This window comes from Olleya sp. YS (assembly GCF_029760915.1).
GTDB lineage: Bacteria > Bacteroidota > Bacteroidia > Flavobacteriales > Flavobacteriaceae > Olleya.
Window position 1 is genome coordinate 1,392,741 of the sequence record NZ_CP121685.1, and the last position, 57,671, is coordinate 1,450,411.

General features: G+C 32.1%; 59 protein-coding genes and 1 riboswitch (2 of these 60 cut by a window edge). Of the genes, 31 read left to right on the forward strand and 28 right to left on the reverse strand.

The features are described 5' to 3' along the window. The 3 genes in view from Ollyesu_RS06305 to Ollyesu_RS06315 are tightly spaced (at most 28 nt apart) and all read left to right on the forward strand, a layout consistent with a single transcriptional unit that may run on beyond the window. Positions 1–2,436: the final stretch of a fibronectin type III domain-containing protein gene (locus Ollyesu_RS06305; protein WP_279302949.1), read on the forward strand. The gene continues 3,822 nt to the left of window position 1, outside the view; the window shows 2,436 of its 6,258 coding nt (coding positions 3,823–6,258); its start codon lies off the left edge, out of view; it ends in the stop codon at positions 2,434–2,436. 28 nt (positions 2,437–2,464) lie between these two features. Beyond that, positions 2,465–3,370, forward strand: coding sequence for a type IX secretion system membrane protein PorP/SprF (locus Ollyesu_RS06310; RefSeq protein WP_279302853.1), 906 nt, complete (start codon positions 2,465–2,467; stop codon positions 3,368–3,370). A gap of 20 nt (positions 3,371–3,390) precedes the next feature. Beyond that, complete coding sequence (locus tag Ollyesu_RS06315) at positions 3,391–5,307, forward strand: OmpA family protein (protein WP_279302852.1); 1,917 nt, start codon at positions 3,391–3,393, stop codon at positions 5,305–5,307. Positions 5,308–5,384: 77 nt separating this feature from the next. Here Ollyesu_RS06315 and Ollyesu_RS06320 read toward each other — a convergent pair whose 3' ends face one another. Together Ollyesu_RS06320 and Ollyesu_RS06325 are read right to left on the reverse strand one after the other, a co-directional pair. Further along, on the reverse strand, positions 5,385–6,929 hold the full coding sequence (locus tag Ollyesu_RS06320; RefSeq protein ID WP_279302950.1) for an Rne/Rng family ribonuclease: 1,545 nt from the start codon (positions 6,927–6,929) through the stop codon (positions 5,385–5,387). Positions 6,930–7,270: 341 nt separating this feature from the next. Beyond that, entirely contained in the window at positions 7,271–7,561 is a 291-nt protein-coding gene (locus Ollyesu_RS06325) for an HU family DNA-binding protein (protein ID WP_111660937.1), read from the reverse strand. A gap of 137 nt (positions 7,562–7,698) precedes the next feature. Between Ollyesu_RS06325 and mutY the strand changes: the two genes are divergently transcribed. From mutY to gldD, 4 genes are all read left to right on the forward strand, one after another. Continuing rightward, the gene (mutY, locus tag Ollyesu_RS06330) at positions 7,699–8,739 is read left to right on the forward strand and encodes an A/G-specific adenine glycosylase (protein ID WP_279302951.1); all 1,041 of its coding nucleotides are present in this window, start codon (positions 7,699–7,701) and stop codon (positions 8,737–8,739) included. Positions 8,740–8,834: 95 nt separating this feature from the next. Continuing rightward, complete coding sequence (gene ssb / locus Ollyesu_RS06335) at positions 8,835–9,284, forward strand: single-stranded DNA-binding protein (RefSeq protein ID WP_279302952.1); 450 nt, start codon at positions 8,835–8,837, stop codon at positions 9,282–9,284. A 9-nt stretch (positions 9,285–9,293) separates the two neighbouring features. Continuing rightward, entirely contained in the window at positions 9,294–10,598 is a 1,305-nt protein-coding gene (locus Ollyesu_RS06340) for a gliding motility-associated protein GldE (RefSeq protein ID WP_279302953.1), read from the forward strand. Positions 10,599–10,637: 39 nt separating this feature from the next. Then, positions 10,638–11,216 (forward strand): gliding motility lipoprotein GldD, encoded by a 579-nt coding sequence (gene gldD / locus Ollyesu_RS06345; RefSeq protein ID WP_279302954.1) that lies wholly within the window; start codon positions 10,638–10,640, stop codon positions 11,214–11,216. Positions 11,217–11,243: 27 nt separating this feature from the next. Here the strand turns inward: gldD and Ollyesu_RS06350 are convergent, their stop codons facing one another. The 5 genes from Ollyesu_RS06350 to Ollyesu_RS06370 form a co-directional block, all read right to left on the reverse strand. Then, complete coding sequence (locus Ollyesu_RS06350) at positions 11,244–12,344, reverse strand: hypothetical protein (RefSeq protein WP_279302955.1); 1,101 nt, start codon at positions 12,342–12,344, stop codon at positions 11,244–11,246. Between the two features lie 77 nt (positions 12,345–12,421). Beyond that, on the reverse strand, positions 12,422–13,156 hold the full coding sequence (locus Ollyesu_RS06355; protein ID WP_279302956.1) for a hypothetical protein: 735 nt from the start codon (positions 13,154–13,156) through the stop codon (positions 12,422–12,424). Between the two features lie 148 nt (positions 13,157–13,304). Next, positions 13,305–13,847 carry an ASCH domain-containing protein gene (locus Ollyesu_RS06360; protein ID WP_279302957.1) on the reverse strand — a complete coding sequence of 181 codons (543 nt, stop codon included), beginning with the start codon at positions 13,845–13,847 and terminating at the stop codon, positions 13,305–13,307. 16 nt (positions 13,848–13,863) lie between these two features. Continuing rightward, positions 13,864–14,220 carry a hypothetical protein gene (locus tag Ollyesu_RS06365; protein WP_279302958.1) on the reverse strand — a complete coding sequence of 119 codons (357 nt, stop codon included), beginning with the start codon at positions 14,218–14,220 and terminating at the stop codon, positions 13,864–13,866. A gap of 120 nt (positions 14,221–14,340) precedes the next feature. Then, the gene (locus Ollyesu_RS06370) at positions 14,341–14,901 is read right to left on the reverse strand and encodes a heavy metal-associated domain-containing protein (RefSeq protein WP_279302959.1); all 561 of its coding nucleotides are present in this window, start codon (positions 14,899–14,901) and stop codon (positions 14,341–14,343) included. Positions 14,902–14,998: 97 nt separating this feature from the next. Here Ollyesu_RS06370 and Ollyesu_RS06375 point away from each other — a divergent pair, with 97 nt between their 5' ends. Further along, positions 14,999–15,895: a DMT family transporter gene (locus Ollyesu_RS06375; RefSeq protein WP_279302960.1), complete on the forward strand. Its 897-nt coding sequence runs from the start codon at positions 14,999–15,001 to the stop codon at positions 15,893–15,895. A 33-nt stretch (positions 15,896–15,928) separates the two neighbouring features. Here the strand turns inward: Ollyesu_RS06375 and Ollyesu_RS06380 are convergent, their stop codons facing one another. Both Ollyesu_RS06380 and Ollyesu_RS06385 read right to left on the reverse strand, forming a co-directional pair. Beyond that, entirely contained in the window at positions 15,929–18,007 is a 2,079-nt protein-coding gene (locus Ollyesu_RS06380) for a pitrilysin family protein (RefSeq protein ID WP_279302961.1), read from the reverse strand. Positions 18,008–18,023: 16 nt separating this feature from the next. After that, positions 18,024–19,349 (reverse strand): pitrilysin family protein, encoded by a 1,326-nt coding sequence (locus Ollyesu_RS06385; RefSeq protein WP_279302962.1) that lies wholly within the window; start codon positions 19,347–19,349, stop codon positions 18,024–18,026. Positions 19,350–19,546: 197 nt separating this feature from the next. Between Ollyesu_RS06385 and Ollyesu_RS06390 the strand changes: the two genes are divergently transcribed. The 3 genes from Ollyesu_RS06390 to rpmA all read left to right on the forward strand — a co-directional run bounded on the left by Ollyesu_RS06390 (position 19,547) and on the right by rpmA (position 21,126). Further along, positions 19,547–20,008: a DUF4199 domain-containing protein gene (locus Ollyesu_RS06390; protein WP_279302963.1), complete on the forward strand. Its 462-nt coding sequence runs from the start codon at positions 19,547–19,549 to the stop codon at positions 20,006–20,008. 97 nt (positions 20,009–20,105) lie between these two features. Next, the gene (rplU, locus tag Ollyesu_RS06395) at positions 20,106–20,825 is read left to right on the forward strand and encodes a 50S ribosomal protein L21 (protein WP_279302964.1); all 720 of its coding nucleotides are present in this window, start codon (positions 20,106–20,108) and stop codon (positions 20,823–20,825) included. Positions 20,826–20,865: 40 nt separating this feature from the next. Next, on the forward strand, positions 20,866–21,126 hold the full coding sequence (gene rpmA, locus Ollyesu_RS06400; protein WP_019386009.1) for a 50S ribosomal protein L27: 261 nt from the start codon (positions 20,866–20,868) through the stop codon (positions 21,124–21,126). Positions 21,127–21,190: 64 nt separating this feature from the next. Here the strand turns inward: rpmA and Ollyesu_RS06405 are convergent, their stop codons facing one another. Further along, positions 21,191–21,652, reverse strand: a complete 462-nt coding sequence (locus tag Ollyesu_RS06405) for a DUF1569 domain-containing protein (RefSeq protein ID WP_279302965.1) — start codon at positions 21,650–21,652, stop codon at positions 21,191–21,193. A gap of 127 nt (positions 21,653–21,779) precedes the next feature. Further along, positions 21,780–23,096 (reverse strand): adenosylhomocysteinase, encoded by a 1,317-nt coding sequence (ahcY, locus tag Ollyesu_RS06410; RefSeq protein WP_279302966.1) that lies wholly within the window; start codon positions 23,094–23,096, stop codon positions 21,780–21,782. 129 nt (positions 23,097–23,225) lie between these two features. On the opposite strand from ahcY, the gene Ollyesu_RS06415 reads away from it, so the two are divergent. From Ollyesu_RS06415 to Ollyesu_RS06450, 8 genes are all read left to right on the forward strand, one after another. Beyond that, positions 23,226–23,852: a 4'-phosphopantetheinyl transferase family protein gene (locus Ollyesu_RS06415; RefSeq protein ID WP_279302967.1), complete on the forward strand. Its 627-nt coding sequence runs from the start codon at positions 23,226–23,228 to the stop codon at positions 23,850–23,852. Further along, positions 23,852–24,574, forward strand: a complete 723-nt coding sequence (locus Ollyesu_RS06420; protein ID WP_279302968.1) for a geranylgeranylglyceryl/heptaprenylglyceryl phosphate synthase — start codon at positions 23,852–23,854, stop codon at positions 24,572–24,574. Before Ollyesu_RS06415 ends, Ollyesu_RS06420 begins: the two co-directional genes overlap by 1 nt. A gap of 1 nt (position 24,575) precedes the next feature. Further along, entirely contained in the window at positions 24,576–24,836 is a 261-nt protein-coding gene (locus Ollyesu_RS06425; RefSeq protein ID WP_279302969.1) for a hypothetical protein, read from the forward strand. Further along, the gene (pnuC, locus tag Ollyesu_RS06430; RefSeq protein WP_279302970.1) at positions 24,820–25,452 is read left to right on the forward strand and encodes a nicotinamide riboside transporter PnuC; all 633 of its coding nucleotides are present in this window, start codon (positions 24,820–24,822) and stop codon (positions 25,450–25,452) included. Before Ollyesu_RS06425 ends, pnuC begins: the two co-directional genes overlap by 17 nt. Next, the gene (locus Ollyesu_RS06435; protein WP_279302971.1) at positions 25,413–25,988 is read left to right on the forward strand and encodes an ATP-binding protein; all 576 of its coding nucleotides are present in this window, start codon (positions 25,413–25,415) and stop codon (positions 25,986–25,988) included. Before pnuC ends, Ollyesu_RS06435 begins: the two co-directional genes overlap by 40 nt. Beyond that, on the forward strand, positions 25,978–27,531 hold the full coding sequence (locus Ollyesu_RS06440) for a DUF4301 family protein (protein WP_279302972.1): 1,554 nt from the start codon (positions 25,978–25,980) through the stop codon (positions 27,529–27,531). Before Ollyesu_RS06435 ends, Ollyesu_RS06440 begins: the two co-directional genes overlap by 11 nt. A gap of 1 nt (position 27,532) precedes the next feature. Then, complete coding sequence (gene arfB, locus Ollyesu_RS06445) at positions 27,533–27,940, forward strand: alternative ribosome rescue aminoacyl-tRNA hydrolase ArfB (protein ID WP_279302973.1); 408 nt, start codon at positions 27,533–27,535, stop codon at positions 27,938–27,940. 120 nt (positions 27,941–28,060) lie between these two features. Continuing rightward, positions 28,061–28,152, forward strand: a riboswitch (TPP riboswitch). Positions 28,153–28,254: 102 nt separating this feature from the next. Beyond that, positions 28,255–30,507, forward strand: a complete 2,253-nt coding sequence (locus Ollyesu_RS06450; protein ID WP_279302974.1) for a TonB-dependent receptor — start codon at positions 28,255–28,257, stop codon at positions 30,505–30,507. 52 nt (positions 30,508–30,559) lie between these two features. Here Ollyesu_RS06450 and Ollyesu_RS06455 read toward each other — a convergent pair whose 3' ends face one another. Further along, positions 30,560–30,961 (reverse strand): hypothetical protein, encoded by a 402-nt coding sequence (locus tag Ollyesu_RS06455; RefSeq protein ID WP_279302975.1) that lies wholly within the window; start codon positions 30,959–30,961, stop codon positions 30,560–30,562. A 289-nt stretch (positions 30,962–31,250) separates the two neighbouring features. Between Ollyesu_RS06455 and greA the strand changes: the two genes are divergently transcribed. Then, positions 31,251–31,724, forward strand: coding sequence for a transcription elongation factor GreA (greA, locus tag Ollyesu_RS06460; protein ID WP_279302976.1), 474 nt, complete (start codon positions 31,251–31,253; stop codon positions 31,722–31,724). Positions 31,725–31,856: 132 nt separating this feature from the next. Further along, positions 31,857–32,246: an HIT domain-containing protein gene (locus Ollyesu_RS06465; protein WP_279302977.1), complete on the forward strand. Its 390-nt coding sequence runs from the start codon at positions 31,857–31,859 to the stop codon at positions 32,244–32,246. On the opposite strand, the gene Ollyesu_RS06470 is transcribed toward Ollyesu_RS06465, so the two are convergent. Together Ollyesu_RS06470 and Ollyesu_RS06475 are read right to left on the reverse strand one after the other, a co-directional pair. Next, positions 32,241–32,588: a hypothetical protein gene (locus tag Ollyesu_RS06470; RefSeq protein WP_279302978.1), complete on the reverse strand. Its 348-nt coding sequence runs from the start codon at positions 32,586–32,588 to the stop codon at positions 32,241–32,243. The two genes, Ollyesu_RS06465 and Ollyesu_RS06470, sit on opposite strands and share 6 nt — an antisense overlap. Beyond that, entirely contained in the window at positions 32,589–33,749 is a 1,161-nt protein-coding gene (locus tag Ollyesu_RS06475) for a HAMP domain-containing sensor histidine kinase (RefSeq protein ID WP_279302979.1), read from the reverse strand. It abuts the gene before it with no gap. Positions 33,750–33,869: 120 nt separating this feature from the next. Between Ollyesu_RS06475 and Ollyesu_RS06480 the strand changes: the two genes are divergently transcribed. The 3 genes from Ollyesu_RS06480 (at position 33,870) to aat (ending at position 36,116) form a co-directional block, all read left to right on the forward strand. Next, complete coding sequence (locus tag Ollyesu_RS06480; protein ID WP_279302980.1) at positions 33,870–34,724, forward strand: flavin reductase family protein; 855 nt, start codon at positions 33,870–33,872, stop codon at positions 34,722–34,724. Positions 34,725–34,769: 45 nt separating this feature from the next. Then, a complete protein-coding gene (locus Ollyesu_RS06485; RefSeq protein WP_279302981.1) occupies positions 34,770–35,147 on the forward strand; it encodes a DUF3127 domain-containing protein in 378 nt (125 codons plus the stop codon). 342 nt (positions 35,148–35,489) lie between these two features. Continuing rightward, positions 35,490–36,116: a leucyl/phenylalanyl-tRNA--protein transferase gene (aat, locus tag Ollyesu_RS06490; RefSeq protein ID WP_279302982.1), complete on the forward strand. Its 627-nt coding sequence runs from the start codon at positions 35,490–35,492 to the stop codon at positions 36,114–36,116. On the opposite strand, the gene Ollyesu_RS06495 is transcribed toward aat, so the two are convergent. Next, positions 36,113–36,676 (reverse strand): DNA-3-methyladenine glycosylase I, encoded by a 564-nt coding sequence (locus tag Ollyesu_RS06495; RefSeq protein ID WP_279302983.1) that lies wholly within the window; start codon positions 36,674–36,676, stop codon positions 36,113–36,115. The genes aat and Ollyesu_RS06495 overlap by 4 nt on opposite strands. Before the next feature lie 274 nt (positions 36,677–36,950). Between Ollyesu_RS06495 and Ollyesu_RS06500 the strand changes: the two genes are divergently transcribed. Continuing rightward, positions 36,951–37,568, forward strand: coding sequence for a thioredoxin family protein (locus Ollyesu_RS06500; protein WP_279302984.1), 618 nt, complete (start codon positions 36,951–36,953; stop codon positions 37,566–37,568). 4 nt (positions 37,569–37,572) lie between these two features. On the opposite strand, the gene Ollyesu_RS06505 is transcribed toward Ollyesu_RS06500, so the two are convergent. The 6 genes from Ollyesu_RS06505 to Ollyesu_RS06530 all read right to left on the reverse strand — a co-directional run bounded on the left by Ollyesu_RS06505 (position 37,573) and on the right by Ollyesu_RS06530 (position 41,432). Next, positions 37,573–38,295 (reverse strand): TonB family protein, encoded by a 723-nt coding sequence (locus Ollyesu_RS06505; RefSeq protein ID WP_279302985.1) that lies wholly within the window; start codon positions 38,293–38,295, stop codon positions 37,573–37,575. Positions 38,296–38,372: 77 nt separating this feature from the next. Next, the gene (truB, locus tag Ollyesu_RS06510) at positions 38,373–39,068 is read right to left on the reverse strand and encodes a tRNA pseudouridine(55) synthase TruB (RefSeq protein WP_279302986.1); all 696 of its coding nucleotides are present in this window, start codon (positions 39,066–39,068) and stop codon (positions 38,373–38,375) included. 4 nt (positions 39,069–39,072) lie between these two features. After that, complete coding sequence (locus Ollyesu_RS06515) at positions 39,073–39,867, reverse strand: undecaprenyl-diphosphate phosphatase (RefSeq protein ID WP_279302987.1); 795 nt, start codon at positions 39,865–39,867, stop codon at positions 39,073–39,075. 88 nt (positions 39,868–39,955) lie between these two features. After that, on the reverse strand, positions 39,956–40,216 hold the full coding sequence (locus Ollyesu_RS06520) for a DUF3098 domain-containing protein (protein WP_279302988.1): 261 nt from the start codon (positions 40,214–40,216) through the stop codon (positions 39,956–39,958). 43 nt (positions 40,217–40,259) lie between these two features. Further along, positions 40,260–40,403, reverse strand: coding sequence for a hypothetical protein (locus tag Ollyesu_RS06525; RefSeq protein WP_279302989.1), 144 nt, complete (start codon positions 40,401–40,403; stop codon positions 40,260–40,262). 153 nt (positions 40,404–40,556) lie between these two features. Then, positions 40,557–41,432, reverse strand: coding sequence for a permease-like cell division protein FtsX (locus Ollyesu_RS06530; RefSeq protein WP_279302990.1), 876 nt, complete (start codon positions 41,430–41,432; stop codon positions 40,557–40,559). A gap of 129 nt (positions 41,433–41,561) precedes the next feature. On the opposite strand from Ollyesu_RS06530, the gene Ollyesu_RS06535 reads away from it, so the two are divergent. From Ollyesu_RS06535 to Ollyesu_RS06545, 3 genes are all read left to right on the forward strand, one after another. Next, on the forward strand, positions 41,562–44,654 hold the full coding sequence (locus tag Ollyesu_RS06535) for a class I tRNA ligase family protein (RefSeq protein WP_279302991.1): 3,093 nt from the start codon (positions 41,562–41,564) through the stop codon (positions 44,652–44,654). A gap of 1 nt (position 44,655) precedes the next feature. Beyond that, entirely contained in the window at positions 44,656–45,012 is a 357-nt protein-coding gene (locus Ollyesu_RS06540) for a hypothetical protein (RefSeq protein ID WP_279302992.1), read from the forward strand. 209 nt (positions 45,013–45,221) lie between these two features. Further along, positions 45,222–46,181: a hypothetical protein gene (locus tag Ollyesu_RS06545; RefSeq protein WP_279302993.1), complete on the forward strand. Its 960-nt coding sequence runs from the start codon at positions 45,222–45,224 to the stop codon at positions 46,179–46,181. Positions 46,182–46,201: 20 nt separating this feature from the next. Here the strand turns inward: Ollyesu_RS06545 and Ollyesu_RS06550 are convergent, their stop codons facing one another. Further along, positions 46,202–47,572 (reverse strand): TlpA disulfide reductase family protein, encoded by a 1,371-nt coding sequence (locus tag Ollyesu_RS06550; RefSeq protein ID WP_279302994.1) that lies wholly within the window; start codon positions 47,570–47,572, stop codon positions 46,202–46,204. A 34-nt stretch (positions 47,573–47,606) separates the two neighbouring features. Then, the gene (gene mfd, locus Ollyesu_RS06555; protein WP_279302995.1) at positions 47,607–50,945 is read right to left on the reverse strand and encodes a transcription-repair coupling factor; all 3,339 of its coding nucleotides are present in this window, start codon (positions 50,943–50,945) and stop codon (positions 47,607–47,609) included. A gap of 146 nt (positions 50,946–51,091) precedes the next feature. Between mfd and Ollyesu_RS06560 the strand changes: the two genes are divergently transcribed. Beyond that, positions 51,092–51,523: a TerB family tellurite resistance protein gene (locus Ollyesu_RS06560; RefSeq protein ID WP_279302996.1), complete on the forward strand. Its 432-nt coding sequence runs from the start codon at positions 51,092–51,094 to the stop codon at positions 51,521–51,523. A gap of 50 nt (positions 51,524–51,573) precedes the next feature. Here Ollyesu_RS06560 and Ollyesu_RS06565 read toward each other — a convergent pair whose 3' ends face one another. The 5 genes from Ollyesu_RS06565 to fbp are packed head-to-tail and all read right to left on the reverse strand — an operon-like array spanning position 51,574 to position 55,834. After that, on the reverse strand, positions 51,574–53,094 hold the full coding sequence (locus Ollyesu_RS06565) for an ATP-binding protein (protein WP_279302997.1): 1,521 nt from the start codon (positions 53,092–53,094) through the stop codon (positions 51,574–51,576). After that, positions 53,094–53,600 (reverse strand): GTP-binding protein, encoded by a 507-nt coding sequence (locus Ollyesu_RS06570; protein WP_279302998.1) that lies wholly within the window; start codon positions 53,598–53,600, stop codon positions 53,094–53,096. Before Ollyesu_RS06570 ends, Ollyesu_RS06565 begins: the two co-directional genes overlap by 1 nt. Beyond that, positions 53,587–54,405 (reverse strand): cell envelope biogenesis protein OmpA, encoded by an 819-nt coding sequence (locus tag Ollyesu_RS06575; protein WP_279302999.1) that lies wholly within the window; start codon positions 54,403–54,405, stop codon positions 53,587–53,589. Before Ollyesu_RS06575 ends, Ollyesu_RS06570 begins: the two co-directional genes overlap by 14 nt. Before the next feature lie 15 nt (positions 54,406–54,420). Continuing rightward, a complete protein-coding gene (locus Ollyesu_RS06580) occupies positions 54,421–54,777 on the reverse strand; it encodes a fructose 1,6-bisphosphatase (RefSeq protein ID WP_279303000.1) in 357 nt (118 codons plus the stop codon). 49 nt (positions 54,778–54,826) lie between these two features. After that, positions 54,827–55,834, reverse strand: coding sequence for a class 1 fructose-bisphosphatase (fbp, locus tag Ollyesu_RS06585; protein WP_279303001.1), 1,008 nt, complete (start codon positions 55,832–55,834; stop codon positions 54,827–54,829). 119 nt (positions 55,835–55,953) lie between these two features. On the opposite strand from fbp, the gene Ollyesu_RS06590 reads away from it, so the two are divergent. Continuing rightward, complete coding sequence (locus tag Ollyesu_RS06590) at positions 55,954–56,433, forward strand: GNAT family N-acetyltransferase (protein WP_279303002.1); 480 nt, start codon at positions 55,954–55,956, stop codon at positions 56,431–56,433. Then, positions 56,434–57,671: the 5' portion of an aspartate kinase gene (locus Ollyesu_RS06595; RefSeq protein WP_279303003.1), read on the forward strand. It continues 13 nt past the right edge of the window; the window shows 1,238 of its 1,251 coding nt (coding positions 1–1,238); it begins with the start codon at positions 56,434–56,436; its stop codon lies beyond the right edge, outside the window.

Below are 57,671 nucleotides of genomic sequence, written 5' to 3' on the forward strand. Positions count from 1 at the left end.
GATGTTGATATAACTTCTCTTGGAGATGCTACATCTTTAGAGATAGCAGATAATCAAGGCGGAACACCTGTAAGCGTAATGACAACCGGAATAACACAATTTGGACCATATCCTTTCAATACAAATATAATTTTCACGGTGTCCAATGAACAAGATATTAATTGCGTAGTTACAAGTCAAGCGATATCATTAGCTGCTTGCCCACCTCCTAATGATAATCCTTGTAATGCAACAGTAGCATCTGTTAATTCAGATGAATCTTGTACAGTAATAAACCCTGGGACTTTAATAGAAGCGACTGATTCAGGTGTGCCAAATGGAGCTTGTACAACTAGTGCAGATGATGATGTTTGGTTTGAATTTACTGCTGTAGGTGACCAACAAATCATTCAAATACTTAATGTTGTAGGTGGTTTTAATGTTGATCATGCCCTTTATGAGGGTTCAGACTGTAATAACTTGACTCAAATGTATTGTACTACAGATGATTTTAGTTTAACACCAACATTAACTATAGGTAATACATATTATATTAGAGTATTCTCTGCAGGTACAACATCAACATCTATTACATTTGATTTATGTATTCAGACTTTAGGTGTACCAACGTATTGTACAGATGCTTTACCAATTTGTGCTGATCCAACAATATTTTATCCAAGTGTAGTAGGTGATCAAGTTGCGCCACCATATTTAGATTATGATTGTTTAGGAAGTCAACCAGATCCTCAATGGAATACAATTCAATTTGATGATCCAGGTGATTATGTATTCCAATTAGCACAAACAAATGCTGGAGGGACTGGTTTAGATATTGACTTTATTGTTTGGGGGCCTTTTACTGCTCAAGACACTGGTTGTTATGAGTTATTACCTCCAAATATTGCAGATTGTAGTTTCTCTGCTACTGCTACAGAAACTATTACTTTAACTGGAGTACCAGCTAATTCAATTTATATTATTCTTATTACTAACTACTCTCAGCAATCTGGAACTTATAATTTCACACAAACCTCAGGACCGTTAGACGGAACTAATTGTGATGTAGTATGTGATGTAACTTTAGACTACGATGGAATAGTTATAGATCAAGGTGCTTCTGCTCCTGATGGGTCAAGTGATGATATAAATTTATGCGGATATACTTCTGTAACATTAACTGCGGATACTGCATACTCTGTTGATACTTATGATTGGTATGTAGATGGGATTTATCAAAACGGTATTAATTCACCAACTTTTACAGCGACACAATCTGGACAATATCAATGTATAGTTGGTGGTGGTATATGTGCTGATTTTACCTCTTCTATAATAGCAAATATTAATTTCTTTGATTCAGCGACTGCACAACAAGCCCCTGCTTTAGAGGTTTGTGACGATGAAAACGGTAATGGTGTTTTTGATTTAGAATCCCAAACAGCAACTATTTTAGGAGCTCAAAGTAGTACGGACTTTGTTGTAACCTATTATTCAACTTTACCAAATGCTCAAGCTGGAACAAACCCACTTGTTTCACCTTACACAGCAGCAAATGGCACTACAATATATGTAAGAGTTGAAGATGTGGACGCTGTTGGTTCCATGTCTGGTTGTGCTTCTACTAATACTAATTTTAGTTTAATAGTAAATACCTCTCCTGAAGCTACTCAACCAATAGATTTATTAGCTTGTGATGATGGTACTGGAGTTGGAATATTTGATTTAACACAAAATGAACCTCTAATTATTGGAATTCAAACAGGTGTTTTAGTAACATATCACACTTCTCAAGATGATGCATTAAATGGTGTTAATCCAATTGCCGACCCTACTGCTTATAATAACATGACTAGTCCTCAAACAATTTATGTAAGAGTAGAAAATGCTTTAGCTAGTGATTGCTTCAAAACAACTAATTTTAATATTGAATTAAACATCTCCCCAGAGACCATGTTTGATTCTTCTATTGTTTATGAGGTATGTCCAAATGCTACAGTACCAATTACCATTAGTGCAGAAGCGGTTAACTATACGACTTCAGAGGTAAGCATTAAGTGGTATAATGAAGGTGTAGAAGTGGTTGGTCAAACCGGATTAGATTTACCAACAGTATTAACCCAAGGGACTTATAGTATAGAGGTGACCTTTAACGATACAGGATGTTCAAGCACTACAGATGTGTTTGTATCAGAATTAGAAACCTGTGTTATTCCACAAGGTATCTCACCAAATGGTGATGGGTTTAATGATAACTTTGATTTAAGTAGTTACGATGTACAACTATTAGAGATTTACAACCGTAATGGACGATTAGTCTATTCCAAAGAGAACTACTCTATGGAGTGGGAAGGTCAGTCTGATGACGGAGAGATGTTACCAGTAGGGACTTATTACTACGTCATGAAATATCAAGGAACAAAAACAAAAGCCGCTTGGGTATACATAAACAGATAAACTAACTAGCAAACCAACAAAATAACAGATGAAAAAAATAGTATATATCGTATTCCTAGTGTTTATAGGTGTACAAGCCCAACAAGATCCACAGTACACACAGTACATGTACAACATGAATGTGGTCAATCCAGCCTATGCAGGTTCATTTGATGGTGTCGCTATAGGCGCGCTATACAGAAGCCAATGGGTAGGGTTGGAAGGAGCACCAACCACAGGGACTCTAGCCATCCACTCGCCAGTAGGTAAAAACGTCGGTTTAGGCTTCTCTTTAATAAGTGATGAAGTCGGACCAGTAAACGAGACCAATGCCTATGTAGATTTCTCCTACACCATACCAGTAGGAACAGGTACCAAATTAGCGTTTGGATTAAAAGCAGGAGCCACGTTTCATGACATTGGGTTAACCGGATTAGATTTAATAGATCCTAACGATCCGTTTTTCTCGCAAAACATAAACGAGATTACACCCAATATTGGAGCAGGACTATATTTTTACAAACCAAGCAAATTTTATATCTCAGCCTCGATGCCAAATATTTTAAACTCGGTACATTTAGATGCCAATGGATTTAAAATAGGATCAGAGACACAGCACTTTTTTGGAGCAGCAGGTTACGTGTTTGATTTATCAGAAGACTTTAAGCTAAAACCACACGCTTTAGCCAAAATAGCATTTGATGCACCACTTAGTTTTGATGTTAATTTAAATCTGTTTATGTATGATTTTGTAGAGGTTGGAGCAGGATACCGTTTGGATGATTCCTTTAGTGGGATGATTAACTTTTTAGTAGCACCAAATTTAAGAATTGGTTATGCCTATGACAGTATCCAATCTCAATTAGATGTAGTGACCAATGCCTCACATGAGATTTTTGTTAATTTTGATATTAACCTTCCAAGAAAAGTATCACGTTCACCACGTTATTTCTAAACCTTAAGCTAACCAAGACAATGAAAAAAATACAACTATTTATAATCGCTATACTACTAAGCAGTACCAGTGTAATTGCCCAAAGTAATGCGACTAAAAGAGCCGATAAATTATTTGCTAAGTTTCAATTTGTAGACGCTATTGAGGCCTACAATAAACTTGTAGAAAAAGGAGAAGGTAGTGCCTACGTGTATTCTAGATTAGCAGAAGCTAACTACAATATATTTAGTACTATCGAAGCCGAGAAATGGTATGCTAAAGCAATTGAAGCCGGTAATGCAGAGCCAGAAACCCTGTGGAAGTATTCAGAGATGTTAAAAGCTAACGGTAAGTATGCAGCCTCTAATACGCAAATGGATAAGTTTGCATCCATGCGACCAGCAGATGAGCGTGCAGTACTCTACAAAGCCAATCCAAATTATTTATCAAAAATATTAGACAAAGGAAAAAAGTTTAACGTACAAAGCTTAGAGCTTAACAGTAGTAATTCTGACTTTGGAGGAACCCTTCAAGACGGTAAACTATATATTACTACCTCTAGAAATGATAATAGAAAAAAATATGGATGGAATGAAGAGCCATTCTTAGATATCTATCAGTACACCTTAGCAGATGATGGAACCTATCAAGGAGAGACGCTTCTTGGAAACGAAATCAATACCAAGTATCACGAAGGGATAACAAGCTTTACACCAGATGGTAAAACCATGTTTTTCTCTAGAGAAAGTTTCTTTGAAAACATTTACGAAAAAGACAGTCTGTCTAACACCAAGTATAGTGTCTTACACTTATTCAAAGCTAAAAAAGGAAGTGATGGCTTTTCACAAATAGAAGCACTGCCAATCAATAGTCCAAACTACTCCATTAAAAACCCAACTATTAGTGTAGATGGACGTACTATTTACTTTGCAAGTGATATGCCAGGAGGTTTTGGAAAGTTTGACATCTATAAAGCCACGTTAGACAACAATGGTAATGTAGGGACACCAGTAAACCTAGGTCAAAAAGTAAATACAGAAGGCCAAGAGATGTTTCCATACATTAGTAGTAACAACACCTTATACTTCTCGTCAACAGGCCACTTAGGATTAGGTGGTATGGATGTCTTTTACACCAAAGAAATAGACGGTAAAGTAGCACCAATTCGTAATGTAGGTATCCCAATTAATAGTAATGGAGATGACTTTGCATTTAGAATGAACGAAGATACAGGCGAAGGGTTTGTCTCTTCCAATCGTGAAGGTGGACAAGGTAGTGATGACATTTACGCTATTAAAAAACTACAACCATTATGTGATGTGCTAATTGTAGGAACTGTTTTAGATGATAAAACAGGAGAATCATTAGCAGGTGCACTAACCAGTTTAGTAGATGCAAACGGAAACGTGTTAGCCTCTAAACCAGCCAATGCAGAAGGACAAGTAGAATACATAATAGAATGTGAAACAGATACCGAGTTACAAGTCACTATGGATGGTTATGAAAGTAACAAGGTTGCTATCGCAGGAAGTAATGAAGAAGAAGTTGCAGCAACGGTAAGATTACAACCAATAGAGAAGATTGTCATCCCACAAGAGCGTGTGGTACTTAATCCAATATACTTTGACTTTGACAAATCTAATATCACAGCACGCGCAGCGTTTGAGTTAGACAACTTAGTACAAGTCATGAACAAGTATCCTGATTTAGTGATACAGGCGACCTCACATACCGATTTTAGAGGATCAAGACAATACAATCAAGGCTTGTCAGAACGTCGTGCACAAACTACAGTACAATACGTCATCTCTAAAGGAATTGATGCAAATAGAATTAGCGCCTCAGGACGTGGTGAGACAGAACCAGCAGTAGACTGTAACCCTTGCTCTGACGAAGAACACCAACTAAACAGAAGAAGCCAATTCTTTATTGTTAGTGGTGGCCCACAAAGACAATAAAAACACACTTATAGTTTACAACCAAAACACACTATAAACCATAAAAAAAGCCTTACTAATTTAGTAAGGCTTTTTTGTTATTTAATTTGTTTACCATTTTTATCAAAAAAATGATATTCAAGGTACGTGTAAGCATCTCTTGGTTGTACTTTTACCCATTTTTTGTGTTCAAAAAACCATTTTGAACGAATAGATGGAAAACCTTTTGTTAAAAAGGCTGCTATAAAAGGATGTGTGTTTAAAGTCACCTTTTTATAGTCTTTTTTAAATAGTTGTTCTAAGTCATGAGTTATTTTTTGCACTAATACTATTGGTGCTTCAACCTCTTCTCCATTAATACCATTAGGATTTTCTTCTCTGGTCTTAATATTCATTTCCGGTCTTACTCTTTGACGTGTAATTTGAATCAATCCAAACTTACTAGGAGGTAATATTTTGTGTTTGGCTCTATCATCTTTCATTTCGTCACGAAGATGATTATATAGTTTTTTTCTGTGTTCTGCAGTATTTAAATCTATAAAATCTACTACAATAATTCCACCCATATCTCTTAATCTTAATTGTCTGGCAACTTCAGTTGCAGATATTAAGTTAACTTCTAGAGCAGTATCTTCTTGAGAGTTTGATTTGTTAGATCTATTACCACTATTTACATCAATAACGTGAAGCGCTTCGGTATGCTCTATAACAAGGTATGCACCTTTAGCCATAGAGACCGTTTTACCAAAAGCAGTTTTGATTTGTCGTTCTATCCCAAATTTTTCAAAAATCGGAACATTGGACTGATGTAATTTAACTATTGATTCTTTTTTTGGTGCAATTTGTTGCACATAATCTTTTACTTGAACATGTAACGCTTCATCATCTACATGAATCCCAGTAAAGGTGTCATTAAATATATCTCTTAATATTGAAGAGGCTTTATTTAACTCGCCTAAAACTTTGGTAGGATGATGCGCTTTATGTAATTTTTTACACATTGCAGTCCAACGACTAAGCAAATTTTGTAAATCTTTATCTAGTTCGGCTACTTTTTTGCCTTCTGCTACTGTTCGTACAATAACGCCAAAACCTTGAGGAGTAATACTCCTAACCAATCGTTTTAAACGCTCTTTTTCTTCTTTACTTTCTATCTTCTGAGAGATAGAAATACGGTCAGAAAATGGCACTAAAACAATATATCTACCAGCTATGGAAAGCTCTGAGCTTATCCTTGGGCCTTTTGTAGATATAGGTTCTTTAACTATTTGTACTAAAATAGATTGATTTGATTTTAAGACGTCATTAATTTTTCCGTCTTTATCAATATCTTTTTCAAATGGGTAATTTTTTAAAGAAAAATCTTTTAGTTTACCTGTGCTTACACTTTTTGTGAATTTTAAAAGCGAAGATATTTTTGGGCCTAAATCATGATAATGCAAAAATGCATCTTTCTCGTAACCTACATTAACAAATGCAGCATTTAAACCTGGAACAGCTTTTCTAATTTTGGCAATAAACACGTCGCCAACTGCAAAATTGTTCCCATCTTCTTCTTTATGTAATTCAATTAATTTTCCATCTTTTAATAAGGCAAAATCAACAGCTTCTGGACTAGATCTAATAATTAATTCTTTATCCATTTAGGTTAATTTTTATCCATACAATTACGTATAGATGGATTATACATTATATCTTAATTACTTTAATTAAGATAATTCACAGGATTTTTTAAATCCGGTTGAGTCTAATAAACACGCAAGGTTTTACGTATTATAATTTAAACTCTATTTTCAAAGAACGATAATTTTAATAAACCAAAAAAGTAGTTAAATAAACTACTTTTTGGAATTATTTTTTCTTTTTGTGACGATTAGCACGTCTACGTTTTTTACGCTTATGCGTAGCAACCTTGTGTCTTTTACGTTTTTTACCACTTGGCATAGGTTAATGTTTTTTTAATTAATAATTCGTTTATAATGTTTTACTTGACGTCAACGTTTGTTTTTACACCTTCTACAAATACTTTTGCAGGTTTAAACGCTGGTATGTTATGAGCAGGAATCTTTATTGTTGTGTTTTTAGAAATATTTCTTCCTGTTTTTTCAGCTCTTGTTTTAATGATGAAACTACCAAATCCTCTAAGGTAAACATTATCTCCACTTTCTAAAGAAGTTTTTACTTCTTCCATAAAAGTTTCTACAGTTGCTTGAACATCTCCTTTTTCTATTCCTAGTTTTTCTGAAATTTTTGTTACTAAATCAGCTTTAGTCATTGTCTTTTAGTGTTTGGGTTATTAATTTTTCTAAGGGTTGGCAAATATAGTCATTTAATATTCAATATTTCAAACCTAATTCATTAAAATTTAAAGTGATAAACTTTACTTTTGTATTTCTTACTTTTTAACAATAAATGAACATATCAAAACAATTAATCAATTGGTATACAGATAATAAACGAGATTTACCTTGGCGCAACACCAAAAACCCTTATTTTATTTGGCTTTCCGAAATTATTCTACAACAAACACAAGTTATACAAGGGTTACCCTATTATGAGTCTTTTATTGCAAATTTCCCTACTGTTTTTGATTTAGCTGAAGCTGAAGAACAAGAGGTGTTAAAATTATGGCAAGGACTAGGATATTACTCTAGAGCTCGAAATTTACATGCATCTGCTAAATATATTGTTACTGAGCTGGATGGTAAATTCCCAGATACATTTGAAGAAATTATTAAGTTAAAAGGTGTTGGAGATTATACTGCAAGCGCGATAGCTTCAATTTGTTTTGATGAAGTTACAGCTGTGGTAGATGGAAACGTGTATAGAGCTTTATCTAGACTTTATGGTATTGAAACACCTATTAACACTACTCAAGGATTTAAAACTTTTAAAACGCTTGCACAACAATTAATAGATACTAAACAACCAGCTACATTTAATCAAGCTATTATGGAGTTTGGTGCTAGATTATGTAAGCCTAAAAATCCAGATTGTAATAGTTGTCCTTTTAACAACAAATGTGTAGCCATACAAAAAAACATAATAAGCGATTTACCAGTCAAGCTGAAAAACACCAAGGTTACCAAAAAGCATTTTAACTATATCGTGATACTTTCTAGAGATCAAAAAACAATTTTAGAACAACGTCAAGGTCAAGGGATTTGGCAAAACTTATATCAATTTCCGTTAATTGAAACCTCTAATGAAGCCAATCATTCAACCATTTATAGTGAAATAGAAAATTTAAATGTTTTAAAAGGTAAAACGTTTCAGTTAACCGTTTTCAATCAGAAGCCCATTATTCATAAATTATCACATCAACATTTGTATACTAAATTTTGGATTGTAAACTTAGAGCAAGAATTACCAGAGGGTGTTTTAACTTCTAATATCCAAACATATCCAGTGCCAATTTTGATTGGAAATTTTATTGAAAAATTCAATTTTTAAAAGCTTAACAGTCAGCACTTCAATATTTTTTATTAAATTTATTTACATTGACGCTTAAAACTGTAATTTTGTAGCGGTAATAAAATCCATAATTTATGTCAGGAACACTTAATAAAGTAATGCTAATTGGGCATTTAGGAGATGAAGTAAAAATGCACTATTTTGAAGGAGGTGGTTGTGTGGGACGTTTTCCGTTAGCAACTAACGAAACTTATACCAGTAAGCAAACTAACGAGCGTGTAACTAATACAGAGTGGCATAATATTGTTGTACGTAATAAAGCTGCAGAAATTTGTGAAAAATACCTTACTAAAGGTGATAAAGTATATGTAGAAGGCAGAATTAAAACTAGAAAATGGCAAGATGATTCTGGTAACGATAGATATAGCACAGAAATACAAGTAACAGACTTTACCTTTTTAAGTACTAAAAAGGACAGTGATGCTACTGCTGCTGCAAATAATAATGTGCAACAACAAGCTAAACCAAATACAGAAAAACCAACATCGCAACCCATAGCTGGTGACGATGACCTTCCGTTTTAATTATTAACTATGGATCCTGAACCCTCGAGTTTTATAGCATTAATCATTACAGACAATATTAACGTTGCACTAGGTTTTGTGCTCTTAATAGTACTACTAATTTGCTCTGCGATGATCTCTGGAGCAGAGGTTGCTTTATTTTCTTTATCAAAATCAGATTTAGAAGATGAAGCGATACAAAACAAAAAACAAATACAGATTATAACTAAGTTGTTAGCACGTCCAAAAAAGCTATTAGCCACTATATTGGTAGCCAACAATTTTATAAACATTGGTATAGTCATCCTGTTTGCTTTTTTAGGTAATTATTTGTTTTCTGGTATTTCTTCTGTAGTTGTTAAGTTTGTGGTGGAAGTTGTTGTTATAACCTTTTTAATACTATTGTTTGGAGAGATTTTACCAAAGATTTATGCTAGTCGTAATAATCTAAAGTTCTCCACATTTATGGCTTACCCATTACGTGTATTGGATGTGTTGTTTTCGCCATTAAGCCTGCCAATGCGAAGTATAACTTTAGGGATTCATAATAAATTAGGAAAGCAAAAGTCCAATATAAGTGTAGACCAATTATCTCAAGCATTAGAGTTAACCAGTGAGCATGATACCACCAAAGAAGAACAAAAAATACTACAAGGTATTGTTAGTTTTGGTAACACAGATACTAAGCAAGTTATGCAACCTCGTATAGATGTATTTGCTTTAAATGTAGAACAACCATATAGCGAGATTATTTCTGAAATAACTAACAATGGTTATTCTAGGATACCAGTGTTTAAGGATAATATGGATACTATTGTTGGTGTATTGTATGTTAAAGATTTACTACCTTATATAGACAAAAAAACATTTGATTGGACCACACTGTTAAGAGACCCATTTTTTGTCCCAGAGAACAAGAAGTTGGACGATTTAATGGCAGAATTCCAAGAAAAGAAAGTCCATCTAGCTGTTGTGGTGGATGAGTATGGTGGGACTTCTGGACTGGTGTCTTTAGAAGATATAATTGAAGAAATTGTTGGAGATATTAGTGACGAGTTTGATGACGAAGATTTAATCTATTCTAAATTAGACAATAAAAATTATGTTTTTGAAGGTAAAACAGCATTAAAAGATTTTTATAAAATAATTAAGCTAGAAGATGATATTGTTTTTGAAGACCATAAAGGTGAAGCAGAAACTCTGGCTGGATTTATTTTAGAAAATTCGGGAGGTTTTCCTAAACGAAACAGTAAAATAAATTTTGAAAATTACGTTTTTACTATAGAGGCATTGGATAAAAAGCGTATCAAACGCGTTAAGGTGACTTTACCATAAAACTTAAGAATACACTTAACTTTGCTTAAGTATTTAAATATGAGATATAAATTCATTCTTTTACTTTTAATAATAAGCTGTATAGGTTGTGGAAGCGATCCTATACCAAAACCAAAAGGATATTTGCGTTTAGAATATCCACAAGCTAATTATAAAGCCTACAATCAAAATTTACCATTTAGTTTTGACAGAAATAGTCTAAGTGACACCATACGGTATAAACCATTAACCGACGATGTAACAAGTTTTGGATTAAATATAGAGTATAAAAAACTAAAAGGGACTATCTATTTAACTTATAAAGCAATAGATGGTAAAGACCGATTGATCCAATACCTAAAAAACGCACAGAACTTTACACAAGAGCATACTAAAAAAGCAGATGCAATAGAAGAAGTAGTTTGGGAAAACCCTGTAAATAACGTATATGGAATGTTTTATGAAGTTGGAGGTAATGCAGCATCACAATCTCAGTTTTATGTTACAGATAGTGTTAATCACTTTTTAACAGGATCCTTATACTTTTATGCAAAACCTAATTACGATTCTATTTTACCAGCAGCTCACTATTTACAAAAGGATATAAAACGTATTATGGAAAGTGTTGAATGGAAGTAGTATTTTAAATATGTATATAGATATATATCATTCAATCTCGGTAATTTTGAAATCAGCAAACAGTACTTCTTCATCCCTAAGATCTCCAACATTTATTAAGCTTCTGTAAATTCCCCATTTTGGTCTAACAAATGTAGCATTAGGTCTCCAATTATTAATTGAATTATTAGAGTAGGTAAATAAAGTTGTACCATCATTAACTTTTTTTATCTCAATATCATAGGTCCCATTTGTACCATAAGTTATAGTTTCTGTAACTTCTAACCAAGTTGCTATAAAAGGTGCTAAATCGGTTTGTTTTAATATAATAGAAGAGTCTGTTTCTCCGTAACGTAATTCTAGTCTGTCCGGATTACTTTTTCTTGTTGTTAAAGTATACATTGGATGACTAGACAAATCACCTCCTACAGACTTTAACTGGTGCAAATGCGTAAAATTAGGTGAAGATTGAAATCCGGAATTTAATTTAAACTTCCAATTATAGACTACCGTTTCATTTTCTGTGCCCAATAAATTATCAGGAGATTGATCATAACTTTTTATTTCGTTGCGTTGTCTGTCAAAATTTATACAACGGTCATCATCAGGTGTTGTGTGAATGAAAAATCGAAAAACGTTAGCGTTTAATTCGTTGTCAAATATTTCATCAATATGTTCTCCAAATGCGTTATGACTACAATCTGGAGCTTCTATCGGATTATATCCAGGTGCTAATACAGAGGTTATAAGACTATAAGTACCACCTGGTCCATCTGCTTTTAACTCGACTCCAATATTTTTTTCAAGTTGAATGGTCACAGAATTATTAGATGGATTAATATCACTGTATGCATTTTGAAATGCAGTCTTAAAGTTAATAGTCGCAATGACTTGAGTAGTATCTACGTTAAAACTTTGCTGTTTTTCAGTTTCAGTTTCATTTGCATTTCCGTAATTGTAACTTAAGGCGTTATTTAGTTTTTGCAATAAATCTACAGAGTCAACCCAACTTATAAAACTTTGGGAGGTTGAGATAGAAATATCTGTAGAAATTGGTGCAACAACATCTACAGTTTCATCATCTTTATTGCAACCACATAAACAGTAAACAAAAACTATTATTAATAAAAAATTTAACGGTTTTTTCATGGAAATAAAAATAATGAATATAAAAGTATTTTAGTGAAAAATTAATGAGTTTTACTTGTTTTTACCACTTTACTTTGTTATGTTATGGCTTTGTTTAATTTATTTTTCATTCCATAAATCAATTCTCGGAAGTTTTGAAATCCACCAAGATTTAATTTTTCTGGTTGATTTTTGTCTCCAATTTGAAATAATATAATTCCGATTATTATTGGTAAAGTTGACCACCAATTAAAACTCCAAAACCACCAAACTCCAATCATCGCAAAAATTCCGATAAACATAATATTTCGCCCAATTCGAGATAACTTATGTGACTTAAATTCAAATTCCATCATTGTCCCTGGTGCAATTCTATTGACTTCATCAATCAATAGTACACCATATTTTAGAAAAAATGGGTTTATTTCGGAACTTGGTTTTAATTCAGTCGTGTCAGCTCCTTTTTCAGTCAAATTCTGTTTTAGTGTTCTAAATATTGACGCTGTTTGACAATTCTGCCCTAAAAGTTTAATTGGCTCAATATTTTCCCTTTCAGCGTATTTAGAAATGTATTCACAAAAGTCAGATACAGTTCTATCATCTTCATTTATTAAAATGTCTTCCAATTCCAAAAGTGGTCTTTCAATTTTAAATTCTGTGTGATAGATTTTAGCCAATTTTTTGGGATTTACTAAATCACAAGCATCTCGCCAATCAAAGATTGAACTATCATAATTAAAGTCCATTCCCTTGATAACAACCGGATCAAATTCAATTGCGAATTGATATTGAGAAATCAACATCTGAAGTATGTCGTCTTTACTGTATTTCATTCTTTGCACAATGTTTCTTTAGCTTGCACACAACGGTTTTGTGTATGTTAGTTGCGTTGTAATGCAACTAAGTTAGCAAACAAATCACATATAGAATATTAAAAAAAATTTTGAAACCGTATTTAGTATTAATTTCATTTTGTAAAGACTAATTATTTTTAGTCCAGATAGTTTCAAATATTTCGCAAACTACAAGCATATTTTCTGTTGGTTTTTGCTTGCTTTCTTCCATCGTACTTGCAAAAAAATCCCAATGCGCTTTTCTCCATTTTTTTAAAGGCTCGATATGTGTTCCCATATCCATCTTTGCATAGTCTTTAGATATTTTATTAAAAGGGATGGTATCTACTTTTTTAATTTCTATTATGGCTTGCGCTTTTCCGTTAAAATCTGTGATAATATGTTTTGTCCCTGTTTTTGGTAAGTCTGCATTTGCGGCTTTATACCATTGATATAAACCAGAGCCTGCTTGCTTTTTTTTGTTTATTACTAATTTGGCTAACCTATTGGCATCCTCTTTATTATTATGAAAATACCATGAATCTGGGAGTTGTTCGTTTTTAAATTCAGGATTTGACTTAGTAAAATTACTCCACATATTATAAACGGTTTGATCAATTCCGTTTTCATCTTTTGATTCTGTCTTACAGCTTATTACAGCTAAAAACAAAATAATTGTTATATGTTTCATAGATTGTTAATATTGTTTATAAATAACTGTTTTCGTCTTTTTCAAAAGTTACGTCAGCTTTACTTTTAAGAATACTATCTAAATACAGTTCTTCTTCTTTTTTAAGAACAATCTTTTTAGTTGATTTAGGTAAGATTATAATAGTTTTTATAATTTCTCCTTTCTTTTGTATACGTATTGTAAACTTATTTTTACCAATATTTTTTATTACAGCTATACAGTCAGAAGCTGAGTAAGGGTTTATTGCAGCATCTTGTCCAGATCCTTTACCTGTTATAGACATGCTTTGTGAAGGTTTTAACTCGAAAACAGATTTTTGTGCAAAAGATAAACTTGACACGAGAATAAATACAAGTAATAGTACTTTTTTCATATTTAAAGTATTAGCTACTAAATTTAATAAACATTGATTGTTTAGCTTAAACTTTAAGAAATATATAACTAAAAAAGCCTCGATATTTCGAGGCTTTTATATAATGTGTTGATATGTTAATTAAGCTTTTTTTGCTTCTGCACAACATGCTTTTTTACAGTCTTTGGCACAAGCCATTTTTTCTGCTTCGGTTTTACTAGCACATTTCTTTTTACATTCTGCTGTTTTAGCAGCGCAATCTGCACAGTTTTCTTTTGTGCAATCTGCTTTACACTTCATAGTGCATGCTTTTTTAGCATTAGAGAAAGCTTCAACAGTTTGCATATCTTTTACTTTGTAAGTATCAGAAACACCAGTTACAGTACTTTCTAAAGTAGCTGGAGTCACGATAGCTTCGTCATACTCAACCATCGCTAATTGACGGTCGTAATCTACAACCGCAGATTTTACACCTTCCATTTTAGCCATTTTTTTCTCGATAGTTTTAGCACAACCCATTGGACAGGTCATACCTTCAATTTTAAATTCGGCTTTAGCCAATTTAGCATTAGGGTTTATGGTTTTGGTAGTAGTTTCAGTTTTTGAAGACACAGTTTTTACTTCAGGTTGCACTTCGTTTTTACAACTAAATGTAAAAACTGTTACTAAAACAAGTACAAGTATGTGTTTAAATGATTTCATTTTAATAGTATTTAATTATATAGTTATAAATACAAAACTACTAAATATTATGCTTTATTGTTTTTAATATTCCATTTTTGTAGTGTAAATCTTGACTATGCAAAATAACAATTCTACAAAATGGGTGTATTTACTTGTTTTGTCGCTAATTTGGGGAACCTCTTTTATATTGATTAAAAAGGCATTATTAGGTCTAAATGCATACCAATTAGGAGCTTTAAGAACTATTATTACTGGATTGTTTTTGTTTGCTGTAGGCTTTAATAAGCTAAAAACTATAAAAAAAGAGGCTTGGAAGTGGATTGCTATATCTGGTTTTGTAGCGTCTTTTATTCCTGCGTTTTTCTTTGCTATTGCCGAAACCCAAATTGATAGTGCTGTCGTGTCTGTATTAAATAGTTTAGTGCCTTTAAATACAATTTTGCTTGGTGTTGCTGTATTTAAAATAGCAAGTAATATTAGACAGGTCATTGGAATAATTATAGGATTTATTGGGACTTCTATTTTAATTTTAGAAGGTGCCGACTTAAATCCAAATCAAAACTATTGGTATGCAGGTTTTGTTATTGCGTCTACATTAATGTACGCAACCAATGTTAATATTATAAAGCGTTATTTACAAGATGTAAAACCTTTAGCTATAGCTACAGGAAATTATGTAGTTATTTTTATTCCTGCATTGATAGTTTTAATTTTTGCCGATTTTTTTAAGTTTGAAAATTTTGAGAATGCTGTGTTTAATGAAGCTATAGGTTATGTGGCAATATTGTCTTTTTTTGGAACTGCTCTTGCCAAAGTGTTATTTAATAAATTGGTGCAAATATCAACTCCTGTATTTGCATCTTCGGTAACTTATATCATGCCTATCGTTGCTTTAATTTGGGGTATTTTAGATGGTGAAACCTTTAGCTGGATGCAAGGTTTAGCAACACTTATTATTTTATCAGGTGTGTACTTAGCTAATTGGAAAGCAAAAAAAAACCGAAGCACTTAAGCTTCGGATTTTTTTAAGATTATACTCTAACTATTAGTTAAAATCTGCATCAGTGACACCTTCGTTTACTTTTACATTTTTAATATTCATAGATATGGTTTGTGGACCAGCCACAATAGTTTGTCCGTAAGGAAACTTAACTCCGTTTACTTCAGAATAGTTATCGTACTTGATAGTTGAGGTTACTTTCTGACCTTGTGCTTCTGTAGTTGATTCTGCTTGAGATAGTAAACCTGTGTCAACATTATAAAAGCGGTATGTTTCTTTATCTCCAACCATAACTTTCATTTTATAGTTATCTGCTCCATCTATAGTCACAATACTTTCTAAAGTAACGTTGGACATATCATATTTTGTTTCTGGAAACATCCCTAAGTCTGTTTGTTTTTCTGCAATTTCTTCATCAGATAATGGCATTCTTTGTCCTTGCTGTTCTCTGTATCCAGCAGTACCATCCCATTTTTGTTTCATTAATGTACCCATACCTTCAGCAGTCATTTCCATAGACTCTTTGTTTGGTGACATTCTTTTCATTTCTACTTTTAAAGGAATTGGAACACCCTCAATAGTGACATCTCCATCCATTTTAACAGTATTCACCATTTTAATGTTTGAGGTACCTCCAACAGCATTAATATAGTTGTCAATTACAGTTTTTGCTGTTACACCTGCTGGAATTGGTTTTGAAAACTCAGGTTTTTCTACTGGATTAGCATAAGGGTCAAAATATTTAATTGGTAATCCTGTTTTTTCTAATCCAGGGATAACATCACTACCTTTACCAACAATTATAATTCTAGCATTTTCTGGTTTAAAGTATTTGTTAGCAACACGTTGTACATCTTCTATAGTTACAGCATTAATTTTTGATAAATATGTTTTGTAAAAATCAGATGGTAAGTCGTTTAACTTAATATTTAACGCGTAACGTGCAATAGTTTGAGGGCTTTCTAAAGCCAAGACAAAATCTCCAACGTATTTAGCTTTAGCATTGGCTAGGTCTTCAGCAGAAACTGGCTCATTTTTAATGCGCTTAATTTCTTTTAAAGTTTCAACAACTGCACTGTCTGTTACCATGTTTCTAACTGCAGCACCTGCAGTAAATCTAGACGCTCCATAACGCGAGGTTCCAATACCAGAACGCGCACCATAGGTCCAACCATTAGCTTCACGAAGATTCATGTTTAAGTAGCTATTAAATCCACCACCTAAAATTTTATTAGCAATTAAAACTGCGTGATAATCTGGATCATTCATTTTTAACTTTACATTGTTAGTTAATGAAATGTTTGATTGTACAGCGTTATCCATATTCACAAAATTAATTTGTGTACTAGGGACATTGTTATTTGGCTCTATAAGGTTAGTGGTAATGTCGATACCTTTATCCCATTTTTTGAAGTATTTTTTTACTTGTTTTTCGACAGTTTTAAAGTCTACGTCTCCAACAACAACTAAATAGGCATTGTTAGGGTTAAAGTATTTTTGGTAAAATGCTCTTACATTATCTAATGTAATGTTGTTTACTGTTTCTTCAGAAATAAATTCACCATATGGGTGTTTAGTCCCATAAGATAATGCACCTCCAACACGATCTGCAACTGCATCAACACTTTTTTTGCTGCTTTTTAAACCGTCTAATACACGTTCTTTTTCTTTTTCGAACTCTTCTTGAGTAAATAATGGGTTTTGAGCAGCGTCTGCCATTAATTCTAAAATACGCTCAGAGTATTTAGAAAGTCCGCTTGCAAAAGCACCATTAGATCTAAAATTAAGTCTAGCACCTAAAAAGTCGATTTCTTCATTAAAGGCGTCTTTAGAAATATTGGTTGTACCATTTCCTAGCATAGCACCTAACATAGCAGATACACCTGCATTATCACCTTCAGCGATAGGTTGATTATCTATGGTTAAAGAGTAAGAAACTCTTGGTAATTTATGGTTTTCTACTACAAGGACTTTAAGTCCGTTTTTTAATTCAAATTCTCCAGGTACTTCCAATGTGATAGATGGAGCAGGACCTGGTTTTGGTTGTATTGATCTATCTATCTGTGCTGTTGCCGAAATAGATATAAACAATACTGCAAATAAGGCTGTTATTTTTGTTCTCATTTTATTTGTTTCTAGATTATTGTTTTTCTTCTTTAGATTCTGGTAAATACTCTAATACCAATCTTTGATTAGGATTTAAGTATTTTTTAGCAACTGCTTGAATTTCTTCTCTTGTGATTGATCTGTAAATATCAATTTCATTATTGATTAAGTTGACATCATCATAAAGCATGTAGTAACGTGCTAAAGAATTTGCGATACCTGAAACACTAGAATTAGAGCTAACAAAACGGTTTTCAAATTTGTTTTGAAGTTTCTGGTAATCTCTTTCAGACATTAATGTGTTTTGAACTTTTACTAATTCTTCATCAATTCCAGCTAATATATCGTCTAAAGAATTATCACCTAGTGGTAAACCGTATAAGATATAGGTTCCGTAATCTTCTTGACTTTGGTTAAAAGCACCAACTTGTAATGCCATTTTTTTATCGTCAACCATTTTTTTATAAAGTTTAGATGTTTTACCATCACTTAAATAGCTTGATAACATATCCAAAACATAAGCATCTCTTTCTGTCATAGCAGGCGTTCTGTATGCTGCCATAATTGCTGGGATTTGGATATTTGGGTCATATGCTTTTTCGCGCATTGGTTGCGTAATAGGATCTTCTTTAGGGAAGTTTCTAACAATATCTTCTCCTCTAGGAATTGGTCCAAAATAGTCTTCAATCATTTTTTTTGTTTTAGCGATATCAATATCACCTGCAACAACTAAAACAGCATTATTTGGCACATAGAATTTTTTATTAAAAGCTTGAAACTCCTCCAAGGTTGCAGCATCAAGATGTTCCATTTTACCAATGGTTGTTCCTTTATAAGGATGTTTTTTAAACATGTGAAGCTTTACATTTTCAATAAATCGACCATAAGGAGAGTTGTCAACACGTAAACGTTTTTCTTCCTTAACTACTTCGTTTTGGGTGTCAACTCCTACTTGGTTAATTATTGGATGCATTAAACGCTCAGATTCCATCCATAAACCTAATTCTAAGCTGTTAGAAGGGAAAATTTCATAATAATATGTACGATCATCTGTAGTATTGGCATTGTTACTACCACCATTAGAACTTACAATGGTAAACCATTCGCCACGTTCTATGTTTTCGGTACCTTCAAATAATAGATGCTCAAAGAAGTGAGCCATTCCAGTACGTTCTGGATCTTCATCTTTAGCACCAACGTGATACATCACAGATGTAGTAACTACAGGAGCAGAGTTGTCTTGATGTAAAATAACGTGCATACCGTTATCTAAATCATACTCTTCGAACTTAACTTCTTGCGCTGTAGCTGTAAAACCAGCTAAAAGCAAAGCAGCTAATGAGAATAAACTTTTTTTCATGTGTTTGATTATTTAATTTATCAGTTTAAGTATTAGTATACTATTGTAGTTTTTTGTTACAACAGTTATTACAAAAATAGCAATACAAGTACGTTTTATAGTCTAATTTGTTAAAAATTAACATCAAATTATATGAAATCAATTTCATTTTCACGAAATTTAAAGTGATTATTAACCAAAAAAACCAATTTTTTACTATGAAAATATTTTCCCTTCCCATCCTTCCTATTAGATTTGGGTTAGTTATGAGTGCCTGTTTAGTCGCTTATTTTTTATTGTTATCACTGTTTAATTTACATACCAATCCAATATTTAGTTTATTTAATGGTGTTATTACTGGTTTTGGAATTTTTGAAGCCATTAAATATTACAAATTAGAACAGGGTGATAATTTTAGTTATTCTGGAGGCTTTACAGTTGGTGTGATTGCTGGATTTATTGCAGCTATATTATTTACAGTATTCTTTACATTTTATGCTACAGAAGTTAATTCAGATTTTTTAAGTCAATTACTAACAGTTTTTAAGGGAGATTACAACGTGCATATAGGTTTAGTAGCTTTTGTAGTAGCCATTATGGGTTTTGCAACAACAGTAGTTATAACTTTAACGTGCATGCAATATTTTAAAAAGAGCAGAAATATTCCTCAAAATGGATAAAACGTTTGTAGATTAATTAATTAGAAGTATATTTGCATCCGTTTTCTCAGGAAAGCGAGATTATTTTATACAAATTAATTAATAAAAACGTTACGCTATGTACGCAATTGTAGAGATAGCAGGGCATCAATTTAAAGTTGAAAAAGACCAAAAAGTTTTTGTTAACCGTTTAGCAACAGAAGAAGGTAAGAAAGTAGATTTCGATAACGTTCTTTTAATTGCAGATGGTAGCAACATAACTGTAGGCGCCCCAGCTATAGGCGGAGCACAAGTAAGTGCAAAAGTCTTAAAGCACCTTAAAGGTGATAAAGTTATTGTTTTCAAAAAGAAAAGACGTAAAGGTTATCGTGTTAAAAATGGACACAGACAATCTTTAACTGAAATTATAATTGAAAATATTGTAGCTTCTGGAGCTAAGCCAGCTAAAAAAGCTGAAAAAGCTGAAAAAGCTACTCCGAAAAAAGAAACTAAGAAAACAGAACCTAAAGCTGCTGCGCCAAAAGCAGAAGCTAAAAAAGCTGAGCCTAAAGCTAAAGCTGCTGCAAAACCAGCTGCTAAAAAAGCAACAGGAAAAGCTGACGATTTAAAGAAAATCGAAGGTATTGGACCAAAAATTGCATCGACGTTAGTAGAAGCAGGAATCGCAACTTTTGCAGATTTAGCTAAAGCTAAACCAGAAGCAATATCTGAAATCATCGCAGGTGTACGTGGTAATCACGTGACTGACACTTGGCCAGCACAAGCTAAATTAGCTGCAGATGGTAAGTGGGATGAGTTAAAGAAATGGCAAGACGAATTAGATGGTGGTAAAGCGTAATAGCAACCACTTTATATTAACATTATAAAACCTTAAGATCATGGCTCACAAAAAAGGAGTTGGTAGTTCGAAGAATGGTAGAGAATCAGAATCGAAACGTTTAGGCGTTAAGATTTTTGGTGGACAAGCTGCTATTGCTGGTAACATCATCATAAGACAACGTGGTAATACACACCATCCAGGTGAAAATGTATACCAAGGAAAAGACCATACTTTACATGCTAAAGTTGATGGTGTAGTAAAATTTACAAAGAAAAAAGACAACAAGTCTTACGTTTCTATTGAGCCTTTTGAGGCTTAGAAATTTTTTATCCAAAAAAAATTAAAGTACGCCTTTCTGAAAAGAAAGGCGTTTTTTGTTTTATCTAATTTAATATTTCTTTAATTATTTTTAAATGATGATTAGTATGAAGCGTTAAAAAATGAGGGACTCTTTTTTTATTAATATGTCCAAATAATGGATGTTTAAAATACGCATTTTGATCTAAGTGGCTGATAGTTTTAATATTAGCTTTGACTTGTTGCATTTGCTGTAATAAATCCTCTTTTAAAATAGTTTCTGGAGGTCTAACGTATTTAGGCGCTTTAGCTTTTCCTCTTGGAAAAAAGCCTAGAGTAAAAAATACTTTTCCAACAAAACTAAAGTTGTTTTTGTAAGTTTCAGGTTCAGATTTTTGAAGTGATAAACAAACACTATTTATAACTTTTAGACTATGATCTATGTGCCAACCCACTGTTGCTTTAGAGATGTTTTGGTTTAGCATATTGTAGCTTTCAATATGTGACTCTAAACTGTTTAGTGTAAGATTTAATTTTTTTGTACTCATTATATAAATATAATATTCTTGTGAAGGTAACTAATTAAATAGGTAAAATAAAAAAACCCAAACAGTTACGTCTGGGTCTTAATTATTTAATGAGATGCTGAAACAAGTTTAGCATGACGTTTATTTATTAGTATCTGTAGTGCTCAGGCTTGTAAGGTCCTTCTACAGTTACACCAATATATTCAGCTTGGTAGTCTTTAAGTTCTGTTAACTCAACTCCAATTTTTTCTAAGTGTAATTTAGCTACTTTTTCATCTAAATGCTTAGGTAACATATACACATCATTTTCATATTTATCAGCATTTTTCCAAAGCTCGATTTGTGCTAACGTTTGGTTTGTAAACGAGTTACTCATTACAAAACTAGGGTGTCCAGTTGCACAACCTAGGTTAACTAAACGTCCTTCTGCTAAGATAATAATATCTTTACCGTTAACATTATATTTATCAACTTGAGGTTTAATAGTATCTTTAGTGTTTCCGTAGTTTTTGTTTAACCAATCCATTTGGATTTCGTTATCAAAGTGACCAATGTTACATACTATAGTTTTATCTTTCATTGCTTCAAAATGCTCAGCACGAACGATATCTTTATTTCCTGTAGTAGTAATAACAATATCACTGTTACCAACTACAGTTTCTAATTTTTTTACTTCAAAACCGTCCATTGCAGCTTGTAATGCACATATTGGATCAATTTCTGTTACGGTTACAATACTTCCAGCACCTTTAAAAGAAGCAGCAGTACCTTTACCCACATCACCATAACCACAAACAGTTACACGCTTACCTGCTAACATAATATCTGTTGCACGACGGATAGCATCGACTGCAGATTCCTTACAACCGTATTTATTATCAAACTTAGATTTTGTTACCGAGTCGTTTACGTTAATTGCTGGCATCGTTAATGTCCCATTTTTAACACGCTCGTATAATCTATGTACACCAGTAGTCGTTTCTTCAGATAATCCTTTAATACCTTCAGATAATTCTGGGTATTTATCTAAAACCATATTAGTTAAATCACCACCATCATCTAAAATCATATTTAATGGTTTACGGTCTTCGCCAAAGAATAAAGTTTGTTCTATACACCAGTCAAACTCTTCTTCTGTCATGTCTTTCCATGCATAAACTGCAGTTCCAGCAGCAGCAATAGCAGCAGCAGCTTGATCTTGTGTTGAGAATATATTACAAGAACTCCATGTCACCTCTGCACCTAAAGCTTGTAACGTTTCAATTAAAACCGCAGTTTGGATAGTCATGTGTAAACATCCTGCAATACGTGCGCCTTTTAAAGGTTGCTCGTTTTTGTATTCTTCACGAAGACTCATTAAGCCTGGCATTTCAGCTTCAGCTAAATTAATTTCTTTTCTTCCCCAAGCCGCAAGCGACATATCTTTTACTTTGTTTGGTACGTAAGCAATTGTTTTTGTGCTCATATTTTTTCTTAATTTTTATTAAATGATACACCTTTGGCAATAGCACTAAAATTGGTTAAATTCGCTTAACCAAAGTATCCAATTCGCCTTAGGCGATGCAAAGATAACTAATACATTTTAGAATATTAAATGCCTCTCTATAAAACCATTACCGTAAACTCACAAACTACTGTTAAAATCTGGAAGATTGATGAGTCTTACGATGATTTAATACAACCATTAAATTTAAAACCAGAAAGTTTAACACGTGTTTTAGGTATGAAAAGCCAATTACACCAACGTGGGTTTTTAAGTGTACGACATTTACTAAGAAGTTTTGGATATACAGATCAAGATTTATATTATGATGATAACGGAAAACCACATTTAAAAGATGGTAAACACATTTCGATAACACATAGTTTTACATTTTCAGGTGTTATTATTAGTAATAAAGAAGTTGGTATTGATATCGAAATGCAACGCGATAAAATTGCAATTATTGCTAAGAAATTTGTCGAGTATGAATTTGAGTATTTAGATAAAAGCGCTTCAGATTATATTAATAAATTAACTGTAATTTGGGGAATTAAAGAATCATTATACAAGCTATTTGCAACACCTGGAATGTTATTTAGAGAACACTTTTTAGTGATTCCTTTTACATTTGAAGAGGATGAAACTATTTGTTGGATTGATTACAAAGGATTAAAAAAGAGGTACACTGCCAATTATTTGGAATTTGATGGCTTTACTTGTGCTTATGTTATAGAATAATGGCTGTTTACAACGACATACTTTCCGCTAAAGCGAAACAAGACAAGTTATTGGCTATATTAATAGATCCAGATAAATTTGATGTAAATTTAATATCGCAATTAACCGATAATATTAATAATTCTATAATAACTCACATTTTTGTTGGAGGAAGTACGGTTGAGGTAGAAGTCACACAACAATTGGTTTCTGCATTAAAACCTTTAACTCATTTACCTATAGTTTTATTTCCAGGAGACGTGACACAAATATCAAAAGATGCTGATGCTATTTTGTTTTTATCATTAATATCTGGTCGTAATCCTAAGTACTTAATAGAAAAACAAATTGAAGCAGTATCCTTATTAAAAAACACCAATTTAGAAGTCATTCCTACAGGTTATATATTAATTGAAAATGGTAAAGAAACTACAGTGCAAAAAGTAACAAACACACAGCCAATACCTACAACCCTACAGCAGTTAGTAGCAGATACAGCTAAAGCAGGAGAGTTATTAGGTAAAAAACTAATTTATTTAGAAGCTGGTAGTGGTGCTTTACATCCTGTTCCTACAGACTTGATTAGTTTGGTAAAACAAGAACTAACAATTCCGTTAATAGTTGGTGGTGGTATTAGAAATAAACAACAATTAGAAGATGCTTATCAAGCTGGCGCAGATTTAGTGGTTATAGGAACTGCTTTTGAGAAGAACGATTCTTTTTTTAACGACATAAAAAAATAAGATGAACATATCAGTAGATTTAACATTATCTCCATTACAAGATGATTATGAACAACATGTCATTGACTTTATAAAAGCTTTAAGAGATTCAGAATTTAAAGTTTTAGAGAATCCCTTAAGCACTCAGATTTTTGGTGATTTTGATCTGTTAATGCCTTTTTTGAATCAAAAAATCAAAGAATCATTTCAAAATCAAGACATTTGCGTCCTAACTATGAAAGTTGTGAAAACCGATAGAAGTAATTATGAGCCACATTTTTGATTTCTTATTTAGTCAATATTCTACGTATTCAACTTTAGATATTGGACTAGAAATAACAGCTGTTGTTTTTGGCTTTTTGTCGGTTTGGTTTTCAAAACAAAATCATATTCTAGTATTTCCAACAGGAATGATAAGTACATTAATATTTGTCTATTTATTACTAAAATGGGAACTTTTAGGTGATATGATGATTAACGCTTATTATTTTATAATGAGTGTTTATGGTTGGTATGTGTGGACAAGAAAAGGGGAAGATAACCAGGTGACACCAATTTCAACAACAACAAAAAAAGAAAAAACCCTAAGTTTAATTATATTTTTAGCAACTTTATTATTTGTCTTTGTCGTGTATAAAACCTTTGATAAATGGACTAGTTGGGTGGCTTATGTGGATACAATTACTACTGCAATCTTTTTTGTAGGGATGTGGTTAATGGCCAAACGTAAAATAGAAAATTGGATATTTTGGATTGTTGGAGATATTATTTCTGTTCCTTTATATTTTTATAAAGGGTTTACTTTTACTAGTTTTCAATATTTAGGATTTACCGTTATAGCAATTTTAGGATTTTTAGCATGGAAAAAGCACTTAAACAGCAACCAGCAGATTGCATAAAAGTAGTGTTGTTTGGACCAGAAAGTACTGGTAAAACGACGATATCTCAGCAGTTAGCACGTTATTATAACTCGGTTTGGGTACCAGAATATGCAAGAGAATACCTTCAAAACAAATGGAACAACCAACGTAAAACTTGCGAGCCTCATGATTTGTTACCTATTGCAAAGGGACAAATGGCACTTGAAAATAAATTAGCAAAAAAAACAAATACTGTTTTAATCTGTGATACAGATTTACTAGAAACTAAGGTGTATTCTGAAACTTATTATTCGGGAACATGTAATCCTATGATAGAAAAATACGCTTTAGAAAACACATACCATTTATACTTTTTGACGTATATTGATACACCTTGGGAAGCAGATGATTTACGCGATAAACCTGAAGAGCGAGAAGCCATGTTTAAAGTGTTTAAAGACACATTAATAAGGTATGACAAACCCTATGTTATATTAAAAGGAAACAAAAAAGAGCGTTTAAAATTAGCGACCAAGCATATAGATCTATTATTAGAAAAAAACAATGAAGTTTAGTAAAACCGACATAGAGTTTATAAAAAAGAAAGGCTTAACCTTAAAAAAAGTAGAACAACAATTAGAGCTATTAAATACTGGGTTACCATATATTAATCTTGAAAGAGCAGCTACAATCGATGATGGTATAATACAATTATCTTATAAAACAGCTTCAGAATTAATAAATATTTACGAGACTAAAAAAGAGCAGTTGGACATCATTAAATTTGTACCTGCATCTGGAGCTGCTACCAGAATGTTTAAGTTTTTATTTGATTTTTTAAAAGATTATAAACCAAATAAAGAAAGCATTAATGCTTATATTAACAAACATAAAGCTTCAGAATTATCACTGTTTTTTATAGGTATTGAAAAACTACCTTTTTATGATTTGGTCATTAACTATTTAAAAGAAAACATTAAAGACTATAATCAATTAAGTAATGATGAAAAGCTGGTTGCTTTTGTAAAAGCCATCTTAGATCAAAATCAGCTAAATTTTAGCTCTTTCCCAAAAGGATTACTTCCATTTCACAAGTACAAGGATCATTTGGCAAGTGCTTTTGAGGAGCATTTATTTGAAGCAGCTTTGTATGCAACTACTAACAATGAGGCTACGCTTCATTTCACAATTTCAGAAAAACATAAAGATAAATTTGATGAAGAGTTTATTAGAATTCAAAACATCGTAGAGCAAAAAACAAATACGACTTTTCATATTTCATTTTCATATCAAAAAGAAGCAACAGACACCATAGCAGTGACAACTAAAAACGAGATTGTCAGAGAGGATAATCAACAATTGTATTTTAGACCTTCTGGTCATGGTGCTTTATTAGAGAATTTAAACGACTTTAATTCAGATCTCATTTTCATAAAAAACATAGATAATGTTGTGGTATATAAATATGAAGAAGAGGTTGCGCAATCTAAAAAGCTATTAGCAGGCTTATTAATCTCTATCAAAGAACAGGCTTTTAAATATGCCAAAGATTTAGACGAAAAAGAGTTGTCAAACACACAAATTAATGATATTGCTAAGTTTTTAATAACTAAAATGAATGTGGTTATTTCGCCAGAATTTGAAAAATATTCTAAGCAATATCAAATAGATTATTTAAAAAATAAGTTGGATAGACCAATTCGTGTTTGTGGTATGGTACAAAATGAAGGTGAACCAGGAGGTGGACCATTTTGGGTAAAAGATGAAGGCGCTAATGTATCTCTCCAAATTGTGGAATCAGCGCAAATAGATAGGAAGTCAAAAATTCAGAAAACTATTCTAAAACACGCAACCCATTTTAACCCTGTAGATATAGTTTGTAGTATTAAAAATTATAAGGGCGAAACCTATGATTTACAAAAATTTGTGGATTATCAAACTGCTTTTATAACCATGAAAACAAAAGTAAATAAAGATATTAAAGCGTTAGAGTTACCTGGATTATGGAATGGTAGTATGGCTAATTGGAATACTATTTTTGTTGAAGTCCCATTGGTAACCTTTAATCCGGTTAAAACAGTCAACGATTTACTTAAACCAACACATCAAGTCTCATAGGATGTTAAATAGAACTGCTTTAGAAAAAGAGTTTAAGCTAAAAGCTATTAGAAGCTCAGGAAGTGGCGGACAGCACGTTAATAAAGTAGCTACTAAAATTGAATTAAGTTTTTCTGTTGCAGAATCTTTAGTGCTAACTCAGGATCAAAAACAATTAATACAAGAAAAACTGTCAAGCAGGTTAACTAAAGATCAAGTCCTTATTTTACAGTGTGGCGAAAGTAGAAGTCAATTAAAAAATAAAGGTATTGCTATACAACGTGCATTATCCATTTTAGAAAATGCTTTAAAAGTAGAAGCCATACGTAAGCCAACCAAAATACCTAGAGCAGTCATTAAAAAAAGACTAAAAAGCAAAAAAATGAATGCAGAACGTAAAGCTAATCGCAAAAAACCTAATATCGAATAGTTTTATTTATATATTATAATCGTGATATTGCAATATCACATTTTAAACTCACTTCATTATTTATTATAAAAATGCCAATTCAGCATTAAAATTTAAAATTTCTACTTTACCTTTGTCACGTTCTCAAAAAAGGGGTGCCTATTATCGGCTGAGATCATACCCATTGAACCTAGAACAGGTAATGCTGTTTAGGAAATTAAAACACCAATTGGTGTAACTGTGTTATGTTGAGGTGGTCTTAACATCACACAAAATAAATTTTAACAAATTAAGAATAATGACCTCTTTTTATTCGATTATAAAACGTAATCGTAATGAAATCTATTTTTCTTTTTTTAGCACTTTTTGTGTTATCAGTCAATGTTTTTGCACAACAAAATAATGTGCAAGATTCAACTAAAGTTGAACAATTAGACGAAGTCCTATTATCTGCAACCAGAGCAAAAGACAAAACACCAGTAGCTTTTTCGACCATCACCAAAGAGGAGCTAGAATCTATTAACTTGGGTCAAGATTTACCAATATTGCTAGATCAATTACCTTCTGTAGTCACTACAAGTGATGCAGGAGCAGGAGTAGGTTATACAGGTATTAGAGTTCGTGGTAGTGATGCAACAAGAGTAAATGTAACCATTAACGGAATTCCTTATAACGATGCAGAAAGCCAAGGAACATTTTGGGTAAATATGCCAGATTTTGTGAGCTCTGTAGAAGATATTCAGCTACAACGTGGTGTTGGAACTTCTACTAATGGTTCTGGAGCTTTTGGTGCCAGTTTAAACTTAAAAACATTAAATCCGTCTTCGGTAGGATATGCAACTACGACCAATGCTATTGGAAGTTTCGGAACTAGAAAGCACAATATTAGTATAGGATCTGGTGTAAATAATAATTTTTATGCAGAAGCAAGACTATCTAATATACAAAGTGATGGGTATATAGACAGAGCTCGTGCAGATTTAAATAGTTATTATGCAGAAGCTGGATATTTAGATAATAAAACTTCTATTAAAGCTATCGTTTTTGGAGGAAAAGAAGAAACGTACCAATCTTGGTACGGAACACCAGAAGCTGTAGTTAATAATGACAGAGAAGGCATTCAAGCGTTTATTGATAGAAATTTTCCAAGCGATGCAGAAGCTGCAAACCTTTTAAACTCTGGAAGAACTTATAATTTTTATACTTATGATAATGAAGTTGATAACTACCAGCAAACCCATTATCAACTCCATGCATCACATCAATTTAGCTCTAATTTTTCTGCAAATTTGTCAGGAAATTTTACAAGAGGTAAAGGGTATTTTGAGCAGTATAAAGACAATGAAGAGTTAGGTGACTATTTTCCAAATAGTCCAAATGCTTCAGAGGAAGGTGATGTGATTAGAAGACGTTGGTTGGACAATAATTTTACTGCAATCGTATATTCACTTAATTATAAAAAAAATGATTTAAATCTGTATTTAGGTGGAGGTTACAATACTTACAAAGGTGACCATTTTGGTGAAGTCATTTGGGACTCTTTTGAATCATCAATTCCTATTAGAAGTAATTATTATTTTAGTTATGGAGATAAGCAAGACTTTAATACCTACGTTAAAGCAGAGTATACTATTAATGCTAATCTATTTGCTTTATTAGATTTACAATACCGAACGGTTAATTATGAGTCTGTTGGAACAAGTTCGGATTTGGTAGATATTAATGTCAAAGAAACCTATAAGTTTTTCAATCCTAAATTTGGATTAACTTATAGAATTGATAATTATAATAATATTTATGGGTCTTATGCAGTAGGAAACAGAGAGCCAAATCGTGATGATTTAACCAAAAACCCAATCCGCCCAAAACCTGAGCAATTGCATGATTTTGAGTTTGGCTACAAACTACGTACTCCAGAGTATTACTTTACTGCTAATTTGTATTACATGAATTACAAAGACCAATTAGTATTGACAGGAGATTTAGATGATGTTGGTGATCCAATAAGACAAAACGTAGCAGATAGTTATAGAGCTGGTATAGAGTTACAAGCAGGTTACAAATTCTCTGATAAATTACGTGTTGATGCTAACGCAACCTTTAGTCAAAACAAAATAAAATCGTTTGATTATGTTGTCTATGATACGCAATACGACCCAAACACGTTTGATACAGTGTCTTATGAACCTGTAGTGACTACATTTGAAGATACAGATATTTCGTTTTCACCAAATGTTATTTTTGGTAGTACAATAACATTTTCTCCAATAAAAAACGGAAGTATTGCTTTATTGTCTAAATATGTAGGTCAGCAATTTTTAGACAATACCTCAAGCGACAGTAAAAGCATGGACGCTTACTTTGTCAATAATTTAAACTTGTCATATAAAATAAAGCCACAATGGATTAAAGAGATTGCTTTTAATCTATTAGTGAATAATATATTTAATAATGAGTATGTATCTAATGGATATACTTACAGTTATTTTTACAGACCAGAAAACTCTAATGATGCAGCTATAACAGAAAATTTCTATTATCCTCAAGCCACCATTAATTTTTTAATGGGAATGACATTAAAGTTTTAAAAGTAAATTAACAATCATTTTAAAAAGCATCTCGTACTTAAGAGGTGCTTTTTTAGTTGTTATAAACACGAATAACGCTTCCGCTAACTTCTACAAAATAAGGTTTTAAGCTAAATTGGCCTGTAGTGCCATCAAATGGAGCTCCATCCACGATGTTATAACTGTTATTGTCGTCACAATTGCAAGTGGCTGCAATACCTTCAACAATTAAAGAGGAACAGTCAGAAGGTGCATGATTAGGATCTGTAATTTCAAAAGCAGAGTATGTATTATTCCCTTTACTGTAAACAACTATCCCGTTATAGCCAAATGCATTTAGTACTACAAAATTTCCAGGAAACTGTAAGTTGTTGTATTGTGGTAAAGCAGTATTAATTGAATCCAATGTGTCAAAAGCGATATTTGGAATATAGTTATTGTTATTATCGTTGTCATCATTTTTTTGACAAGACAAAACAAAAATTAAACAGAAAACAATTGTTAATAAGGACCTTGACATAACTAATATAAAATGTTTTTTAGTATTGCAATTTACAATAAATACTACGTTGAATGACATATTTTGAGTATTTCCTCAGCTCATTTTGATTTTAAATAACAACCTGAGAGAAAGTACTTTTGGTATTAAATCTAATTATTTAATCAAAAATTTAGTACTTTTGTAATACAAATCTCGTGTCGACGAGATTTTTGTGTTTAACGCTAAATTGTTTTAGCGTCTTTTTTATTTAAACGGAATAATTATGAGTAAAGTATCTTATTATACTGCAGAAGGATTAAAAAAGTTGCGTGACGAGTTGAAGCAACTTAAAGATGTAGAGCGTGTAAAAGCATCAAAAGCTATTGCAGAAGCAAGGGATAAAGGTGATTTAAGTGAAAATGCCGAATATGATGCAGCAAAAGAAGCACAAGGTATGCTAGAAATGCGTATCTCTAAATTAGAAGATCAATTAGCAGGAGCACGTGTTATTGACGAGTCACAAATGGATACGTCAAAAATATTAGTATTATCTAAAGTGAAAATTAAAAACCAAACCAATGGTATGGAAATGGTTTATACTTTAGTGGCAGATGGTGAAGCTGATTTGGCATCTGGAAAAATATCTGTTAACAGTCCAATTGGTAAAGGACTATTAGGAAAGTCTGTTGGTGATGTTGCCGAAATCCAAGTGCCTAATGGCACTATGAAATTTGATATTATCGAAATTAGTCGATAGCTTTCAATCAATCACTTAGTGTAGTCTAAGTGACCAATTGATACAATACTTAAAAGATTCCTGTTTATACTGAAACATTTTTCACATAAGCAGGAATCTTTTTTTATCTTTAATGTTTAAATCAATTTAGATATGGCATCAATATTCACAAAAATAGTTAATGGAGAAATCCCTTGTTATAAAGTTGCAGAAACTGAAGATTTTTTAGCTTTTTTGGATGTTAATCCTAATGCTAAAGGGCACACTTTGTGTATTCCAAAAAAGGAAGTAGATAAACTGTTTGATTTGGATGAAGACACCTACATTGGTTTAATGCAATTTTCCAGAACTGTAGCTATTGCTTTAGAAAAAACAGTACCTTGCAAACGTATTGGTGTAAGTGTTATTGGGTTAGAAGTACCTCATGTACACGTTCATTTAATTCCTTTGAATTCTATGGAAGATGCACGTTTTATAAATAAAGTGCCTTTATCTAAAGATCAGTTTGAAGACTTAGCTAAAGCGATACAGTCTAATTTATAATTTGTAGAAAGTAATACCAATTACTGAAGCAATAATTGCTACTATTACAATTAAAATAATCCAGAATAAACCTTTATATTTTTTTGAAGCTTTCTTAGGCTGAAATGCCTTCATTTGGTAATCGTAAACACGTTCAATATCATCAGTCCATTGTGATGGATAAATTTTAGTATTACATACAGAACAATACATTTCTGTACTGACGTCTTTAGTAATGCTTTTATATAAAGCAGTTTCAACAAATCGTTGTCTAAAGGTGATTTGTAAACCTTCTTTACTAAAACATTCTGGACAATGGTTGTTTAGATTAACTGTATTAATGGTAACTAATTTTTCAGACATTTAAATAGTTTTTAGGCTAATTTGCATGGTGGTCCCTTTACCAATTTCTGAGTGTAACACTTTTATTTTTCCGTTATGAAAATCTTCAACTATACGCTTTGCTAAAGATAATCCAAGTCCCCAACCACGTTTTTTAGTGGTATAACCAGGTTGAAAAATAGAATTGAATTCGGCTTTACTTATACCTTTACCAGTATCAATAACGGTAACTTTTACTTGTTTCTCGATTTGTGTGATTTTAATTTGTAAATCGCCTCTACCTTTCATAGCATCTATAGCGTTTTTCACTAAGTTCTCTATGGTCCAACCATAGAGTTGTTTGTTTAAACTAACGTATATAGGATGCTCTGGTACTTCAATATTAAAATTGATAAGTTTGGATGATCTTGTTTTTAAATAATTAAAAGCTTCTTGTGTTTCGGCAACAATATCTGCTTTTTCAAGAGTTGGTAAAGACCCTATCTTGCTAAAACGCTCGGTAATAGTTTGTAAACGATGGATGTCTTTTTCTATTTCTTTAATGTATTCAGGATTGGTGTTTTCATCTTTTAAAATTTCAGTCCAACCAATTAAAGAGGATAAAGGTGTACCAATTTGATGTGCAGTTTCCTTTGCCATTCCAGACCACAGTTTATTTTGTGTTGCAATTTTAGAACTTCGGTAAAAGAAATACACTACTGCCCCAAACAAAACTATAATTAGCAAAAGCGCTAATGGATAATATTTCAGTTTGTTTAATAGTGGTGAGTTTCCGTAGTATAATGTGGAATATAATTCATCTTTATAACGTATTTCAATAGGAGGATTTTCAGTTTTAAACTGCGCAATGAGTTTGTCTTTGTTTTTAGCTAAAAATAGAGAATCAGATAATCCATTGGTTTCAATATTGCTGTAACTACTCACAGTTTCATCTTTATAAATAACTATTATGGGTGTTGAGGTGTTACTGTTTAATATTTTAATCAGTAAATCAATATCAGTATCATCTTCTGCTTTAATAAAATTTTCTTGTGCTTGACTCCATATTTCCATTTTAGCACGTTCTTCAGCTTTAAACTTTTGAAAAAACACATAGGTATTCCATAAGATTAACGAAATAATAGCAAATGAGGCAATAATTATAATCCAGCGAATAAGCTGACGATGTTTAGTAAAAAACATGATGGTTAATTTTTGTTGTTAATATAATGTAAATCTGTTAATAATATTGTGGGAGTTGGACAGTAATTCACTTTTAGTTGCGTGTCAGATTATGTATTTTTGCTAAAACTAATAGATAGTATGTTATCATTTTCACCTCAAGAGTTTTCTACCGCAAAATTACATGGTTATTTACTTAGTGCTGTAGCACCAAGACCTATTGCTTTTGCCAGTACTTTGGATGCAGATGGTAACCCAAATTTATCACCTTTTAGTTTTTTTAATGTCTTTAGTGCTAATCCACCAATTTTAATTTTTTCACCAGCACGTCGTGTAAGAGATAACACAACAAAGCATACATTAGAAAATGCTGAAGCGACAAAAGAAGTAGTTATTAATGTGGTTAATCATGACATTGTACAACAAATGTCATTGAGCAGTACAGAATATCCTGAAGGTGTAAACGAATTTGAAAAAGCAGGATTAACCATGCTTAAATCTGATGTAGTAAAACCGTTTAGAGTGGCTGAAAGTCCTGTGCAAATGGAATGCAAGGTCAATGATATTGTTCACTTAGGTAAAGACGCTGGAGCTGGAAATTTAATTATATGTGAAGTGGTTAAAATGCATATTTCTAAAACTGTTTTGGATAAAAACAATGCTATTGACCAAAACAAATTAGACTTAGTTGCAAGAGCTGGAGGTAGTTATTATAGCAGAGCAAAATCTGGGTTTTTTGAAATCCCAAAACCTTTGTCTACACTTGGAATAGGTGTAGATGCATTGCCAAAAAACATTAGAGAAAGTGCTGTTTTAACTGGAAACGATTTAGGGTTATTAGGAAATGTTGAAAACTTACCTGAAGAAAAAGACATTCAGGCTTTTAAAAACCAACATAATTTAAGTTCTTTATCCACTGAAGAAAAACACAAAAAAGCAAAAGATTTTTTAAGTTTTAATGATGTAGAGAGTGCGTGGAAAATGTTATTATCGTAAATTAGCGATACCAAATTAGACGAATATTTAATAATTATATAGACAATGGAAGTACAAGGAAAAGTAAAACTAGTAGGAGAAACACAAACTTTTGGTAGTAACGGATTTAGAAAAAGAGAATTAGTAGTCACTACAGAAGAGCAGTATCCACAACATATTTTAGTTGAGTTTGTTCAAGATAAGTGTGACTTATTAAACAACTATCAAGTTGGACAAGACGTTAAAGTTAATATTAATTTACGTGGAAGAGAGTGGGTTAACCCACAAGGTGAAACTAAATATTTTAACTCTATCCAAGGATGGCGTATTGAGGCTTTACAAACAGGAGCACCACAACAAGGTATGCCTGAAGTCCCACCAGCTCAAGCATTTGAACCAGCAACTAACGTTAAAGAAGAAGATCACGACGATTTACCGTTTTAATTAGATAAACATCTAGATTATTAAAAGCCTCAACGTTTTAAACGTTGAGGCTTTTTTAAATCAAAAAAGCCTTGCTAATTAAACAAGACTTTAAGAATAGTGGTTTTAGTTTTAGTCTTTAAATACAAACTTTAAAAAGCAATGATGAACAAATCTATACTTTAAAGACTTGTATAAAGGTCAATAAAAATCTGGTAATTTCAAAGTAATAAGTTGATATTTAACACTATAATGCCTACTACAACGATTTCGTAATGTGTGTTTTTACTATTTTAACAGAAACCTGTTGTCTTTTTTGATTGTTATTTGTTATTTTTTGATTGAAAAAGAATACTTGTATAAATGAATTTTTTGAATAGTCATAATTTCTTTCCAGATGTGTCTCAAGCAACAGATGATGGTTTGTTAGCGGTAGGTGGAGATTTGAGTTCAGAACGATTATTATCTGCTTATCAAAATGGAATTTTCCCATGGTTTGATAATGACGACACGATACTTTGGTGGTCTCCAGATCCAAGATTTGTTCTATATCCAAAAGACTTAAAAATATCTAAAAGCATGAGACAAGTCCTTCGTAATTCTGATTTTAAAATTACTATAAACAAAGATTTTGAGTCAGTCATCAAAGCTTGTGCTAATGCTAAACGACCTGGTCAAGATGATACATGGATAACTAAAGGAATGATTGAAGCTTACACCAAATTGCATCAATTAGGATTCGCAAAGTCAATAGAGGTTTGGCAAAGCAAACAATTGGTTGGAGGTTTTTACGGAGTAGATTTAAAAAATGGCGTGTTTTGTGGAGAAAGCATGTTTACAACTGTAAGCAATGCTAGTAAAGCGGGTTTTATTAGTTTTATTCAACATACAGATTACAGACTTATTGATTGTCAGGTGTACACCAATCACTTAGAAAGTTTGGGAGCGATAGAAATCCCTAGAGAAGAATTTTTGAAATATTTAATTTAAACAACGTTATACCTGAAGCATCCAACTTCATGATCGTTAACCATTCCTGTTGCTTGCATGTGTGCATAAACCACTGTACTACCAACAAATTTAAATCCTCGTTTTTTTAAATCTTTACTCAAGGCATCACTAATAGCTGTGTTTGCTGGAGCATCTTTATAATGTTTAAGTTTATTTTTTATGGGTTTTCCATCTACAAAAGCCCAAATATATTTACTAAAACTACCAAACTCTTTTTGAATATCCATAAATAATTTAGCGTTAGTTACGGTTGCTCTAACTTTTAATTTATTTCTGATAATTCCTTCGTTTTTAAGTAGCTCTTGAATTTTATCTTCAGTATAATTAGCAATTTTTTTATAGTCAAAATTATCAAAAGCTGCTCTAAAGTTTTCGCGTTTACGCAAAATAGTAATCCAACTTAAACCTGCTTGAAACGTTTCTAAAGTTAAAAACTCAAATAAGGTGTCATCATCATAAACAGGAACTCCCCATTCATTATCATGATAAGCTTCATATAAATCATCACCAACACACCAACCACATTTATGTTTTGTCATTTTCTGAAATTGTATTTGTTCTACGTTCGTATAAAATAATTAAGACATAAATTATAACTATTAAGTGCCTAAGATCAAATAAAGATATGGATTCCGTGAAATAATAATTGTCGAATAATGATAGGTATTTTCCTGCTAATAGAATGAAGAAAAGAACCATTAGAATAATTTTGATGTTTTTCATCTTAAGTAATCAATGTAAGGATTTTCTATATTTACTACTAATGTAACAACAGTAACTTAAAAAACATAATAGTTACTGTATTTTTGTATTATGGAAACAATCAAAGACACAACAATCAAGCAAATTATTAAAGATAGCTTAGTAAATAGTATGAGTTATCAAGCGTATAGAGATTTGGTTTCGACTTTAGTCGAAAAAGAATCAAATACAGGACACGAGGTTACTTTAGCATTAGCAAATTACACCATGCTAAATGACAGACGTATGAAACGTTGGGATAAAACAATTAAAATAGACGAGGCGCTTAAAGCCAGCATTAAAAATAAATCTATTAATCAAACTTGGTTAGTCATTACCGAAAGTTGGTGTGGTGATGCAGCACACGTTATGCCTGTTATTAATAAAATAGCTGAGTTAAATGAAGGTATTGAATATAGAGTGGTTTTAAGAGATGAAAACGAAGCTTTAATGGACCAGTTTTTAACTAATGGATCAAGATCTATTGCTAAGCTTATTATTATAGATAATAAAACACAGAATGTGGTTGCAACTTATGGACCTAGACCAAGTACAGCAACAACTTTAGTGAATAATTATAAAGCAAAACACGGACGTTTAACACCTGAGTTTAAAGAAGATTTACAAAAATGGTATAACCAAGATAAAGGACAAACAACTATAGCAGATTTAGTTAATTTGATAAACTAAGTACTCACTTTCCTTTAAACTCAAAGGTAATAGAACCTAGTTGTTCTTTTTTTGATGACACACTAAACTTAGCTTCTTTAGCATAGTCCAACGCATGTTCTTGCAAGCAAGCATTGTTTGAAGTTGACGCATTGTTTATATAAGCAGACGTGACATTACCATTTGCATCCACTAATATATTAACTACAATTTTTCCTTGTGTCTCACACAAATAGATAGGGATTGGTAAGTGTGTGTCTATTCGACCTTTTAAAGAATAATATATATAACTATTTGTATTAGCAACATTGCTTTGTTTTGCGCTTTGGTTATTAGAGCGTTTAGACAGAATCTCGTTAACACTATTAAAACTGGTTAATATTTCTTCTGAGATAGCAGAATTGCCTTCACTTTTTTTGGAGGTTTTTCCGCTTTTAATGCTGTTTTTATAAGTTTCTAATTTTGGATTAGTGTAATCTTTAGGTGGTGCAATAGGCTTGTAAGCTTGTGCGTAATGTTTATAGTGTTCTGTAGTATTATAAGCTTTGTTGGTGGCTTTTGTTTGATTTGTTTGTTGAAAGTCTTCTGTTAAATCTTCAGTTTCAATATCCACTTTTTCAATCTCATAAAAAGTTTCAGCAATAGCAGATTCTATTTTAAAAACTGTCACATTTAATACAGACAATAGTAATGTACCAGTAATTAAAAAAGTGATAGCTAGCGCTTTGTGAGAATTGTTAAAGTTCATTAATTACGAATGAAATAATAATAGGTTTGGGTTAATTAGTGTAATATATACGTTTATAAAACGCAAATAGACGTGGTTTAGTCCTTTTTTGGGAGATTTTTAATAAAATCGTCTATTGAAAGTGCATTTTTAACATCAAAATCGCCAATTTTTGTGCGACGTAACGCAGACAAATGTCCACCAGATAGAAGTGCTTTACCAAAATCATTTGCTAAAGACCGTATATATGTTCCTTTGCTACAAACGACTCTAAACTCAATATTTAGATCACTGATGTTTGTAATTTCAAAGTCTTGAATGGTTATTGTTCTTGGTTTAATGTCTACATCTTCACCAGCTCTAGCAAATTCGTACAACCGTTTTCCGTCTTTTTTTATTGCAGAAAATATAGGTGGAAATTGTTCTATTTCACCTATAAATTGCTTTGTAGTATTGTGGATTAGATCTTCTGTGATATGAGCAGTCTCAAAGGTCTCATTAATGTCAGTTTCTAAATCAAAAGAAGGTGTAGTGCTTCCTAAAACAATGGTTCCTATATATTCTTTAATTTGACCTTGAAAAGTATCGATTTGCTTGGTCATTTTACCTGTGCAAATCACTAATAAACCAGTTGCTAATGGGTCTAAGGTGCCAGCGTGACCCACTTTTATTTTTTTAATGTTAAAGGCTTGTCTAATTTCCCAACGTAGTTTATTAACCACTTGAAAAGACGTCCAGTTAAGAGGTTTGTCAACAAGCAATACTTGTCCAGATTGGTAATCTTCTACAGTCATTTACTTAATTTAAAAACGAAACGATAATAGCAATAACTCCAACAATTGCACAATAAATAGCAAAGTAACTTAATTTACTTTTTTTAACGAGACTTATCATCCAAGTACATGCAAATAAACCAGCAATAAAGGCTGCTATAAAACCAGCAGATAAGGCAGTGATATTTTGACTTTCAAAACTTAAATCGCCTCCTAAAATATCTTTAGCAATTTTACCAAAAATTAAAGGCACTACCATTAAAAACGAAAAGCGTGCAGCTTTGGTTTTGTCATTACCTAATAATACAGAGGTTGATATGGTCGCTCCACTTCTAGAAATACCAGGAAGCATTGCTATAGCTTGAGCAATACCAATAATAAAGGCGTTACTAAACGATACTTTTTTATTAGTGTTTTTAGCTTTATCTGCAAAAAATAATAAGATAGCAGTTACAATTAGCATACAACCAACTAATAATATGTTTCCGCCAAATAGCTGTTCTAATTGTTCTTCAAAGAAAAAACCAACTAAAGCAGCAGGAATCATAGAGATAACAATCTTAGTTATAAACTTGGTGTCTTCATTCCACTTAAAATCGAAGAATCCTTTGATAATATCTAAAATATCTTTTCTGAAAATTACTATAGTACTTAAGGCAGTAGCAAAGTGTAAAACAACTGTGAAAAGCAAGCTTTCTTCTGGGATACTATTATCACCTAAAATAGCTTTACCTAATTCTAAATGACCACTTGAAGACACAGGAAGAAACTCGGTTAAACCTTGTACAATACCTAAAATAATTGAGTCGAAAATATCCATGATGGCAAAAGTATTAAAATACTATGACCAATTGATAATTTGTAGTTGAAATTTGTGCTTCTTCTTAGAAAAGCACGTAAATCAAGGATTAATCTTTTTTTGGCTTAGATAAGATAGCATACACTTGTATGCCAAAACCAATAATAACTAAAGCAGGAGCTAATCTAATACGTCTCCAGCTAAAAATAGCATCACTAAATACATTAGGATCGTCACTTCCACCTCCAGACATTAGGATAAAACCTAAAGCTATAAAAGCTAAGCCGATAAACATAAATTTGTAATTGTGCTTACCAAAAAGAGGTTCGGTTATTACAGTTGGCTTGTTATTTTTTTTGCTATTTCCCAAAGTAATGCGTTTGTTAATTTATGACAAATTTAAACTTTTTAAATTAATCATAAATTGTTTTTAAGTCTTGTTTTTTAATGGTCACTTTTTCAGCTTGTGCGACCTTATTTTCAAACTTAGGTGTTGTGGTTGCTAAGTAAGCAACTATAGCAACTAGACCTATTAATACAAATGTTACTCGTTTCATAATCATTAGTTTTAGATTAATTAAACAGTTAAAGTATTAGTTGGTCAGTAGCGTATTTATATTTTGGTTAAGTAAATATAACGTGTTAATGTGTGAAGTATTGTTAAGGGTTTAGTTAAAAGCTGTTAAATGTTTGACTTTAAAAAGTTATGCTTAATACAATTGATCAGTCTTCAGATTTAAAAAACGCTGCGTAGCAAAATGTGTACTTATCCAAGTAATAACAATGCCTGAAATAAACACCAATAAAAACAACCCTCCAATTAATAATGGGCTTTGACGTAGCTGTAATTCTGGGAACGCTTGGTCAATATAATACACAATAAATCCTAAAGCTACTAATGCTAAAATAGCTCCAATAATTCCTAATTTGATGCTTTTCCATACAAAAGGTTTACGTATAAAGCGCTTAGTGGCTCCAACCATTTGCATGGTTTTAATAGTAAAACGTTTGGCATACACAGATAATCTAATAGAACTATTAATTAAAAGTACAGCAATTAACGTAAAAATCGCACTTAGTAATAGTACCCAAAAGCTAATTTTTTTAACGCGACTATTCATTAAAGACACAAGGTCTTTATCGTATTTGACCTCTTCTACAAAGTTTTTTTCAGAGACAGAAGCAGCCAATTCTTCTAATTTTTCAGAAGTCAAATAATCCGCTTTAAGATTAACATCAATGTTATTCCATAGTGGATTGAATCCTAAAAACTCCATAAAATCATCGCCATTTTCTGCTTTCATGGATTCTGCAGCTTGTTCTTTGGTTACATAAGTGGTAGATTTTACGTAATCTGCTAAAGCTAGACTCTTTTCTAACTGTTTTACTTCAACATCTTTAGCACTATCTTTTAAATAAATAGTTACTGTTACTTGTTCTTTAAATAAATCGGCAACTTTTTTAGCATTCAGCATTAAAAGTCCTAATATACCAAGTAAAAACAAGACTAAAGCAATACTTATTACTACCGAAAAGTAAGACGAAATTAATCTGCGTTTTTGATATCTTTCAAAAGAAGAGCTCATAAATTGATGTTAGTTTATCACGTAAAAATATAAAAGAAAACGGTTTCCTTCAGAAATACAACGTTTAAACTTTCAACAATCTTATAATAAGTTTAAATTTGTGACTTTATTAAGCAGAATAACACAAAAATGCAATACCATTTTAACGACATAGAAGCCAAATGGCAAAAATATTGGGCAGACAACCAAACGTTTAAAGCCTCTAATAACAGTGATAAACCTAAATATTATGTTTTGGACATGTTTCCTTATCCATCTGGAGCAGGATTACACGTAGGTCATCCATTAGGCTATATTGCTTCAGATATTTATGCACGATACAAGCGTCATAAAGGGTTTAATGTGTTGCATCCACAAGGTTATGATAGTTTTGGTTTGCCAGCAGAGCAGTACGCTATTCAAACTGGTCAGCATCCAGCAATTACTACAGAAACTAATATTAAAACGTATAGAAGACAACTCGACCAAATCGGTTTTTCTTTTGATTGGTCTAGAGAAGTCCGCACATCAAGTCCTGAATATTACAAATGGACACAATGGATTTTTATCCAGTTATTTGAGTCGTATTATTGCTTTAACGACAATAAAGCAAAACATATTAAAGAGTTAAAATATGTTTTTAAAGTAAACGGAAATAAAGACGCAAACGTGGCTTGCGATGATAACGTAGAAGAATTTACTGCTGAAGAATGGAATAGTTTTTCAGAAGACAAACAAGAAGACATATTATTACAATATAGATTAACCTATCTAGCTGAAACTGAAGTCAATTGGTGTCCTGCATTAGGAACTGTTTTAGCAAATGACGAGATTATAAACGGAGTCTCAGAACGTGGTGGACATCCAGTAATACGTAAAAAAATGACCCAATGGAGTATGCGTATTTCTGCTTACGCAGAACGTTTACTACAAGGTTTAGACACTATAGATTGGACAGATTCACTTAAAGAAAGTCAACGCAACTGGATTGGTAAATCGGTTGGTGCTTCTGTGACTTTTAATGTTATGCCTTCTGTCTCGTCGAGCGCAGTCGAGACGTCTCATCAAATAGAAGTCTTCACAACAAGACCAGACACCATTTTCGGAGTAAGCTTTATGACTCTAGCTCCAGAACACGAGCTAGTCCAAAAGATAACAACGCCAGAACAGAAAGCTGAGGTTGACGCTTATATAGAAGCCACAGCAAAACGTAGCGAACGCGATAGAATGGCAGATGTCAAAACCATTTCTGGAGCCTTTACAGGCGCTTATGCAGAGCATCCTTTTAGCAAAGAACCAATCCCAATTTGGATTGGTGATTATGTATTAGCTGGTTATGGTACAGGAGCAGTTATGTCTGTACCTTGTGGAGACCAACGTGATTACGATTTTGCAAAGCACTTCAATATTCCTATTCCAAATATTTTTGAAGGTGTGGATATTAGCGAAGAAGCTTACGCGAGTAAAGACAATGTTACTATTACAAATAGCGATTTCCTTAACGGAATGAACTATAAAAAAGCAACCAAACGTGCTATCTACGAGTTGGAGCAATTAGGTCAAGGTGAAGGAAAAACTAACTACAGATTGCGTGATGCGGTTTTTAGTAGACAACGTTATTGGGGAGAACCATTTCCTGTGTATTACGTAAACGGAATGCCACAAATGATTGACAAACAACATCTGCCAATCACGCTTCCAGAAGTAGAAAAATATTTACCAACAGAAACTGGCGAGCCACCTTTAGGACGTGCAGACGTTTGGGCTTGGGACACTAATACAAACACAGTTGTTAGTAACGAGTTAATAGATAATAAAACTATCCATCCATTAGAGCTAAACACCATGCCAGGTTGGGCAGGAAGCTCTTGGTATTTTTTCCGTTATATGGAAGAAAAAGCCAATAGAGGTGAAGCTTTTGCAAGCAAAGATGCACTTAACTATTGGGAAAACGTAGACTTGTATATTGGAGGAAGCGAGCACGCAACAGGACACTTGTTATACTCACGTTTTTGGGTGAAATTTTTAAAAGATAGAGGGTTTGTTGGTGTAGAAGAACCTTTTAAAAAGTTGATTAACCAAGGTATGATTTTGGGAGAATCAGCATTTTGCCATATTTTAAGATTTGGAGCTTTGAAGATTGACAAAATTGGTTTTTCAGGTACAATGCCTAAAAATATAGACTTTATTATTTCAAATGAAATTATTGAAGAGTCAAAAATTGAAGAGTTTGATTTTTACGATGTTCTAAATAATCCAAAGCTTCTAAAAGTATTGACTCCTTTAATGAGGCAAAGACAGACTATTGATAATTTAAAATTTGTATTTAAATTAGAAGAAGAAGAATTTGATTTAAATGATTTATCAGTTGAGAATTTAATATATCAACAGAAACATTTAGATGTTAATTATTTAGAAGGAACAACAAACTATGTAAAAGTGGATTCAATGTTGAAAGATTATCGCTTTTATGGTTTCGATGAAGGCTATTTTATTGATAAAAATTACGATATAATTAGTTTAAGAGATTTAGATTCATTTGAGTCATATAGAAGTGTCGAAAAAATGTCAAAATCTAAATTTAATGTTGTCGATCCTGATAGTATTTGCGAGCAATATGGTGCAGACAGTTTACGTCTTTACGAAATGTTTTTAGGACCTTTAGAGCAGGCTAAACCTTGGAATACTGCAGGTATTACTGGTGTGCATGGTTTCCTTAAAAAACTTTGGAAGTTATATGTTGGTGACGAAGGACTAAAAGTTAATGACACCACACCAACAAAAGACAACTTAAAAACGTTACATAAAACCATTAAAAAAGTAGAAGAGGATATAGAGAATTTTTCGTTTAATACCTCTGTGTCTACCTTTATGATTGCTGTAAACGAGCTGACTGCTCAAAAATGTACAAGTAAAGAAGTGTTGCAACCTTTATTGGTGTTATTATCACCTTATGCTCCACATATTGCAGAAGAGTTATATAGCCAGTTGGGTAATACAGAATCCATTTCTACTGCGCCTTTCCCTAAATTTGATGCTAGTCATTTAGTAGAAAGTAGTAAGAATTATCCAATATCATTTAATGGCAAAATGCGTTTTACGCTAGAGTTACCAATGGATATGAGTAAAGAAGAGATTGAAAAAACTGTGATGGCTCACGACAAAACCATTGCACAATTAGAAGGTCGTACGCCTAAAAAAATAATTGTAGTGCCTGGTAAAATTGTGAATATCGTTGGATAAAATGAAATTAAAGTGGACTAGAAATGATAAAATTGGCGTTACTTTTTTTATCAGTATTGTTTTAAGTACCACATTAATTTATGAGTTTGAAGAACGTTTTGATGAACACACATGGAAATCACATCCAAATTTTCGATATAAATTGGTAGATGACATGATTGATAAAAAATTGCTCATTGATAAAACACAAGAAGAAGTAATTAAGGTACTAGGGGAACCTTATGAAACCAAACAATCCGAAAAAAGCTATTTTATTTATAGGTTAGGAGAGCCACCAAGTTTTTTTGAATCTAAAACAGAATATCTACTTATTACTTTTATAGATGGAGAAGTGGTTACTGTTTCGCTAGCAGAATAATATTTTAAATATGACGTCAGTTCGAGTGGTTTTCAATTTTTTTAATTGAAAATTGTATCGAGAACCAATAATAAATAACTTCTCGATATAATTTGTTAGTATCTCACCAATCACTCGTTGTGACGTATGAGTGATTTAACACTACGTTAGTTGGAGTGAAATGTTTTTTTTACTTTTAAAACTGATAACCCAAACCTTAATAGCACACTATGAAACACATCATGATCCTACTTTTGTTTCCATTGTTAACTTGGTCGCAATCCTACCTTGGTCATGTCGGTAACTATCCAATTCATTTAGACATTGATTTGTATCCTAATAATGATGATGCATCAACAGGAGAAATAGACGGTTATTATTTTTACGATTCTAAACTTATTAGTATTCCTATAAGTGGGATTTACACTAACAATACTATTCTTCTAATAGATGGCTATCACTATTTTGCTGATTCTGAAAATGATGCAGATGAAGTCTTTAATCTTAAAAAAGATGGTGATTCCTTAACTGGTACTTTAAAACTAAACGAGGATATTTATAATGTTGTTTTAACTAAAACTGAGGAAGATCCTTTAGAAGATTTTAGAAACCCAAAATTAACCTTCGTAAGAGATAGTGTCACGAATTACCAAAATAAACAACTGGTTTGGTTTCATGAAAAATATTCTAAAACAGAAATGTTTAGGTTAGGAAACGGTTTTACTAAAGCCCAACAGGACACATTTAACCCATTATTAGAGTATTTACATTTAGAGAACGCTATAGATATCATGGATTGCAATTCTTGGTTTGAAATAGACTTTACCATACACTTAGTAAACAATAATTTTATAAGTTTTTCTAAGCAGTATAGTGTGTTTTGTGGTGGTGCACATCCTTCTTATGGAACCATTGGGTATACTTATGATTTAAAAACACTCAAACAAGTCAAAGATTTAGATACCTTATATCCTGATATTGATTTTTTTAAGCTTTTAAAAGATAAATATTATGACGCGACAGATGAGCATCAAGAGGAGTGCGAAATTTTTACAGAGCCTTCACATTGGAATAATAAAACATGGAATCTAACACCAAAAGGTGTGTTATTAATCCCAAATTATCCTTATGCAATGTCACCTTGTGAAGAAGACTATTTTTTACCTTATACTGATATTACCAAAGATTAATTTTAGTGCTTTAACACAAACTAGTCTTTGTCAACCTCTGCTTTGTCGACTTCCTTTTTAGGTTTAGGCAATGTTTTAAAATAACTTTCAAACGCATTAAAGTCGTAAGGTTTTTTAATAATCTTTTTATCTTTATCTAACACAAAGTAACTTGGTGTAGATTTTACATTGTAGTTATCGCCAATTGGATTGTCCCATTTACCTTCACCAAACACATGATAAAATTCTGGGAATTTATAGGTCATGTCTTTCCATCGGTAACGGTCTTCATCTAAAGCAATTGCTATGACTTTTAATTGACCTTTATCAAGTATCTTAACTAATTTGTGCAGTTCTGGAATCTCGTCTAAACAATGAGAACAGGTGGTACTCCAAAACACAACTAAGTAGTGATTAGCCTCATCTAAATCATATAAGTTTTTGACTGTAGCTTCTCCTTCTTTATCAAATATGACGATTTCAAAATCTTGTCCAATAGTACCAACTGATGCATTTTTAAAATAGGTTAATTCTTTAATTAAATCGGTATCATTGTCTGCTTTAGCAATAGCCATTAAATGTGCATCTGCAATGTGATTAGTAACAGGTTCAATTTCTTCTACAGCAAATTGATTCCATAAAATTTCTAATAAAATTTTCTTGACCTTAGGGTTGTTTCCTATAGCTTTTACTGCTGTATTGATATTATTAATGTAAGAGACATTAGCATCTTCGTTATCAATAAAATTAAACACATAATTTAAAGTCGCTTCAATTAAAAAATTAGAATTTTGAAGTACTGGATTGCCAAAGTTGATATGTTTAAAATACTGGTTTTTAGCATTATTAGTAAATGTTTTAGCATCTACAAATTCCTCTGGAATATAGGGCTGACTTGCAGTTATAAAGTTAAGAACTAACTTACCTTCTGCTGCTTTTTCAAATTCTGATTGTGTGGTTTTTAGAATGTCTATAATTTTTTTAAAGTCTTTAGCGTCCTTTTGGTTTTTACTATAAAACGTATTTAAGCTTTGACCAATCATAGACATACTGTTATTATATGATAGCCATAATTTATTTTCTTCTGATGTTACAAATTCTAAGCCTTTATCCAAATCAAAGGTTAGCTCGATATCTTCATTATTATACAAAAAATCAAAGTTATACTCGTCTTGTGGTTGTGCATAAACAATACGATAGGTTCCTGGAGCTTGAGTTTTTTTAAGCTCGAAAGTAAAACGACCTTCTTCGTCTATATCTGCATTATCTACAAAAATTGAAGTGTCTGCAGTAACTTGATATAAAAACGCAAATTTAAATTGATCAGCAGGAGTAAATGTTCCTTTTATGGTATGTTGAGCCAATATAAAATTGGGCAAAATGGCGAATAAAAAAAGTATTTTTTTAAACATTATGTTCTGGTTTTTTCTTTAATATTTTCAAAAACTATTCCAAAATTGGTTGTAAAGCATTTAGTGCTTGTTTGACCGTTTTAATATGCTCAAAGGTAAGCAATAAACGTAAACCATTTCTAGTTTGTTTTTCTTTCATCTTACAGGATTGTGGATGTGTTTGTACATATTGTAACAGCTTAGTAAAATTAGGACTTTGATAAAAACTGCTTTGTTGGTCGTTAATAAAATAACCAATGAGCTTGCCTTGTTTCATAATAACTTTTTCTACACCTAATTTGGTAGCTATCCATTTTAGTCTAACACTGTTTAATAAATCTACGACTTGTGTTGGTAATTCGCCAAAACGGTCAATTAACTCGGTTTCAAATTTGGTAAGCTCTTCTTCTGTTTTAAAATTATTTAGTTGTGTATAGAGGTTTAAACGTTCGGTGATATTATTGACATAATCGTCAGGGAATAATAGCTCAAAGTCCGTGTCTATAGTAATATCTTTGACGTATTGTTTGTTTTCAATAGGTTCGTTATACAGGTCTTTAAATTCATTGTCTTTAAGCTCTTCAATTGCTTCATTCAAGATTTTTTGGTAAGTGTCAAATCCAATGTCGTTAATAAATCCACTTTGCTCACCACCTAGTAAATCTCCAGCTCCTCTGATTTCTAAATCTTTCATTGCAATATTAAATCCGCTTCCAAGTTCTGTAAACTGCTCTAAAGCTTGAATACGTTTTCTGGCATCATTAGTCATTGCAGAATATTCTGGAGTAATAAAATAACAAAATGCTTTTTTGTTGCTTCGTCCTACACGTCCTCGCATTTGATGTAAATCACTTAATCCAAAATTATTTGCATTATTTATAAAAATGGTATTGGCATTTGGGACGTCTAAACCACTTTCTACAATAGTCGTACTAACCAAGACATCAAAATCTCCGTTCATAAAGCCTAGCATCAATTCTTCTAATTTTTTACCTTCTAACTGTCCATGACCAATCCCAATTTTAGCATCTGGTACTAATCGTTGAATTAGTCCTGCGACTTCCCGAATATTTTCTATACGATTATGAATAAAAAAGACCTGACCACCACGTTCAATCTCATAACTAACAGCATCTCTAATAGCCTCTTCATTAAATCTAATAACGTGGCTCTCTATTGGATAACGGTTTGGTGGAGGTGTGGTAATAACAGACAAATCACGTGCTGCCATCAAACTAAACTGTAATGTTCTTGGTATTGGAGTTGCAGTAAGTGTTAATACGTCTACGTTATCCTTTAACGTTTTAAGCTTTTCTTTTACTGCGACACCAAACTTTTGTTCTTCATCAACAATTAACAATCCTAAATCTTTAAATTTTACATTTTTGTTGACTAGTTGGTGTGTCCCAATAATAATATCTACATGACCTTTTTCTAGTTTTTCTAAGGTTTCTCGTTTTTGTTTGGCTGTTCTAAAACGGTTGACATAATCTACTGTTACAGGAAAATCTTTTAAACGCTCTGTAAAAGTTTTGTGATGCTGAAACGCTAAAATGGTTGTTGGCACTAATACAGCCACTTGTTTACCATTATCTACCGCTTTAAACGCTGCACGAATGGCAACTTCTGTTTTACCAAAACCAACATCACCACAAATTAAACGATCCATTGGACGTTCACTTTCCATATCTGCTTTAATGTCTGCAGTTGCAGTGATTTGATCTGGAGTGTCTTCATATAAAAAGGACGCTTCCAGTTCGTGTTGTAAATAACTGTCTGGTTTGTATTGATAGCCTTTTTCTAGCTTACGCTTAGCATATAATTTAATAAGGTTAAACGCAACTTGTTTAACTCTAGATTTAGTTTTTGCTTTAAGGGTTTTCCATGCTTTGCTTCCTAGTTTATAGATTTTAGGTGGTTTACCATCTTTACCATTAAACTTGGTGATTTTATGCAAAGAGTGTATACTCAAATACAACACATCACGCTCGCCATACACCAGTTTTATAGCTTCCTGTTTTTTGCCTTCAACATCTATTTTTTGAAGTCCGCCAAACTTACCAATCCCATGATCAATGTGTGTAACATAATCGCCAATATCCAAATTAGTCAGCTCTTTTAAAGTGATGGCCTGTTTTTTAGCGTATCCATTTTTAAGATGAAATTTATGATACCGCTCAAAAATTTGATGGTCTGTATAAACAGCAATTTTATTATCATGGTCAATAAACCCTTGGTATAACGACAGGGTTACTGTTTGGTAATGCACGTTTTGTTCTACATCGTCAAAAATATCATGAAAACGCTTGGCTTGCTGCTCGCTAACACAAGCTATATAATTAGTGTAACCGTTATTGTGATTACTATTTAGATTATCGATTAATAAATTAAACTGTTTGTTAAACGCTGGTTGAGGTGTAGTATTATGCTGAATAGTTTGTGTTGCATTAAATACTGACGACGTCCCAAACTCAACTAAACTAAAGTCCAACAATTGTTTTTTTAGCTCTGTAGAATCACAAAATAACTCTTTAGGTTCTGCATGTTTAATGTCTGTTGAAAGCTTGCCAAAAGCTTCTACTGCTTTACTGTAAAAATCATCAATCCTATCAAAGGTTAAATCGAAATTTTTACCAAAAACTACTGTTTTTTGAGCGATATATTTAAGAAAGTTTTGTCTGGATTCATCCAAAAATTTATTAGCTACATTTGGGATGACACTAATTTTTTTAATTTGCTCTGTAGAAAGTTGTGTTTCAACATCAAAGGTACGTATGCTATCCACTTCGTCTCCAAAAAACTCAATACGGTAAGGTTCATCATGTGAGAAAGAAAAGACATCTACAATTCCTCCTCGTACTGAGAATTCTCCAGGTTCTGTAACAAAATCGACGCGTTTAAATTTGTATTCAAACAAGACTTCGTTTACAAAATCGATAGATAAACTATCGTTAACAGTAATTTTTAACGTATTGCGTTCTAGCTCTTTTCTAGTAACGACTTTTTCAAAAAGGGCATCTGGATATGTAACTATTATTGCTGGCTTTTTACGCGAGTTTATTCGGTTTAATACTTCTGCACGTAAGAGAACATTGGCGTTATCGGTTTCTTCTATTTGGTAAGGTCTACGATAACTCCCTGGATAAAATAACACATCAGTTTTATTGATGAGTTGTTCTAGGTCGTTTAGGTAGAATGCAGCTTCTTCTTTATCATTAAAAATAAGTAAAAATGGCAGTTCTGATTGCTTAAAGGTTTGAGTAATGATGTAAGATAATGAAGATCCTACTAAACCTTTTAAATGCGTTTTGCTTAGACTTTGGGCAATAGTAGTTTGCAGTTTTTGTAGTTGCAAAGACTGTAAATAGGTTTGCGAGATTACCGTTTTACTCACGTACTTTATTTTTTGTGCAAATATAAGTATCCTATAATTTTTAAAGTTGTTAAAAAGTGTAAAATAAACGCCTAAAAAAAGAAACTTTTAATTTTAAAAGGTGTTGGGTTTAACTATATTTGTAGTCTAAAATTAAACAAAAAAGTATGTCATTTTCAGATTTATTCGATAGTGGATTTAAAAAGCGTAACGAGGATCATTTTGCTGCAATTGTACGTGTGGCTATGAGTGATGGTGTGATTACTGATGAAGAACGCGCGTTTTTAGACCGTTTAGCACGTAATTTAGATATTAGTGAAGGCGAGTATAAACAAATTTTAAAAGATTATAAAGAGCATCCAATTAATCCACCAACATCTTATGATCAGCGTTTAGAGCGATTATACGATTTAGCACGAATGGTTTGGGCAGATCATATTGAAGGACCAAAACAAACTGCTATTTTAGAACGTTTATGTGTTGGTCTTGGATTTAAATCTAGCAATGCAAAATATGTAACACATAAAGCATTAGAATTGGTACACGAAGGTGTAGATTTAGATACTTTTTCTGATGAAATTAAAACTATGAATAGATAAATATTCTGAATTAATCATAAAAAAAACCAAGCTCATAGAGTTTGGTTTTTTTATTTCAAATAATCTTCAATTTTAGACATTAGCGCTTCTTCATCAAACGGTTTTTTAATAACATCGTTAATTCCAGCCTTTTTGTAGCGTTTTAAATCGTCTTTAAATATGCGAGCAGTCAGTGCTATTATTGGAATGCGTTTATGCTCACGTTCAGGCATTTTTCTGATGCGTTGGGCTATCTCGTCACCAAAGCTATTTGGTAATTTAATATCCATAAGAACTAAATCAAATTCTGAGTTTTCAATTCTGGGTACAACATCATCTCCTTTAGTTACGATATCTAAAAAATAATTACCCTTAGATGCTAAGATTTTTAATATAGAAAGTTGCGTAATTTCAGAATCTTCAACTAATAGGATGTTGTACTTTTTATCTGATTTGGGTTTGGTACTAGTCTCCTTTTTGTGAGATTTTAATTTGTAATTGTTATCTAATTTAAAATTAATGTTTGTAGAAAAAGTACTGCCTTCACCAACTTTTGAGGCGACGCTAATTTTACTATTTGATAACTCTACTAAGTATTTAGAAATAGCTAAACCTAAACCTGCACCTTTGTAGGCTTGCGGATTATTAAGTTGTGTGAAACTTGTAAATATATCTTCCAAGTTTTCTTCAGGAATACCTATTCCTGTATCTTTTATTTGAAAGTGAATATTTGCTTTTTGAGCTCTAATTTGATTTAGTGAGACATTAAACTCTACACCTCCTACTTCAGTAAACTTAATAGCGTTTTCTAACAAGTTACTTAATACTTGTCTTAATCGCAACGCGTCACCACCTACAATTTCTGGAAGGTTATCATTAAAATCTGAAGCAAAAGTTAATCCTTTCTGTTGGGCTTTTACCTGAAATACTTCTTTTATATTTTCTAGTAAACTCCTTAAATTAAAAGGCTCAATTACTAACTCTAATTTACCAGCTTCAATTTTGGATATGTCTAAAATGTCTTCTATTAATTGTTTTAAGTAATTGGAAGACGAGTCCATGACTTTTAAATAGTTAAGCTGCTCATCAGTTAGGTTAGTTTTTTTTAAGATGTCAGAAAATGTCAATATACCAGTAAGAGGGTCACGCAATTCATGACTAAAATTTGCTATAAATGCATTTTTAAAAGCTTCTTTTTCTTGAAGATATTCGTTTTTTAATTCTAATATTTGAGAATTTATTACCGATTCGTTTCTTACTTGAGCTGTGGTTTGATAATTATTATAGTGAACTGTCAAGTCTAAAATAATGACCAAGGGTAACTTTTTGCCATCAAAAGTTTTGACAATTACATCTGTAATTATGGTTTTATTTTCAGGGTTAATAAGGTGTATACAAGAAAAAATATGAGTTTTGTTTTTGTCTTGTAACGCCTCATGGATACTTTCAAAAAACGGATGGATTGCTGAAAGGTTTTTACCAATCAAATCAGGAAAAATAACATGGTCAGACTCTTTTATAGTTCCGTCTAGGTTTACAATAAGGTATTGATTAACCGATTGAGAGTGGGCTTTTTTGTATTGGTCTAACATTATTTTTTTGCCTCTTTAAGTAGTGTTTGAGCTAAGTTATAAAAAACTTCCTCAACATTTTTGCCTGACTTGGCACTGGTATAGAAATCGACAAAACGTCCAAAAACATCGTTGTTTTGCTTAATAAAATCGTTTGTTACTAAATCTTTTTTGTTACCAATAATTTTCATTGGGATATTAGGATAACGTTCTTTTATATAATTAAGGTCAAACTCTAAATTTTCGTAGGTTGTAGGTCTGGTCATATCAAACACATATAAAAAACCACTAGTTCCAATAAGGTAAGACGGTCTGGTATTAGTTATATCATCGTTACCTTCTAAATCCCAAATAACAAGTGTTATATCATCATTAGACTTTGGGATGGTAATTTCTTTTTTTAAGACATGTACACCTATAGTTACTTTATAATCTTCGCTAAATGTGTTTTCTACAAATCGTCTAATTAAAGACGATTTTCCAACACCAAAGTGTCCAATTAAGACTATTTTTTTAGATATTTTCATTTTCAAAGTAGGCTTTTAATTTAGTGCTAAATGTGTCACTGTTGTTTAAATCGGTTTTATTTATAATATTTTGGGCAAAGTCTAGTAATTTATCTTCTAATCGGCTTCTAAAAGTAGCTGTGAAAGCTCCAGATATAGCAACTGCAATATAGTAATTTGAAAAGTTTTGCAAATGAATATGATAATTTTCATATTCGATATACTCTAAATTTTGTATTTCTGAAGTAAATGCATCCTCAGCAAAGCTTTTAATGGCTGTTAACATACCAGCAACAGTGTCTTGGTCCAAATTTTGAGTTTTAGAGTATTCTGACACTATAATTCCAGAGCCACTTTCAATAACCATAATTTGCTCAATTTTTGGTTTAAATTGCTCTTGAATAATTAAATCTGCTTCTGAAACGCCTGTTTTTTTTGATCTAAATTTTCTTTTTAAGCTTTCAAAAGAAAAGGTGTTATTTACTTTTTTGTTAATGTTTTCTGAGAGTATTTGTATTTCTTTCTGAATGTATTTTTTAATCATTTTACCCATAATTGGGTACAATGCTTCAACTACAGCGTCTTGAGAATTTTTAATCTCTTCTTTTAAAGTTTGTGTTATGGTTGGACCCAAAGTTTCGGGCATTTCTTTAATAAACTCGTCTAACTTTTCTTCTAAAATAGGGTCAATATGCTTAGATAAATTATTTTGCTTGTTAATTAAGTCTTCAAGCTTTTTAAGCTTTTGCTCAATAGATAAGGCATATTCATGCTCATCTTTTAATAAGATGTCTTTTAAGATTTTTAATTTATCTTCTTGATTCATGCGCGAGTCAAGTTATTACTGACTTATTTTTTCGCCCAATTTAGTTAAGAGTTCTCCTAGAAGTTTACGATCCACTTTTTTGTTATCCAAAGCTTCAGCTTTATCTTCAAAAGTGTTTTCTAATTCAGTTATTCTGATATTAATATCTGTACTTAAATTGTCGATGTTTTGTAGTAATTCCGACTTAACTTCGTCTACTAACGCTTCTAACTCTTGTTTTTTTGAAAGAATATCTTTTTTTAGTGTTTCAAACTCACTATCGTAAGCTTGCATATTTTCACCAAAAATAAGTTGCTTAATTGCATCTATCTTAGATGCTGCTTCTGCAGAGTTATGCGCTGTTTCTTGATTAGTTTTGTCTGTCTTTGCCATTAGGATAATTTATTTTTCAAAAATAGCAAAAAAATAGATATAACGTTATTTAATTGGTGTTTTGCATAAATTCTTCGGCTTTAAGCACCATATTTTTACTCCCACAGAAAAACGGGACACGTTGATGTAGCTCTAAAGGTTGTATGTCTAAAATTCTTTTAAAACCATTACTAGCCTTACCATTAGCTTGTTCTGCTAAAAACGCCATAGGATTGCATTCGTATAATAATCTTAATTTCCCTTCTTCATTTTTAGAACTTTTAGGGTACATATAAATTCCACCTTTAATCATATTTCTATGAAAATCAGAGACTAACGACCCTATATATCTTGAAGTGTATGGTCGGTCACCTTCTTCCATTTGGCAATATTTTATATAGTTTTTTACTCCTTTAGGGAAGTGGATGTAATTACCTTCGTTTACAGAATAGATATTTCCATCTTCAGGAAATTGCATGTCCGGATGCGATAAGTAAAAGGTTCCAATAGCTGGGTTTAAAGTAAATCCATTAACGCCATGACCTGTTGTGTAAACCAACATTGTTGATGTGCCATATACAACATAACCAGCAGCTACTTGTTGATGTCCTGGTTGTAAAAAATCTTCAATAGTTACAGGTGTACCAACAGGAGTTACACGTCTGTATACAGAAAAAATAGTTCCAACGGATACATTAACATCAATATTTGAAGAACCGTCTAAAGGGTCTATAAGTACAATGTATTTGTTTTGATTGTTGTCATCTTGACTGTTTATGCTAATAAAATCATCTTCTTCTTCACTAGCAATACCACAAACAATATTACGATTAGTCAGGGTTTGAATAAACTTGTCATTGGCATAAACATCTAGTTTTTGTTGATCCTCTCCTTGGATGTTTGTATCACCTGCAGCTCCGATAATATCAACTAAGCCAGCTTTATTAACCTCATGATTAACGACCTTAGCTGCAAGACGAATAGAATTTATTAAACGAGATAATTCTCCAGAAGTGTATTTAAAGTAGGCCTGATTCTCTATAATAAACTCTCCTAAAGTTTGATTTTTTTTAGACATAAGTAGTAGTTGTGCTATTTGTTACAAATATCGTATTTTTTAACAATTATAACGTTGTAGTTAGTTATATTTTGGTTTAGTAAACATTCTTAAACTATATTTGATTAAATTATTGATACATGACGTTTACTATCCGCTTTGCCGAAAAGAAAGATGTTTCAGCAATATTAGATTTAATAAAGGAGCTAGCTGTATTTGAAAAAGAACCAGATGCAGTTATCGTTACTAAAGAGGACTTGTTAGAACATGGTTTTGGACAACATCCTCTTTTTACTTGTTTCGTAGCAGAAAAAAATGACGCTATTGTTGCAATAGCATTAATATATCTTCGTTTTTCTACTTGGAAAGGTAAAACTGTGCACTTGGAGGATTTAATAGTTAAAGACGAGTTTAGAGGAGAAGGACTAGGAACTATGCTTTTAGATGAAGTTATTAAATATGGTTATAGCTTAGGTGCAAAACGCATTTGTTGGGAAGTTTTAGACTGGAACGAGCCAGCTATTAAATTTTACGAAAGTAAAGGAGTTACTTTATTAAAAGATTGGTATTTAGTGCAAATGGATGGAGAACAAATACAAAATTACATCGAAAACTTATAAATGAGAGTATTTAAATTTGGAGGTGCTTCTGTAAAAGATGCCAATGGGGTCAAAAACTTGATTTCTGTTTTAGAGCAAGTAGGACATAAAAACACGATGATAGTTGTCTCAGCAATGGGAAAAACAACAAATGCTTTAGAGGTTGTTGTTGGACACTATTTTGACAATAAAAAAGAATTACAATCTGCAATTCAAGAGGTTATCAATTATCATAATACTATTATTTTAGAGCTTTTTGAGAATGAGAATCATCCTGTGTTTAAGATTACTAATACTCTTTTTGAAGAATTAAAAGTCTTTTTAAAAGCCAATAAGTCTCCAGACTATAATTTTGTTTATGATCAAGTCATTGGATATGGCGAGTTGTTATCCACAACGATTATAAGTCAATATTTAGCCATTAAAGGATTTGCAAACCAATGGATAGATGTTAGACAATTAATCAAAACAGATGATTATTACAGACGAGCTAATGTAAACTGGGAGCAAACTCAGCAATTAGTGACAAAGCATATCGATACACAAAAGCTAAATGTAACACAAGGTTTTATAGGAAGTGATAAAAATAATTTTACAACAACCTTAGGTCGTGAAGGAAGTGACTATACAGCTGCTATTTTAGGCTATTGTTTAAATGCAGACAGTGTGACTATTTGGAAAGATGTTCCTGGAGTATTAAATGCAGACCCAAGACACTTTAATAACGCACAATTACTTAACTCTATTTCCTATACTGAAGCAATCGAGTTAGCTTTTTATGGCGCCTCTGTTATTCATCCAAAAACATTACAACCTTTACAACGTAAAGAAATCCCGTTGTATGTCAAATCGTTTTTAAATCCAAAAGCAAATGGAACAGTGGTTAATAAAACACAAGGGATTCAGCCAGAAGTACCTTGTTTTATTGTTAAAAAAAATCAGGTCTTATTATCCTTGTCAACATTAGATTTTTCTTATATCGTCGAAGATAATATCAGCGAGATATTTAATCTATTATCTAAGTATAAAATGAAAGTAGATGTAATACAAAACTCTGCAATCAGTTTTTCGGTCTGTTTTGATAATAATTATGATAATTTAGAACCATTATTGCTACATTTAAAAGCTAAGTTTAAAGTCAACTGTAATAATAATGTATCATTATATACTATACGACACTATAACCAAAAAGCAATCAACGATTTAGAAGCTGGAAAAACTGTGTTATTGAAACAAATGTTTCAAGAAACATTACAAAT

Coding starts and splice junctions, on each gene's coding strand:
- Ollyesu_RS06310 (WP_279302853.1), top strand. CDS start 2,465: ATGAAAAAAATAGTATATATCGTATTCCTAGTGTTTATAGGTGTACAA.
- Ollyesu_RS06315 (WP_279302852.1), top strand. CDS start 3,391: ATGAAAAAAATACAACTATTTATAATCGCTATACTACTAAGCAGTACC.
- Ollyesu_RS06320 (WP_279302950.1), bottom strand. CDS start 6,929: ATGGATAAAGAATTAATTATTAGATCTAGTCCAGAAGCTGTTGATTTT.
- Ollyesu_RS06325 (WP_111660937.1), bottom strand. CDS start 7,561: ATGACTAAAGCTGATTTAGTAACAAAAATTTCAGAAAAACTAGGAATA.
- mutY (WP_279302951.1), top strand. CDS start 7,699: ATGAACATATCAAAACAATTAATCAATTGGTATACAGATAATAAACGA.
- ssb (WP_279302952.1), top strand. CDS start 8,835: ATGTCAGGAACACTTAATAAAGTAATGCTAATTGGGCATTTAGGAGAT.
- Ollyesu_RS06340 (WP_279302953.1), top strand. CDS start 9,294: ATGGATCCTGAACCCTCGAGTTTTATAGCATTAATCATTACAGACAAT.
- gldD (WP_279302954.1), top strand. CDS start 10,638: ATGAGATATAAATTCATTCTTTTACTTTTAATAATAAGCTGTATAGGT.
- Ollyesu_RS06350 (WP_279302955.1), bottom strand. CDS start 12,344: ATGAAAAAACCGTTAAATTTTTTATTAATAATAGTTTTTGTTTACTGT.
- Ollyesu_RS06355 (WP_279302956.1), bottom strand. CDS start 13,156: ATGAAATACAGTAAAGACGACATACTTCAGATGTTGATTTCTCAATAT.
- Ollyesu_RS06360 (WP_279302957.1), bottom strand. CDS start 13,847: ATGAAACATATAACAATTATTTTGTTTTTAGCTGTAATAAGCTGTAAG.
- Ollyesu_RS06365 (WP_279302958.1), bottom strand. CDS start 14,220: ATGAAAAAAGTACTATTACTTGTATTTATTCTCGTGTCAAGTTTATCT.
- Ollyesu_RS06370 (WP_279302959.1), bottom strand. CDS start 14,901: ATGAAATCATTTAAACACATACTTGTACTTGTTTTAGTAACAGTTTTT.
- Ollyesu_RS06375 (WP_279302960.1), top strand. CDS start 14,999: ATGCAAAATAACAATTCTACAAAATGGGTGTATTTACTTGTTTTGTCG.
- Ollyesu_RS06380 (WP_279302961.1), bottom strand. CDS start 18,007: ATGAGAACAAAAATAACAGCCTTATTTGCAGTATTGTTTATATCTATT.
- Ollyesu_RS06385 (WP_279302962.1), bottom strand. CDS start 19,349: ATGAAAAAAAGTTTATTCTCATTAGCTGCTTTGCTTTTAGCTGGTTTT.
- Ollyesu_RS06390 (WP_279302963.1), top strand. CDS start 19,547: ATGAAAATATTTTCCCTTCCCATCCTTCCTATTAGATTTGGGTTAGTT.
- rplU (WP_279302964.1), top strand. CDS start 20,106: ATGTACGCAATTGTAGAGATAGCAGGGCATCAATTTAAAGTTGAAAAA.
- rpmA (WP_019386009.1), top strand. CDS start 20,866: ATGGCTCACAAAAAAGGAGTTGGTAGTTCGAAGAATGGTAGAGAATCA.
- Ollyesu_RS06405 (WP_279302965.1), bottom strand. CDS start 21,652: ATGAGTACAAAAAAATTAAATCTTACACTAAACAGTTTAGAGTCACAT.
- ahcY (WP_279302966.1), bottom strand. CDS start 23,096: ATGAGCACAAAAACAATTGCTTACGTACCAAACAAAGTAAAAGATATG.
- Ollyesu_RS06415 (WP_279302967.1), top strand. CDS start 23,226: ATGCCTCTCTATAAAACCATTACCGTAAACTCACAAACTACTGTTAAA.
- Ollyesu_RS06420 (WP_279302968.1), top strand. CDS start 23,852: ATGGCTGTTTACAACGACATACTTTCCGCTAAAGCGAAACAAGACAAG.
- Ollyesu_RS06425 (WP_279302969.1), top strand. CDS start 24,576: ATGAACATATCAGTAGATTTAACATTATCTCCATTACAAGATGATTAT.
- pnuC (WP_279302970.1), top strand. CDS start 24,820: ATGAGCCACATTTTTGATTTCTTATTTAGTCAATATTCTACGTATTCA.
- Ollyesu_RS06435 (WP_279302971.1), top strand. CDS start 25,413: ATGGAAAAAGCACTTAAACAGCAACCAGCAGATTGCATAAAAGTAGTG.
- Ollyesu_RS06440 (WP_279302972.1), top strand. CDS start 25,978: ATGAAGTTTAGTAAAACCGACATAGAGTTTATAAAAAAGAAAGGCTTA.
- arfB (WP_279302973.1), top strand. CDS start 27,533: ATGTTAAATAGAACTGCTTTAGAAAAAGAGTTTAAGCTAAAAGCTATT.
- Ollyesu_RS06450 (WP_279302974.1), top strand. CDS start 28,255: ATGAAATCTATTTTTCTTTTTTTAGCACTTTTTGTGTTATCAGTCAAT.
- greA (WP_279302976.1), top strand. CDS start 31,251: ATGAGTAAAGTATCTTATTATACTGCAGAAGGATTAAAAAAGTTGCGT.
- Ollyesu_RS06465 (WP_279302977.1), top strand. CDS start 31,857: ATGGCATCAATATTCACAAAAATAGTTAATGGAGAAATCCCTTGTTAT.
- Ollyesu_RS06470 (WP_279302978.1), bottom strand. CDS start 32,588: ATGTCTGAAAAATTAGTTACCATTAATACAGTTAATCTAAACAACCAT.
- Ollyesu_RS06475 (WP_279302979.1), bottom strand. CDS start 33,749: ATGTTTTTTACTAAACATCGTCAGCTTATTCGCTGGATTATAATTATT.
- Ollyesu_RS06480 (WP_279302980.1), top strand. CDS start 33,870: ATGTTATCATTTTCACCTCAAGAGTTTTCTACCGCAAAATTACATGGT.
- Ollyesu_RS06485 (WP_279302981.1), top strand. CDS start 34,770: ATGGAAGTACAAGGAAAAGTAAAACTAGTAGGAGAAACACAAACTTTT.
- aat (WP_279302982.1), top strand. CDS start 35,490: ATGAATTTTTTGAATAGTCATAATTTCTTTCCAGATGTGTCTCAAGCA.
- Ollyesu_RS06495 (WP_279302983.1), bottom strand. CDS start 36,676: ATGACAAAACATAAATGTGGTTGGTGTGTTGGTGATGATTTATATGAA.
- Ollyesu_RS06500 (WP_279302984.1), top strand. CDS start 36,951: ATGGAAACAATCAAAGACACAACAATCAAGCAAATTATTAAAGATAGC.
- Ollyesu_RS06505 (WP_279302985.1), bottom strand. CDS start 38,295: ATGAACTTTAACAATTCTCACAAAGCGCTAGCTATCACTTTTTTAATT.
- truB (WP_279302986.1), bottom strand. CDS start 39,068: ATGACTGTAGAAGATTACCAATCTGGACAAGTATTGCTTGTTGACAAA.
- Ollyesu_RS06515 (WP_279302987.1), bottom strand. CDS start 39,867: ATGGATATTTTCGACTCAATTATTTTAGGTATTGTACAAGGTTTAACC.
- Ollyesu_RS06525 (WP_279302989.1), bottom strand. CDS start 40,403: ATGAAACGAGTAACATTTGTATTAATAGGTCTAGTTGCTATAGTTGCT.
- Ollyesu_RS06530 (WP_279302990.1), bottom strand. CDS start 41,432: ATGAGCTCTTCTTTTGAAAGATATCAAAAACGCAGATTAATTTCGTCT.
- Ollyesu_RS06535 (WP_279302991.1), top strand. CDS start 41,562: ATGCAATACCATTTTAACGACATAGAAGCCAAATGGCAAAAATATTGG.
- Ollyesu_RS06540 (WP_279302992.1), top strand. CDS start 44,656: ATGAAATTAAAGTGGACTAGAAATGATAAAATTGGCGTTACTTTTTTT.
- Ollyesu_RS06545 (WP_279302993.1), top strand. CDS start 45,222: ATGAAACACATCATGATCCTACTTTTGTTTCCATTGTTAACTTGGTCG.
- Ollyesu_RS06550 (WP_279302994.1), bottom strand. CDS start 47,572: ATGTTTAAAAAAATACTTTTTTTATTCGCCATTTTGCCCAATTTTATA.
- Ollyesu_RS06560 (WP_279302996.1), top strand. CDS start 51,092: ATGTCATTTTCAGATTTATTCGATAGTGGATTTAAAAAGCGTAACGAG.
- Ollyesu_RS06565 (WP_279302997.1), bottom strand. CDS start 53,094: ATGTTAGACCAATACAAAAAAGCCCACTCTCAATCGGTTAATCAATAC.
- Ollyesu_RS06570 (WP_279302998.1), bottom strand. CDS start 53,600: ATGAAAATATCTAAAAAAATAGTCTTAATTGGACACTTTGGTGTTGGA.
- Ollyesu_RS06575 (WP_279302999.1), bottom strand. CDS start 54,405: ATGAATCAAGAAGATAAATTAAAAATCTTAAAAGACATCTTATTAAAA.
- Ollyesu_RS06580 (WP_279303000.1), bottom strand. CDS start 54,777: ATGGCAAAGACAGACAAAACTAATCAAGAAACAGCGCATAACTCTGCA.
- fbp (WP_279303001.1), bottom strand. CDS start 55,834: ATGTCTAAAAAAAATCAAACTTTAGGAGAGTTTATTATAGAGAATCAG.
- Ollyesu_RS06590 (WP_279303002.1), top strand. CDS start 55,954: ATGACGTTTACTATCCGCTTTGCCGAAAAGAAAGATGTTTCAGCAATA.